A 57,671-nucleotide genomic window follows, 5' to 3' on the forward strand; every position below is an offset into this window, starting at 1 on the left:
TTTTTTGGAGTCATTATAAAATGATTTGCAATTTGAAATTAAATATACTATTTAATTGAAAACCAATTGTTTTTTTTAGGAATAAAAGGTTAACTATTTTTAATTTATAAATTTTAAATAATAATTTTCTAATTGAAGAATTGATTAGTTTTCTCTTCTTTCTTTTAAGTCTGTTTCAATTTGAATTTCCATATCTTTATCTATTGAGTAAAAAAACAACAGTACTGCGCTTATAATAAAAATAAAACCGGGATAGATACTTACACAAAGTTTAATTCCCTCAACTGCTGCTGGTACCTGATTTACTTCTTCAGCGACATAACCGTATTTAGATAAAAAAGCAGCACCTAATGCACCACCAATACTTATTCCTATTTTTAGCCCGAAAATCATTGCCGAAAAAACTATGGCAGTTGCTCTTCGATTGTTTTTCCATTCGCTGTAATCAGCTACGTCGGCAATCATAGCCCATAACAAAGGAATTGTTACACCATAAATAAATCCATGTAGCAATTGAGTGAGAAAAACCATCGCAATAGCTGTTCTGCCATAAAGATTAAAAAGCAATAAGGATACAGCAGATAAAAAAATGAATGTTATATAAATATTTCTTTTGCCAAAGGAATCTGCGAGTGATTTTGAAAACATAATTCCAAAAATCATAAAAAGAATCCCTCCCGCATTAAAAAGGCTAAATGCAGAGGTAGGAACATCTTTTGGCCACTGAAAATCTACTAGTCCCATTGTAATTAATGTATTATTCAGTTTCTCAATAAATGGTGTAAAACCAATATGATTCAAAAAAACGGTTTGTGCATCCGGATCTAGATAATATTTAAAGTAGAAAACATACATTCCGCCTTTTAATGATAATGTTATAAATACCAAAACTGTAACCAGTACCATAACGATCCAAGGTACATTTTTAGATAAATCTATGAAGTCCTGCTTAATTGAAGATTCCTGATTTTTTGCAGGTACAATTCTTTCTTTAGTAGTAAAAAAAGTAATGAGCAGACAAATTACTCCTACAATAGCAAACAGAATCATTGTGTTTTTAAAACCAACTGCTTTGTCACCATGTCCAAAAATTAAAACTAATGGTAATAAAAGGGATTGGATTATAAATTGAGCAATCATTACAGCTACAAAACGATAAGATGAAAGACTGTTTCTTTCTTTCATATCCCCTGTTAAAACACCACTTAAGGCAACATAAGGTAAATTATTTGCGGCATAAATTAATACCAAAAAAAAGTAAGTCAGTAATGTGTAGATTATTTTGCCGTTTTCGCTAAAATCAGGAGTTAAAAAAGAAAGAACAGCAGCTATTCCGAAAGGTAAAGCTGTCCATAGTATCCAGGGTCTGAATTTTCCCCATCGGGTTTTGGTTCGGTCAGCAATAACACCCATAATAATATTGAAAAAAGCGCCGATAAAACCGCCAACAAAAATAATAATACTTGCCGTTCCGGCGGGAATTTTATATACATCTGTGTAAAAAAAAGCCAAAAATGTGAGCAGAGTCTGAAAGATTAAATTCGCTGCAAAATCACCTAAACCATAACCTATTTTTTCTAGTACAGAAAGTTTTTGTGATGTATTACTGATAAATATTCGGTTGTTTTTTCTTTCATTAATCATACGTCCTGATTGAAATTATTGTAAGGAGTTTTTTTTATTAAGAAATGAATACTTGTTTTTTCTTTCCGTTTAATAAAATGCGAAGGCTAAAAATAGCTTGAAAGTTGAAATATAATTGTCACTTTTGATGCGTTTAATAGCATATTTGAAGCATTATTTTGTCACAGTAAAGCTATTAAATATAAATTGCTATTTTAGCTTTTGATTTAAAAAATACTTAAAATCAACTCATTAATTTACACTTTTCATTTCATCTATATGCGTATTCTACATCTTTTATTAATCATTTCTTTTTTTTTTATAAGCTGTAACAGAAAACAGAATGATCAGGAAAATCATAAATATACCAATGCTTTAATTAGCGAAACCAGTCCGTATCTTTTGCAGCATGCGCACAATCCTGTAAATTGGAAAGCATGGAATAAAGAAACTCTTGAGAAGGCAAAAGCAGAAAATAAACTTATTATTATTTCTATAGGGTATTCTGCTTGTCATTGGTGTCATGTTATGGAAAAAGAAAGCTTTGAAAACGAAACTGTTGCCAAATTAATGAATGACAATTTTGTTAGTATAAAAGTAGATAGGGAAGAGCGTCCGGATATTGATCAAATCTATATGAACGCAGTACAATTAATGACAGGTAAAGGCGGATGGCCTTTGAATTGTATTGCACTTCCTGATGGTCGTCCAATTTTTGGAGGTACTTATTTTACTAAAGATGAATGGATAAAAGCCTTAACCGAACTCTCTTATTTGTATAAAAACAATCCAAAAAAAACCATGGAATATGCAGATAAACTAATAAAAGGAATTCAGAAATCACAATTAATAACAGTTAATAATAATGAAGCAAATTTCAAAAAATCTGAGGTTTTTAATGCTATAAAAGTATGGCAAAAAGATTGGGATTATAAAGAAGGAGGTTTGTCTGGTGAGACTAAATTCCCAATGCCGGTTTCTTTACATTTCCTGCTTCGTTACAGTATTCAGAATAATGATAAATTGATTCAAAAGTATGTGCAGACAACGCTTATAAAAATGGTTAATGGCGGAATTTACGATGCCATTGGTGGTGGTTTCGCAAGATATGCTGTAGATGCAAAATGGCATATTCCCCATTTTGAAAAAATGCTGTATGATAATGCACAATTAGTGAGTTTGTATTCTGATGCTTATCTGGCTACGAAAGATGAATTATATAAAAAAACGGTTTATGAAACTTTAGATTTTGTAGAAAAGGAACTTATGGCCAATAACGGTGCTTTTTATTCTTCCTTAGATGCAGACAGCAAAAACAAAGCACAAAAACTAGAGGAAGGTTTTTATTATGTGTGGAAAAAGGAGGAATTGCAATCTATATTAAAATCTGATTTTCCGCTTTTTCGAGAGTATTTTAATATTAAGGAAAATAGTTTATGGGAAAACGGCAACTATGTTTTGTTTAAAACTCAATCGGATAAAGACTTTGTGCTTAAAAACAAATTGACTGAAAAAGAACTGGATTCCAAAGTAAAAAACTGGAAACAAATACTTTTAACAGTGAGAAACAAAAGACCACGGCCGCATTTAGATGATAAAACCCTGACTTCATGGAATGCTTTAATGATAAAAGGCTATGCTAGTGCTTATCGCGCGTTCAAAAATCCACATTACAAAGCAATTGCTATAAAAAGCGCCAACTTTATTTTAAATAATCAGTTACAAAAAGACGGAAGTTTAAATCATAGCTACAAAGAACGTAAAAGCAGTATTTCTGGTTTTTCAGAGGATTATGCTACTGTTATAGATGCATTTATTGCGGTGTATCAAATTACACTCGACGAAAAATGGTTAAGCAAAGCCAAGCAGTTAACAGATTATACCATGAGATATTTTTGGGATAAAAAATCAAGGATGTTTTATTTTACATCAAATGCTTCAACAAATTTAATTGCCAGAAAAATGGAAATCGCAGATAATGTAATTCCTGCTTCAAATTCGATTCTTGCTCATAATTTATTTTTTTTAGGGCATTATTATTCTAATGATTCTTATGCAAAATCAGCTCAACAAATGTTGAATAATGTAAAAGAAAATGCATTACAATCGCCCGCAGAGTATTACAATTGGCTGGATTTAATGCTCAATTACACCGATAATTATTTTGAAGTTGCTCTTTCAGGAAAAGAGGCTATTGCTAAAACAGCTCAACTGCAAAGTTACTATTTGCCAAACATCCTTATTGCAGGGGCTACAAAAAAAAGCAATCTTCCAATTTTAGAAAATCGTTTTATAGACAAGGAAACCTATATTTATATTTGCGTAAATAAAGCTTGTAAAATGCCTGAAACGGATGTTGTAGTTGCTGTTAATAAAATTAAAAAGAGCTTCTAAAAGCTATTTGAAATGCATTGTATTCCCGAAGAAGTCTTTATTAATAAGTAATAATATTATTTATTAAATATATTATATTATTGTAACGGATAAAAAAAGCAACCAGTTGTTTTTTTGTGTTATTTTTAATTTAAATACTTTATATCTGCATAATTATATTGATATTCAGTATTTTATCATTATAATCATTTTTCTAAAAAAATAAGTTACCTTACTGAATCAGCCAATTAAGCATCAATAAATTTTGTCAATAATATATATAATATATTTTTTTATGTGTATTTATGTATATTATATTTTTATTTACATTTATTTATTCGTATTTATTAATAAAATAACAAACAACCGATTGTGTTTTCATTGTTTTTTTTATATTTGTAACAATTACGGTTATGAGTTAAGTAGAAATAAGCTATTTATAAGTTGTTTTTATGGGTACTTTACATCAAAAGGAGTGAATAATTTGTTATGGAAGATTTATTATTGTGATTAGATAGACATTGTAGATTAGCTATAATGAATAAGAGTATCCTTCAAAGCAGAATACCTGAAAAAATGAGGATGTAACCATTCAAAAAAAATAAAATTAGTGAATGTGTACAAGCAAAAATCAAGTAAATTTTTTTATCAATTTAATATTTTCCATGAAAAAAGAAATTAAGTTCATTTTCGTCTTTTTTATTCTGCTTATTCAAACCTTTTCTTTAGCGCAAGCTCAAAATGCATTAATTTTTTCTGATGTGCCTGATATGGCTATAATCAGAGTAGGTGAAAATTACTACATGAGTAGCACAACCATGCATATGAGTCCTGGTTTACCCATTATGAAATCAACGGATCTTGTCAATTGGAAACTGATCAATTATGCCTATGATACTTTGGCAGACATGCCTGAACTAAATTTAACAGAAGGAAAAAGTACCTATGGCAGAGGTTCATGGGCGAGCAGTCTTCGTTTTCATAACGGAATGTATTACGTGACCACTTTTGCACAAACCACAGGTGAAACCTATATTTTTAAAACGAAAGATATTGAAAAGGGAAACTGGCAAAGAGTTTCCTTTAAGCCGGATTATCACGACCATTCTTTGTTTTTTGATGATGATGGTAAGGTATATATAATCTACGGAGCAGGTAAAATTAAATTGGTTGAACTCAATGTTGATTTAACCGGGATTAAACAAAATGTTCCTGAGAAAGTTATTATAGAAAATGCCAGTGAACCCGCAGGAAATAATATTATACTAAGTGCTGAGGGTTCTCAATTATTTAAAATAAAAGGAAAATATTACCTGTTTAATATTTGCTGGCCTCAGGACGGAATGCGTACCGTAATCATTCACAGGTCAGACAATATTAATGGCCCGTGGGAAGGTAAAGTAGGTTTGCAGGATTTAGGTGTCGCTCAGGGTGGACTTATCGATACCCCTGACGGACGCTGGTTCTCTTATCTTTTTCGCGATTTTGGTGCTGTCGGCAGAATTCCTTATCTGGTTCCTGTAAGATGGGAAGACGGTTGGCCAATATTAGGAGAAAATGGAAAAGTTCCTGAAAAATTAAACTTGCCATCGAATAAAGGCCTGATTCCGAATCTGGTTGCTTCAGATGAATTCAATAGTAAAAGAGGATCAGAAATACTTCCATTAGTATGGCAATGGAACCATAATCCGGATAATACACTTTGGTCTTTAAAAGAAAGAAATGGTTTCCTTCGGTTAAAGACAGGAAGGATTGATACTGATTTTCTCTTAGCAAGAAATACACTTACGCAACGCACAATTGGCCCAACAAGTTCAGCTTCTGTTTCTTTAGATATTTCTAAAATGAAAGAAGGTGATTTTGCCGGACTATCAGCCTTGCAGAAGGAATACGGATTAGTAGGAGTAAAAGTTGAAGAGGGAAAAAAAGTAATAGTAATGGTAAATACTGTTAATGATAAAGCTGTTGAAGTACAGCAAATTCCTTTACATCAAAATAAGGTCTATTTCAAAATTGATTGTGATTTCGCGAACAAAAAAGATGAAGCCAATTTCTTCTATAGTTTAGATGGAAAAGTGTGGAACTCTTTAGGCGAAACTTTAAAGATGAAATATACTCTTCCTCATTTTATGGGGTATCGCTTTGGTATATTCAATTACGCAACAAAAAATACCGGAGGATATGTTGATTTTGATTGGTTTAGAATTAAATATTAATAAAGATAAAGTATGATAAAAGATAAAAATCACATAATTAAATTTCTGGTTTCAATTCGGGTTTTGATGCTGATTTCCGGATTTATTTCACCAATTTTAGGTACTAGTCAAAATAAAAACAAAGCTGAAAAATCAGAATATAAAACGCCTCAATATCGTAATCTTTTTAGAGAAGCGGGCTATAGTCAAATGGCTATAGATAAGAAATTAGCCAAAGCCTATTATGATGTTTTTGAAGGCCCCAACAAAGTATATTTTGAGGAAGGAGATTCTCTAGGATATGTTTCAGATGTCAAAAATAAAGATGCCCGTACTGAAGGAATGTCCTATGGGATGATGGTCGCAGTTCAGCTCAATAAAAAAGAGGTTTTTGACCGAATTTGGAAATGGTCGGTAAAATACATGCAACATCAGGAAGGACCAAGAGAAGCGTACTTTGCTTGGAGTGTAAATCCTGAAACGAAAAAACAAAATTCAGCGGGTTCGGCTTCAGACGGAGAATTGTATTATATAACCAGCCTTCTTTTTGCTTCAAACAGATGGGGAAATAATACCGGAATTCATTACTACAATGAGGCAAGAAGAATATTGGATGCGATGTGGAAAAAAGACGGTACTGGCAATATTCATAATATTATCAATACAGAACACAAGCAAATATCCTTCGTACCTGAAGGTGGTGGTTATAACTGGACAGATCCTTCTTATCATGTTCCGGCATTTTATGAAATATGGGCTTTATACGCGAAAGATGGTCACGAGCAATTTTATAAAGAATGTGCCGATGTTTCCCGCAATTTTTTGCATAAAGCGACACATCCGGTAACGGGATTAAATTCAGATTACACTGAATTTAGTGGAGAACCACATCCTACACCTTGGATGCCACCCGGATTTCGTTATGATTCATGGCGTGTACCTATGAATATAGCGATGGATTATACATGGTACGGAAAAGATAAAAAATGGCAGGAAAACTACGCTCAAAGATTTCAAAATTTTCTAAGATCGAAAGGAATGAATACATATGTAGATCAATATAATCTGGATGGCTCTACTCCCGAATTTATTCTTCAGGCTGGGCCGGTTAAAAAACTCAGACATTCAATTGGTTTGGTTGCAACCGCTGCAACCGCATCATTAGTTAATCCAGATAAAAAAAGTATGGATTTTGTTCATGCAGTTTGGAATGCTAGACTCGAACCATATGAAGATGGTTACTTTGATCCGTATTATGATGGATTAATGTATCTCTTTAGTTTAATGCATCTTAGTGGAAATTATAGAATTATAACACCAACAGTTAAATAAAACTAAAAAATAAAAATATGAAACAGTATACAATTGTCATGTTATGGGTATTTATTTTATCGGGTTTTATAGGTTTTTCACAAACAAGTCAAACAGCTATTGCCGAAGATTTTAAACCTTCAACGTTTAATCAGCCCGGTTCAGAATATCCACAGGTCAATTCTCAGGGTTATGCGCGATTTCAAATTCTGGCTCCCGAAGCAAAATCTGTTGTAGTAAGCCTGGGATTAGGTGGAACAAAAGGAGGAACTGTGCTATCAAAAAGCGAAGATGGTTATTGGCGAGGGACAACCGCAGCTGCCATGGACGAAGGATTTCATTATTATCATGTAACTGTTGACGGAGGAATTTTTAACGATCCGGGAGCTCTTAATTTTTACGGCTCTACTCGTTGGGAAAGCGGAATTGAAATACCCGCACATGATCAGGATTTTTATGCCTTAAAAGATGTTCCTCACGGAAATGTACAGCAAATTCTTTTCCCTTCAAAAAGTACTAATACCTCTCGCAGGGCTTTTGTTTATACGCCGCCAGGATATTATAAAGATAAGTCAAAACAATATCCGGTTTTGTATTTACAGCACGGCTGGGGAGAAGATGAAACCGCCTGGAGCAATCAGGGACTTGTCAATTTGATTATGGATAATATGATAGCGGAGAACAAAATTAAACCTTTCATTATTGTCATGACATACGGAATGACTAATGAAATAAAATATGGTGGCCTTTCAAGTTTTAAAATAGAACCCTTTCAAACGGTTTTGACAGAAGAGTTAATCCCGTATGTAGATTCAAATTTCCGTACACGAGCCAATCCGGTTAATCGCGCCATGGGTGGTTTATCAATGGGAGGTATGGAAACAAAAATGATAACTCTCAATAAACCGGAAGTTTTCTCTTATTATGCACTTCTCAGTGGAGGAACTTACAAACCGGAAGACATTAAGGATAAATCAAAAGTTAAATTAATCTTTTTAAGTTGCGGAAGTAAGGAGAATCCTGAGGGTATTAAAAATGCCATATCAACTCTTAAAAATGCAGGTTTTAATGCTGTTTCCTATATTTCAGAAAATACAGGACATGAATTTCAGACTTGGCGTAGAAGCTTTAAAGAATTAGCGCCACTTTTATTTTAAGAGTAATGGTTTTTGATTGTAATAATTAAATATAAAATTATGCGTAAACTGAATAGGGTGATAAAGGTTGTTTTTAATATAATTTTATCGAAAAAAGTATATATATTTTTTTATTTTTTTAGCCTTTCTAACAATTTATTTTCTCAAAACTTAGTACTAAACGAAAAGGAATATTTTGAATTACCGGGACTCAATGTATGGGTTTTTAATAATGAATACAACGGAATGTTTTTTGACGAAAAAACGGCTGGGATAGAGCTTATTCATCATGGCATAAGAACAGTAACCGGTGGTGCAATTAGACTTCAGAACACACCGGAGCAATGGGATTTGATTCCGAAAATGCTTAGCCGAAAAGTAAATAAAGCAAACAATACTATTGAAGTTGTACTTAGATATGAGGAATTTAATTTTGATTCGAAAATCATAGTTACTGCAAGGGGAAAAGGTTTTGCAATCAATGTGGTATTAGATAAAGCAGTACCCAAAGAACTTCAAGGAAGAGCGGGATTTAATCTAGAATTTATACCAACTTCTTATTTTGAATCTAATTACTTAGTAGACGGAAAAGCAGCAACTTTTCCAAGATATCCTGCAGGAAACACTGAAATTCGATCTTTGTCTCAAAAAATCCCTCAATTTGCAGGACATACGACATTTGATGATCGCGGAAAAAATGAATTTATAAGTACGCTTCCTTTAGCATCGGGAAAGAGTTTAATATTGGCTCCTGAAAACCCGGAACGTAAAGTAATTATTCAGTCAGAAGATCAGGATGTTATGCTTTTTGATGGAAGAAATTTGGGTCAGAATGGCTGGTTTATAGCCAGAAGTATTCTTCCTTCAAACAAAAAAGGCAACGTATTAACCTGGTATGTCGAGCCCAACGCAATACCCAACTGGAAAAGAGAACCTGTAATAGGATTTTCTCAGGTAGGTTATATGCCAAGCCAAAAGAAAGTAGCTGTTATTGAGCTTGATAAAAGTGATAAAGCGTTATCTACTGCATCAATTTTTAAACTAGGTGAGGATGGGAAATTCACAGAAAAATTAAAGACAGATGTCAAGGTTTGGGGAAATTATCTAAGATATAATTATGCGCAGATTGATTTTAGTGCTATTCAGGAAAAAGGACTTTATTTTATTCAGTATGGCGACCAAAAAACAAATACTTTTCAAATAGAGGATGATATTTATGCAAACATTTGGCATCCTACTATGGATGTTTGGTTTCCTGTTCAAATGGATCATATGGAAGTGAACGAGGCTTATAGAGTCTGGCACGGAAAACCATTTTTAGACGATTGTCTTCAGGCACCTTTAAATCACGAACACTTTGATGGTTATAAACAAGGTCCTACAACAGATACTAAGTACAAACCTTTGGAGCGTATTCCAGGAATGTCAGTTGGTGGTTGGTTTGATGCTGGAGATTTTGACATACAAACTTTTTCGCATGTGAGTGTCATCAATAGTTTTGTAGAATCCTGGGAAGCATTCAAAGTTAACAGAGACGAAACTTATATTGATCAAAAAACACAATTTGTAGATATTCATCGACCGGATGGTCAGCCTGATATATTGCAACAAATAGAGCATGGAGTACTGAATCTTGTAGCGCAAGTTGAAAATATAGGTCACCCTGTTAGAGGTATAGTGGTACCAAACCTGCATCAGTACCATCATTTAGGCGATGCCTCTACTGAGACTGATAATATGCCTTATAATTCGGCTCTTAAACCATATGAATCTAATGGTATTTCTAGTGGTACACTAGATGACCGATGGGCGTTTACAAACCGAACTTCATTTCTTGATTTCAGAACTGCGGGTGCTTTAGCGGCAGCAAGCAGAGCTTTAAAAGGTTATAATGATGCACTTGCTGCAAAATGTTTATCGCTTGCTATAAAACTGACCAACGAGGCAACTGAAATAGAAAAAAACGCAAAACCGGATAATAGCCCAATGTCACGATGGGGGAAAGGAAGCGATATGATTGCGGTACTGCAACTCTATTTAAGCACAAAAGACGACCGATACAAAAAAAGTTTTGAAAATAAAATATGGAAATTGCTGGATGACAATTTAGAATTTAATATTAGTTCAGCAGTATTAGCCGTTTCCTCTATGGATGATATTTATAAACAAAAATTACATGGCTATGTAATGAAGTATAAAGAGAAAACGGAGAAAGAAAATGCAGAGAATCCTTACGGTGTTCCGATAGCAAAAAGAGGCTGGGGAGGAAGTTCACAGGTAATTAATTGGGCAAGCACAAATTATTATATTCATAAAATTTATCCGGATATCATGAATAAAGAAAGTGTTTATCAGGGATTGAACTATATTTTGGGTTGTCATCCTTACTCTAATTTATCTTTTGTAAATGCGGTGGGTAACCGATCCAAAAAAGTGGCTTATGGAGGTAATCGAGCCGACTTTACCACAATTGCCGGAGGGGTAGTACCAGGGCTTATTTTTCTGAAACCGGACTATTTAGAGAATAAAGATGACTGGCCTTTTTTTTGGGGAGAAAATGAATGTATTATTGATGGGGGAGCATGGTATGTTTTTTTGGCTAATGCTGTAAATGATCTGGCTAAAAAAAAATAATAAACTTAAAAAAAGCAAACATGAAACGATTTTTAAATAGTGTCATTATAATTTTCATTATGTATTTTCAATCTGGCTGGAGTCAGGAAACACTAATAATTGAAGATTTTAAGCCTTCATCAATTAATCAGCCCGACAGACAATTTCCTCAGGTAAATTCACAACGACGTGTACGTGCCAGTATTGCCGCTCCCAATGCTAATAAAGTCCAACTCGATATTGGAGGTGTTAAATATGATATGCGAAAAGATGCCAATGGAGTATGGACAGGAGAAACAAATCCGCAAGACGAAGGATTTCATTATTATCAGTTAAATATAGATGGTGCTTCCGTTCCAGATCCGGGAAGTTTGTATTTTTACGGTGCAGGAAGAATAGGGAGTGGAATAGAAATTCAGGCAAATGATCAGGAATTTTATGCATTAAAAAAGGTGCCTCACGGTCTTGTAAGTGAAAATATTTACTTCTCAAAATTGACAAACTCTTTTAGACGTTGTTTTATATATACACCTCCCGGTTACAATGAAAACACTAAGACAAGTTATCCTGTACTTTATTTGCAGCACGGAAGTTTTGAAGACGAAACAGGCTGGTCTTCCCAAGGCAGAGCAAATTTAATTTTAGATAATCTGATTGCTTCAAAGCAGGCAACTCCCATGATTATTGTAATGGATAATGGTTATGCATATAAGCCACAAAATAATGAATCCGAAGATAAAAAAGAGAGTCAGCAATCTATTTTTGAAGATGTACTTCTTACGGAAGTTATTCCTATGATTGATGCTAAATTTCGTACTATACCTAACCGAGAACATAGAGCTATCGCAGGTCTTTCAATGGGGGCAAATCAAACCATGAGAATTATGATGAATAATCTGGACACTTTTTCTTATTATGGTGGATTTAGCGGTACAGCTAATTATCCGAGTACAGAACCAATCGATGCTGCCACTTTTTTAGAAGGAAAATATAAAGATGGTAATGTGCTTAATAAAAAAATCAAACTTTTCTGGTTGGGTTTAGGGACTAAAGAACCTAATCCGTTTCCTAAATCAGTTGGAGCATTTCGAACTTTATTGGAACAACAGGGAATAAAATATAACTATTATGAATCGCCTGAAACAGCTCATGAATGGCTTACATGGCGAAGATGTTTATACCAGTTTGCTTCTGAGTTATTCTAATGAAATTCTATATATAAATGATTCTAACAATGTTTAATTACTCTTTGAAAAACAAATAATATTTTTAAAGAAGTAAATTTTGTTTAAAATATTTTGCAATAAAGTATTGTACAGGTGTAGTTTAACTTTTTTTAATTAAATTTGATGTAAGGATTTATAGTCAATAATCACCATGGAAAAATTAAAACGTCCGGTTTACCTAAAACCTGAAACTGATGATTTTTTTAAAAAGATTCGAAAAGAAGTTAATGAAACTGTTTTACAAAATTCATCCTTGTATCTGTTCAATATATTTAAGTCTTTAGGACTTGTTATTTTCTTTTTTTTATTTTATGCCTGCATTTTGCTGTTTGGAAACAGCACACCCTTATTATTTTTATTCTATATCCTGTGTGGAATAACAATGATTGTGCTTTTTATAAATGCATTTCATGATGCTGCACACGGAGCCTTATTTAAAACATCAAAACATAATCAATACTTTATGTATATTTTGGAGCTCTTTGGAAGTAACCACTGGCTTTGGACACGTCGACATATAAATCTTCATCATGCTTATCCTAACATTCAGGATTGGGATATTGATATAAAACAAAGCAATATTATCAGAATTTTCCCTAACAGTCCTTTGTTCAGCTATCATAAATACCAGCATATTTATATGTGGTTTATCTATCCATTATATAGCCTTAACTGGATTTATATCAGAGATTTTAAAGATTTTTTCGTAAAAAAAGATAGTTACATAAAAAAAGTAGTGGATAAAATACCATCGAGAGAAGTTTATAAACTGTTTGCTGCAAAAGCAATTAATCTTTCTTATCTGCTTTTTATTCCAATGCTATTATTGAACCAGCCGTGGCATATAGTTTTATTAGCCTGGATTGCAATGCATATGTGCGGTAGCGTGCTTGGCGTCGTGGCGCTTGTTTCAACGCATGTAGATGAAGACGCTCACTTTCCGATAACAGATGAAGAAGGAAACCTTTCAGCTACCTGGGCTTTACATCAAATGATTGTGACCAAAGATTTTAGTACCAACAGTAAATTAGCTAATTTTTTGTATGGAGGATTTACTCATCATGTTGCACATCATCTTTTTCCAGGCGTTGGACACACCTATTATCCTTACATTACTCCTATAATTAAACGTTATGCAGAAGAATATAATCTTCCTTACACTTCTTATCCTTTCTATCATGCTGTACGTTCGCATTTCCGAATGCTTAAAAATAAGGGTATAAAAGAAAATATTATGATGACTGGTGAGATATAGAAAATTGTTTTGTTTATATTTACCTAAATACAGTTAATCTTTATTATGAGGGCAAAATCACTGGTAATTTCATATTCAAATTTTTTATTTTGTTTAGTTTCTTTTCTCTGGATGACTTCATCCAATGCTCAAAATGAAGTATCTATATCTGATGTAGTTTTAGCAGATACTACTTTTGTAAATTTAAAAGATTACAGTAATGATTTTATTTATGATATGAAATATGCTACTGATGATAATTTTTTAAAAGCCAAAGTGTATGATTGTGCCGAATGTTTTTTGCGTTTAAAGACTGTTAAGGCTTTAATAGCAGCTAATAGGGATTTTATAGAGAAAGGTTACAAAATAAAACTGTATGATTGTTACAGACCATTATCTATCCAGAAAAAAATGTGGGAGATTGTTTCAAATCCGGAGTATGTGGCTGATCCAAAAAAAGGCTCCATCCATAATAGAGGAGGAGCCGTTGATATTTCTATAGTTGACACAAATGCTAAAGAAGTTGATATGGGGACTCCATTTGATTTCTTCGGAATTCAGGCCAGTCATAACTTCTCTAAACTTTCTGATGAAGTGATATCAAATAGAAAGTTTCTTAAAAAAGTGATGATTAAAAATGGCTTTAATTCTTTTGATTCAGAATGGTGGCATTATAATCTAAAAACAGGTTTAAAAGATAAAGTTTCAAATCAAAAATGGAATTGTGAATAATTATTCAACACATCTGATATTTTCCATAAAATAAGTATCCGGATGGTATACTTTTCCATTCATTTCAGAGGTTAGTTCGCTTCTTACGATGTAATCCTGAGTATCAGTTAAGTATTTAATTCGCATAATAGTAACAGGTGATTTTTTTAATTCTTCATAATTATCTTTCATGAATACAAAAATTCCTGAGTTTATCCTGTTATTAAATTCTTTATCACGAATAAGCGTTCCACAGTTTTCCTGATTGATGTGAAGTAAAGTTACAATTTTGCCATTTTGCAATTGTAAAAATAATTTTGAATTTTTATCAAAGCAATCTGCTTTTATAAAATCTTTACTTTTTTGAATTAATTGAAGATTTAATGTTGGTAATCCATCTGTTTGCGCCAAAGAAAAAAAGATATAATTAGAGGTTCCTCCAAAGTTTTTCTCGCTAATCAAATATTCATTTGTTACCTTATAAGTACCTATAGAATCAGTGATATTTGCACTATATTCACAAGGTTTTTGGGCAAATGTGGTAAAAGTTAATAAAAGAAAAGTCAGTGTAAATAGGTGTTTCATTTTTAAGTTATTTTTCTGCAAATTAAAACTATTTTATTATCATTTTTATCTGTTGTAAAAAAACAATATAAATTCCCTCCATTTTTTATTTTCCACTTTTTTCGAATGTTTTCTACTGTTTCAGGAAAATTTCGTGTGGTAATATTTGCATGTTGATTTAAAAGTACTGTTTTCATATCGTTTTTACTATATGAAATTACTTTTTCGATTTCAAAAATTCTTCCGGGAAAAGCAATGAGTTCATCAGAAGTATATAGATGTGAGTGTTTGTGTAGTTTATTTATTCTGAAAGAATTACTAACTTGATCAAAACCACCTGATTTCATAATAGCCGAATTGGGTTCGTACAGGAATTTTTGCGGTAAATGATACAATGGATAGTAAGATTCCCCCAAAATAAATTCAAAAGTCTCTATTTTGTTCTTTAAGATATTAGCCGTTTTTATGGTTATTTCGCCTGAATAATGATTGTGTATTTCAAAAAGCAATTCTTTTACTTCATTTTCTAAAGCAATAATATGAATGGTTTTTACGAATTTTAATTCAGATAAACCAGCTGAAATATCTAATAAGGGAGCCGTTTTAATTAAAATGGAATCTGTTTTTTTTAAGTAAAAATCTAATGATTCAGGAACATTTGGGAGACAGTCTTTCAGCATAAAAATTTTACCTTTAGCATCATTTCTGCGGGAAGGATCAATGTAAATCCAATCCCATTTAAAATCAGGTTTAGATTCATTTAAGATATTAGCAGAATCATCGGCATAACAAAAACAATTTTTCACATCTAATTGCTCGAAATTATGTTTTACAATAGCTGATAAATTTTCGTTTATTTCACAATGCGCAACGACTTCAAATTTTTTGGAGAAATAATAATCATCAACCCCAAAGCCTCCGGTTAAATCTATTAATGTTTTTCCTGAAATTAAATAAGCTTTATAAGCTGCTGTTTTTTCAGAAGATGTCTGCTCTACGGAAATTTTGCTCGGATAAATAATGTTTTCTGTAGAAAACCATGTTGGTAATTTGTCTTTTGCTTTTGCCTTTGCCTCAATTTGATTTAAAATTAAGATCCAGTCAACTTCGGGAAAAGGATTTTTTTGAAGCGCTAGTTTTGTAATTGAAGCACCACTATTTTGAGAAATAAATTCCTGAATGTTTTTGTTTAAAATAGAAGAGTTCAATGCTAAATTTTTTCAGTTAATACGGAGACAATTTTGTTTTCAGGAAAAAATTCTTTTAATATTACTTTTAGCATTGTAAAAACCGGAATAGCGATAATCATTCCAACAATTCCAAAAGTAATTCCACTAATTAAAGTAACCAGGAATATTTCTAACGGGTGCGAATTTACACTTTTTGATGAAATTATGGGCTGACTAATGTTGTTATCAATGGCCTGCACCAGTAAGAAACCTATAACGATATATATTGTTGTGGGTAAAATTTCCGATTGAAAATCACTGCCAATTAAACTGATCATCGTTAATATAGCGGCCAATATAGTTCCGATAATAGGCCCTATATATGGGATGACATTTAAAATCGCACATAAAAAAGCAATTACAAAAGCGTTTTTATTTCCGAAAATCATCAAAACGATTAAATATAAAATAAATACGACTGTTAATTGCAGTAATAATCCAATAAAATATCGGGTCAGCAAATGATTTATTTTTGTAATAGAATTCAAAATTTTATCTTCGTTAGTATCTGGAAGGATTCTTCTTGCACCGGTCTTGAAAGTTTCCTGATCTTTAATGAAAAAGAAAGTGATGAAAAAAACAGAAACCAATCCCATTCCCATGTCGGCCATGAAGCCCATAATAGAATTTATAAACCCTGTAAAATAACCAAAACTAAAGGCTGTGGTGATTTTGGATTCTTTCAATACGTTATTTAGATCTACATGTTGAATATTGAAATAATTTTCAATATTTTTCTCGGTTTCAATAAATTGTAATTGTAATTGATTGGTGTCTAACAATGACAAATTATTTGCCTGTGAAATGATTAAAGGGACAAACAAAAAGATAAAACCAACCATCATTAAAATAAAAAGTATAATGGTAGTTGTAGCAGCTAATGAGTTACCAAACTTTAATTTATTTTTCAAAAACTGCACCAATGGATTTGCAATCAGGCATAATATAAGAGAGATACACAGATATACAATTACGGTTTGTATTTCGTATAAAAAATATAAGATTGCCCCAATAATCAAGATTGTTGCTAAAGCTCTTAAAATCCCATTAGAAATAATTTTTGATGTTATCATGATTTGATTTTTGACTATAAATATAGCAAAAGCTTTTTAGATTGTTTGCGGGATACAAAAAAAGCGAGATAATGAGATCTCGCTTTCTTCTTAATAGATTTGTGGCTTATTGTCCAAATGCCGCTCTTGCGCCTCCTGAAACAAATATGGCAGCCATTCTGCTTTTTTGTCCTAATGAGAACATATACATGGCATTATCATCTGTGTAATCCATGTAATTCATTGTCATTTCTACAGGAGTTCCTGAACATGTGCTGTAATGAGGATAAGCTGGTACACCATAATTTTCTTCATTATGAGTTGGAGTATCAGATACTAGATCGCTTCCACAAGTTGCATCTCCCCAAATGTGGCGTAAATTCATCCAGTGACCTACTTCGTGAGTTCCAGTTCTTCCCAAATTAAAAGGGGCATTCGCCGCACCTGATAATCCAAAATAGCGGTAGTCAATAACGACACCGTCAGTTGATGATGCTCCTCCTGGAAACTGAGCATAACCCAAAATTCCACCACCAATGGCACATGACCATAAATTAAGTTTTGTTGTTGGCGATGTTGGAGCCAAACCGCCCTGAGCTGTTTTTTTCATGGCATTATTCGTTCCCCATTGAGTTTTGGTAGTAGATTTTCTAATAACCTGATCTAAAACAAACGTTATTCCTACATTGGCTTTTACACCTGAAAAAAGTGCTGGAACATTGTTGTAATCTGAATTTAAGGCATTGAAATCTTTGTTTAAAACATCAATTTGCGATTGAATTTGAGCAGTTGAAATGTTTTGAGCAGTGGTTCTGTATAAAACATTTACCACAACCGGAATTTCAATTTTACCATTTACTAAACGGTTTGTCAGGATGCTTTTTTGTGTAAAAGCTTCAATTTCATTCATCCTGATTGCCAGCATAGGATCGGCTTTTAATTGTTCTTCTAGAACTTCCTGAGTTGCACATCCACGTCTGGAGGCAACATTCAAACTTGAATCAGTTGATTCTGTTTGTTCATTTTGACAAGAAAACAGCATAAGAGCTGTAATTGCGGAAAAAAGAATTTTTTTCATGATAAAAGGGGTTTTGTTATAAAATTGTTGTTAGGTTAAATACTTACGCAATTTTATAACAAAAAAAGATATTGGGCAAAATATTTATAACAATTTATTTGTCAGTATTTTACAAACCCTTATGTAGTCTACTTCTTATAAAAAATTAACAAATTTATTTAAGAAGTTAATTCGTACAAAATAATACTTGTAGCTTGCACAACATTCATACTGCTGTTTGTTCCAAACATATTAATATGAACAATTTGATTAGAAATGTTCAAAAGTTCACTTGAAATTCCGTTGATTTCACTTCCAACTATAACGGCTAATTTTTTATTATCAGGAATTATAACTTCTTTTAGAGGTTTACTGGTATTTGTAATTTCTAAAGCAATAATTTCAAAGTTATTGTCGATTAAATAATCAATCAATTCTGCTGTTTCTTCAATAACCGTGTGAGGCACATGTAGATGTGTACTTCTTGAAGTTTTGTTTATTTTTCTGGGAGTTAATGGGATATCTTTTCCCAAAAAGATGATGTTTTCAACACCAAAAGCTTCACTAATCCTAAAAAGAGAACCAATATTTTGCTGAAAGTAGATGTGGTCGCAAATTAGGGTTATTGGAAAAGTTTTTCTTTCAAATTGATTTTCTTCGTGAGTAAGCTGCACTATGTGGAAATTAATTGGTGAAAATATAATTGATAATGTTGGCACCCATTTTTAATGCTTTATCCCTAACGGCAACAGGATCGTTATGAACTTCAGGATCTTCCCAACCGTCACCTAAGTCACATTCGTAAGTGTATAATAAAACAAGTTTATTTTCTACAAAAATCCCAAAAGCCTGCGGACGGGTTCCGTCATGTTCATGAATTTTTGGTAGCCCGTTCGGAAAAGGAAAAGGTTTTTGAAAAATAGGATGATTTGCTGGAATTTCGACTAAATTGTTATTCGGGAATATTTTTTTGATTTCTTTTCGAATGTATTGATCCATTCCATAGTTGTCATCAATATGAAGAAATCCTCCTCCGTTTAAATAATTTCTAAGATTGCTTATATCAGGATCACTAAAAACAACATTTCCATGCCCGGTCATATGCACAAATGGATACGAAAGCAAATCAGGATTACCCGGTTCAACGGTTGATGGTTTTGCTTTTATCTGAGTATGTATGTTCGAATTACAAAACCGAATCAAATTTGGTAATGAAGTGGGATTTGCATACCAATCTCCGCCACCACTGTATTTAAGTAAAGCGATTTCTTGTGAAAAGGAAGTAAAAGAAAAAAGTAAAGACAGAAAGAATATTTTTTTCATAATAATTTAAATTTTTGTCATTTCTCCTTTTTCGAAATTGACAAGATCAGTTTTAATTAGGAGTTTCATTAAAAAAAACAACACTATGACAGGCAACCACGGCAGCAGTTTCAGTTCTTAAGCGAGTGTTTCCCAATGTAACAGGCTGAAAATTATTTTCAATGGCAAATGCAATTTCTTTTTCTGAAAAATCGCCTTCGGGGCCAATCAATAATGTTACGTTTTCATTTGGTTTTAAGACTTCTTTCAATGATTTTTTATCCGTCTCTTCACAATGTGCTATTAATTGTAAACCTTCATTTTTTTGTTTAATGAATTCTTTAAATGAAATTGCTGCGTTTAATTTTGGTAAATATGTTTCGTTAGACTGTTTCATTGCTGAAAGAATTATTTTCTCAAAACGTTCATTATTAATTGCTTTTCTTTCAGATCGGTCACAGAAAACAGGTGTAATTTCCTGTATACCAATTTCGGTTGCTTTTTCTAAAAACCATTCAAAGCGGTCGTTCATTTTGGTTGGCGCTACAGCTAAATGCAAACGGAATTTTGGTTCTGGAGACTTTTTTATTGATAGTACTTTAACAATGCATTTATTGTCAGAAGCCAGCGTTATTTCGGTTTCAAATAATAAACCCAAACCATTTGTAACGTGTAAAGTATCTGAATCTTTTTTTCGTAAAACCTTTATTATATGACGGCTTTCTTCTTTATCAAAAGAAAAAGTTTCGGTCGTTTCATCTATATTCGGATTATAAAATAATTGCATAATTAAAATTGAATTCGCGCTTTCGAAACAACTGCTGAGGTTTCAAAACGACGTGATAAATATTTCTGGTAGCCTACAATCCCTATCATTGCAGCATTATCTGTGGTGTATTCGAACTTTGGAACAAAGGTTTTCCATCCGTATTTGCTTTCGCTTTCTTTCAAGCGGTTTCTGATTCCTGAATTTGCAGAAACGCCTCCGCCAATAGCAATTTGTTTAATTCCGGTTTCTTTTACTGCTAATTTCAATTTATCCATCAAAATTTCGATAATAGTATATTGAATAGAAGCACAAATATCATTTAGGTTTTCTTCGATGAAATTTGGGTTTTCTATTTTTTTCTTCTGAATGAAATATAAAATCGCTGTTTTTAATCCCGAGAAACTAAAATCTAATCCGGGAACTTTTGGTTTTGTAAAAGCAAAAGCTTTAGGGTTTCCTAATTTTGCATATTTGTCGATTAAAGGTCCGCCGGGATAGGGAAGCCCTAAAATTTTGGCACTTTTATCAAAAGCTTCTCCAACCGCATCATCTGTGGTTTCGCCTATAATTTCCATGTCAAAAAAATCGTTTACTTTCACGATTTGGGTATGTCCTCCACTTATAGTTAAGGCTAAAAACGGAAATTTAGGTTTGTCAAAGCCTTCTTCGTCTATAAAATGTGCTAATATATGAGCATGCATATGATTTACAGCAATCAGCGGAATTTTTAGAGCCAATGATAATGATTTGCTAAAAGAACTTCCAACGAGTAAAGAACCCATTAAACCAGGACCCTGTGTAAAAGCAATAGCTGTTAATTGCTCTTTTTGTACATTTGCTTTGCGTAATGCAGCATCAATTACAGGAACAATATTCTGTTGATGTGCTCTGGAAGCCAGTTCAGGAACAACACCACCATATTGGTTATGAATTAACTGATTGGCTACAACATTTGAGAGTACTTTGTCGTTATATAAAACCGCGGCGGCAGTATCATCGCAGGAACTTTCGATGGCAAGAATAAAAACCTCTGAATTTTGCATATAAAGGCACAAATTTTGAATTATATTTGACAAATCAAATTTTTAATTTTCTTTGATTGTAAAGAAGAAGCCAAAATTAAAGAAATTTTATCAAAAACAGCCGTACTTTGTCTGTTCAAAATAAATTTAAAAGAAAACTAAAATAAAAACAGCTATCAAAAAAGTAAAGAAAATAGTATCCAGAACCCTAATGGGGTTAATTTTGCTTGTACTGGTATTTGCTATTACTTTGTCTTTACCATTTGTGCAGACAAAAATCGCACATTACATAGCAGACACGCTTAATACCGATTTTAAAACCAATATAAGTATTGAAAAAGTGTCAATCAATGCTTTTGGAGGGGTTAAACTTAAAAAAGTATTGATATTAGACCATCATAAAAAGATTTTAATTTATTCAGATATTATTACTACCGATATTTTAAGTATAGCAAGACTAATTGATGGTGATTTAATTTTTGGAGATGTTCGTTTGACAGGTTTAATTTTTAATTTAAAAACGTACAAAAATGAAGATGAGAATAATATTAATGTATTTATACGATTATTTGAGTCGGGAAAACCAACCAAATCAAAAAAGCACTTTTTATTAACAGCCAAGAACGCCTATATTTCTCAAGGTAGATTTTCTGCTATTGACGAAAATAAAAAGACACCGAAGATTATCGATTTTAAAAAGCTTAATACTTACATCAGTGATTTTAAATTATATGGATCTGAAATAAGTACCAATATTCACAGATTCTCTTTTTTAGATCACAGAGGGTTATATGTTTCAAATTTGAGTTCTAAGTTTAGTTATACTAAAAAAGAAATAAAACTTGAGAATTTAGCGATAACAACCAAAAGATCCAATATTTATGGTAGAGCAATTTTAAACTATGAGGTAAAAGATTTTTTGGAGTTTACAGATAAGGTTAGATTTAATGTAGCCTTAGATTCTGCCTCATTAGCTTCCAATGATATACGCTATTTTTATAATGGATTAGGTAAAAATCAGCATTTTAAAATCAAAACAAAAATAGAAGGACCTTTGAATAATCTTAATTTAAAAGGTTTGAGGCTAAGTGATAAAAACGGTTCAAGGATTGTTGGAAATATTAATTTTAGAAATCTTTTAGGGAATGAAACTCAAAAGTTTTCTATGAATGGAAGATTTGATAAATTGATTTCCAGTTATGACAATTTAGTTGCCTTACTCCCGAATGTTTTAGGAAAAAAACTTCCCAAAGAACTGCAAAGAATTGGAAAATTTAATATTGTAGGTACTGCAAAAGTATCAACTACAGACTTAGAAGCTAAATTTAAAATGGCTACTGATTTAGGGAATGGCCAAGTTGAATTGAATATGAACAATATCGATTTTATTGATAAAGCTTCATATACGGGAAATGTTATTTTGGATAATTTTGATGTGGGTGCTTTATTAAAGAGAAAAGATATTGGCAAAACGACTTTAAATTTAGATGTTGACGGAGTTGGTTTTTCAAAGAAATATCTAAACACTATTATAAAAGGAGATATTGCGAAACTGGATTATAATAAATATACCTATAATAATATTATTGTTAACGGTAATTTTAAACTGCCTTATTACAAGGGACAGGTTTCTATTAATGACCCAAATTTGAATCTGACTTTTGATGGTTTGGTCGATTTGAGCACTCGTGAAAACAAATATGACTTTCATATTAATGTAGAAAATTCGGACTTGCAAAAATTGAAGTTTGTTAAGGATTCAATTTCTAATTTTACCGGAGATGCTATTGTTCAGGTTAGCGGAAACTCTATTCAGGACTTACACGGTAATATTTATATAAAGGATGCTGTTTATCAAAACCCGCAATCGACTTATGTTTTTGATGAAATAACAGTGAATTCAAGTTTTGATTCGGATAAATTACGTACTATAACCATCAATTCAACTGATGTCGTTAATGGGAAAATAGTAGGTAAATTTCAGTTTGATCAGTTAGATAAGTTGGTAATGAACTCTATAGGAAGTCTTTATACGAACTATAAACCTTATAAAGTTAAAAAAGGGCAGTTTTTGAATTTCAAATTTCATGTTTATAATAAAGTGGTCGAAATGTTGTATCCGGATATTAAAATTGATTCGAGTACAGTTATGCGTGGAAAGATAAACTCAGATCAGCAGGAGTTTAAGTTTAGATTCAATTCGCAAAAAATAACCGCTTCAGAAAATACTTTTGATAATATCCGAATTCATATTGACAATAAAAACCCGTTATATAATGCTTTTGTTGAATTAGATAGTATCAAAACACCTTACTATAAAATTCGTGATTTCAATTTGATTAATGTAACATCAAAAGATACGCTCTTTGTTCGTTCTGAATTTAAAGGAGGGAATAAGGGTGAAGATTATTTTAATTTAAATTTATACCACACGATAGATAAGGATAAAAACAATATAGTTGGAATTCATAAATCTGAAATGCAGTTCAAAGACTATTTATGGTATTTAAATGAAGATGAAGAGGATGATAATCAGGTGGTTTTTGATACAAATTTTAAAAACTTTACAATTGATAACATCATATTATCCCATGAAAATCAGAAAATTGATTTGAATGGAGTCATAAAAGGTGATGATTACAAGGATGTAGTTTTAAATTTTGAAGATGTAGATATCAATAAGATAACGCCTTTAAACAGTAAATTTGTTATTAATGGTAATTTGAACGGAGGCATAAATTTTAAGCAGAATAAAAATATCTATCAACCTACAGCTTCTCTTGAAATTGATCATTTAAATTTAAATAAAATAGATTTAGGAACTTTTAAGTTCGATATTGAGGGAGATGAATCGTTTAAAAAGTTTACTATAAATTCGTCTATTGAAAATAATTTTACGAAATCTTTCAGTGCAGAAGGAAGTTTTGCTATTCAGAGTAAGGAAACACTTTTAGATTTAAGATTAAAGCTTGATGGTTTTAATTTGGGCACTTTAGCACCAATTGGAGGGAATGTTTTGTCCAATATACGAGGGAGTGTATCAGGAAATGCGGCTATTGCTGGCAATCTCAAAAAACCGGATATTAATGGAAGGCTGTATGTAGAGAAAGCAGGTATGACGGTTACCTACCTTAATACAGATTATGAATTAAACAATCGTACAGTTGTCGATTTAACAGATGAGAAATTCTTGTTTAGAAATAATCAGTTAACAGATACTAAGTTTAAAACAAAAGGTTTATTGAATGGTAGTATTGAACATAAGAATTTTGGTGACTGGAAATTAGATTTAACAATAACCTCAAAACGATTATTGGCATTAGATACAAAAGATAGTGATGATGCGGCTTATTTTGGAACGGCCTTTATCAATGGGACGGCAAGTATAAAAGGTCCAACTGAAGCATTGTTTATTAAGGTTGATGCAAAATCTGAGAAGGGAACAGAGATAAAAATACCAATTAGTAATGTACAAAATGTTGGAGAGAACAGTTTTATTCATTTTGTAACGCCCAAAGAGAAATATAATTTAGCCAATGGTATTGTTGAAAAAACAAAAAACTATAATGGTCTTGAATTAGAATTTGATTTTGATATTACACCAGATGCAGAAATTGAGGTGATTTTAGACAGGGATTCCGGACATGGTATGAAAGGAAAAGGATACGGATCATTACTGTTTAAAATCAATACTCTAGGTAAGTTTAATATGTGGGGAGATTTCCAGGCCTATGAAGGAACCTATAATTTTAAATACGGCGGACTAATTGATAAAAAATTTGCAGTTAGAAAAGGAGGTTCTATTATCTGGGAGGGCAATCCAATGAAAGCACAATTGAATTTAGAAGCGGTGTACAGAACAATAGCAAATCCTGCTGTGTTATTAGAAAATTCTTCATTTAATAAAAAAGTTCCTGTAGAGGTCGTTATTGGTTTAAGAGGGGATTTAACTAGCCCCGAACCTAATTTTGACATTCAGTTTCCTTCGGTAAGCAGTGTTTTAAAATCAGAAATACAATATAAACTGGATGACAAAGACATTCGTCAGACACAGGCATTATATTTATTATCCACAGGTTCTTTCATGAGTACTGATGGGTTTAGCCAAGGTGATTTGTCAGGAACATTTGCTGAAACAGCTTCAAGTTTATTGGGAGACATAATTAAGTCGGATAACGATAAAATTAACGTTGGTTTTAATTATGTTTCTGCAGACAAACGCATAGGACAAGAGGCTGATGGGCAGGTAGTCGCTACAGTATCATCACAAATTAATGAGCGAATTACCATTAATGGAAAAGTTGGAGTACCCGTAGGAGGTATAAATGAATCAGCAATTGTGGGTGATATTGAAGTGCAATATCGTATTAACGAAGATGGTACTGCAAATTTGCGATTGTTTAATAAGGAAAATGATATTAGTTATGTAGGGCAGGGAATTGGTTATACACAAGGAGTTGGTATTAGTTATGAAGTAGATTTTGATACTTTTAGCGAGTTAGTCAATAAAATTTTCAAAAATCATAAAATAGAAAGAGCTATTAAAAATCCTAATGATTTGCAGGATTCTAACTTGAATCCGGATTACATAAATTTTACAAACGCTAAAAAGGAAGCTGAACAGGAGAAAAAGAAGTCTGATAAAAAGGAAGAAAAACAACCGGAGCAGCAAAATTATAATAACCAAGGCCTGATACCGGATAATGATTTCTAAATATTACTTTTTTATAGAATATTTTAATTAAATAATTCTGATGAACGCTTTTATGAAATCATCATTGTGTAAAATTTATAACACTTCACTTAAGTATTGTTAATTTTACATTTTTAATTAAAAAAAGATACTTTTATTGTTTAAAATGAATTTTTTGGTATATAAAACTTATTAACCGAAAACGTTTGAATTTAGTGTTTTTTACTAATTTATTATAATCATCAACTGAAAAGTGATGAATGTTTGTTAATTTTACACTTTAATACTTAAATAATGCCAAAAACAATAAAAAAAGTAGGTGTTCTTACATCAGGAGGAGACTCACCAGGAATGAATGCCGCAATACGATCAGTTGTTCGAACATGCGCTTATCATAATATAGAATGTTTGGGAATTTATAGAGGTTATCAGGGAATGATTGAAGGAGACTTCAAAGAAATGGGACCTCGAAGTGTAAATAATATTGTAAACAAGGGAGGTACGATTTTAAAATCGGCTCGCTCTGCTGAATTCAGAACACCGGAAGGTAGAAAAAAAGCTCATGAAAACCTTATTAAACATGGAGTAGATGCCCTTGTTGTTATTGGTGGAGATGGTAGTTTTACCGGAGGTTTAATTTTTAACTCTGAATTTGGATTTCCTGTAATGGGAATTCCGGGAACAATTGATAACGATATCTTTGGAACAAGCTTTACATTAGGATACGATACGGCTTTAAATACAGTTGTGGACTGTATCGATAAAATTAGAGATACTGCCAGTTCACATAATCGTCTTTTCTTTGTTGAGGTTATGGGTAGAGATGCAGGTCATATTGCCCTTAATGCAGGTATAGGCGCAGGTGCCGAAGAAATTCTTATTCCTGAGGAAGATTTAGGTCTTGAAAGACTTTTAGATTCTCTTCAAAAAAGTAAAGCTTCAGGAAAATCATCAAGTATAGTAGTTATTGCAGAAGGTGATAAAATTGGTAAAAATGTATTCGAATTAAAAGATTATGTTGAAACTAATTTACCAGAGTATGATGTGCGTGTCTCGGTTTTGGGACACATGCAGCGTGGTGGTTCACCATCTTGTTTTGATCGTGTACTGGCAAGCCGTTTAGGAGTAAAAGCTGTAGAGTCATTAATAGATGGTAAATCAAATTATATGGTTGGTTTACAACAGGATAAAGTAACCCTGACTCCATTAGAACAAGCAATTAAAGGTAAATCTGAAATTGACAGAGAGTTATTAAGGGTATCTGACATTATGTCAACATAAAAAGAAACGAAGTTTATAGTGAGAAAATTAAACTTTAAATTAGTTAAATAAAAACAAAAACAAAATCGAGTAAAATGTCAAAAGTAAAATTAGGAATAAACGGATTTGGAAGAATTGGAAGAATCGTTTTTAGAGAATCATTCAATAGAGATAATGTAGAAGTAGTTGCTATCAACGATTTATTAGATGTAGATCATTTAGCTTATTTATTGAAATATGATTCAGTTCATGGTCGTTTTGACGGAACTGTTGAAGTAAAAGAAGGAAAACTTTTTGTGAACGGAAAAAACATCCGTATTACTGCTGAAAGAAACCCAGCTGATTTAAAATGGAATGAAGTTGATGTTGATGTAGTTGCTGAATGTACAGGTATTTTTACAACTATTGAGACTGCAAATGAGCACATTAAAGGTGGTGCTAAAAAAGTAATTATTTCTGCTCCTTCTGCTGATGCTCCAATGTTTGTAATGGGTGTAAACCACGAAACTGCAAAAGCTTCAGATTTAGTTGTTTCTAATGCTTCATGTACTACAAACTGTTTAGCTCCTTTAGCAAAAGTTATTCACGATAATTTTGGAATTGTAGAGGCTTTAATGACTACTGTTCACGCAACAACTTCAACTCAAATGACAGCAGATGGTCCATCCAGAAAAGACTGGAGAGGTGGCCGTGCTGCAAGTGTAAACATTATTCCTTCATCTACAGGTGCTGCGAAAGCTGTTGGAAAAGTTATTCCAGAATTGAATGGAAAATTGACAGGAATGTCTTTCCGTGTTCCTACTGTTGATGTTTCTGTAGTCGATCTAACTGTAAAAGTGGCAAAAGAAACTTCATACGAGGAAATTATGGCTGCTTTAAAATTAGCTTCTGAGACTACAATGAAAGGCATTATGGGATTTACTGAGGATGCAGTTGTTTCTCAGGATTTTATTTCTGATAAAAGAACTTCAATCATTGATGCTACTGCAGGAATTGGTTTGAACTCAACTTTCTTTAAACTAGTATCGTGGTATGATAATGAGTATGGATATTCTAGTAAATTAATTGATTTATCTGTGCATATAGCAGGTTTAAAATAATACTTTATTAAGTGAGAAAATCCCGTTATTTCAAAATGACGGGATTTCTTATTTTATTGCTTCTTTAATTAATGTAAAAAACACACTTTTAATTAAGGAAAAACTAATTCAAAAACTAAACTAAATGAAATTAATAGTTGATAGTGGATCTACCAAAGCAGATTGGATTGCAATTGATGATAGTGGAAAAATATTATTCACGACACAAACTTTAGGATTGAATCCTGAAATTCTTGACGGTCCGGAGATTATAGAAAGAGTGAATGACCGTTTTGATATTTCACAAAACAAAAAAGAAGCTACTCATTTGTTCTTTTATGGAGCAGGTTGTGGTACGGACAGAATGAAACAATCATTATCGCAGGTATTTCAGGAATACTTTGAAAATGCCATTGTGGAGGTTCAGGAAGACACTTATGCTGCAGTATATGCAACTACTCCAAAAGGGGAAGAGGCAATTGTTAGTATTTTAGGGACAGGTTCAAATTGCAGCTATTTTGATGGGAAAATTTTGCATCAAAAAGTGCAATCTCTGGGTTACATTGTTATGGATGATTGTAGTGGAAATGTTTTCGGAAAAGAACTAATTAGAAAGTATTATTTCAATAAAATGCCTAAAGAATTGGCAGTTGAATTTGAAAAAGAATATAATGTAGATCCTGACTTTATCAAAAATAAATTATATAAAGAAGCAAATCCAAATGCTTATCTGGCAACTTTTGCTAAGTTCCTGATCAAACATAAAGATTCAGAATTTTGTAAAAAAATCATTTTTAAAGGGATGAAGTCTTTTGTTAAAAATTATATTAAACAATTTGATAATTGTAAAGAGGTACCTGTACATTTTGTTGGTTCTATTGCTTTTTACCTTAAAGATGAATTACAAGAAACTTTTGATAAATACGAACTTCAATTAGGAAATGTTTTAAGAAGGCCTATTGACGGATTAATTGCGTACCATGTTGCTAACCAATAACGAAGGATTTATAGAAATTGCCATTATTGCCCATGATGGCAAAAAAGCAGATTTAATTAATTTTTTAATTAAAAACACAACTGTACTGCAAAATGAGAAGGTTAGTCTGATTGGTACCGGAACTACCGGAGGAAAAGCAGAAGCAGCAGGTTTTAAAACAAGACGAATGCTTTCAGGTCCTTTAGGAGGGGATGCTCAGATAGCAGGAAGAGTAGCAGAAGGTCTAACGCAAATGGTTTTCTTTTTTAAAGATCCCTTGTCAAGCCATCCACATGAAGCAGATATTAATATGCTTATAAGAGTTTGTGATGTACATAATGTGCCGCTGGCAACTAATGAAGCAACGGCACAATTATTATTAGATGCTATTGCACTGCAATTATAGAAATCTCAACATTTACATTTTTTGGCAAACAAGCCACCTGAACCGTTTCACGTGCTGGAGCGGTTTTTTCATTAAAATAGGATCCGTAAATGGTATTTATTGCAGCAAAATTATTCATGTCCATAATGAAAATAGAAGCTTTTACAACATTCTCAAAAGTCATGTCTGCAGCTTCCAGAATTGCAGCAATGTTTTGCATAACCTGATCTGTTTCATCCTTAATGTTTCCAGTGATAAGTTCTCCTGTAGATGGATTTATAGCTATTTGTCCTGAAGCATACAGCGTATTTCCTGATAATACAGCCTGATTATAGGGACCGATTGGAGCAGGAGCTTTTTCGGTAAAGATTATTTTTTTCATGTTAATGAGATTAAATTTTGTGTTGAATATTTATCGGTTTGAAGCACTTCGTTTGTTCCATTTTATGTCACTAAGCATTCCTGATTTTATTCCAATAAAGAAATTCCAGTTAGAATATGCCCCAAGAGGTGTCCAGTTAAATGACATTCTCCAGCTTAATAAATCTCTTTCAAAACGAAGTTGGGTAAAAGTAACACCATTTTGTACAAAATCGTAACCGGTTGAAATTCCGCCTTTCCATTTAGGGGTAATATCCATATTAGCAGAAACCATTATTGAATTTCCTGTAATTTCATTTTGTCTGTTTGTATTGGAATAAGTTAATGAATACGCCAAAGTCATGTCCCACGGAAGTTTTGAATTAAAGAATTCCGTAATTACATTTTCCGAATCTTCTTCTGCAAACTGACTTTTTCTGGTGTCGTTCAAATCAGTATTTGTTCCAAATAAGTCATCGCTACGACCACCGTTTCGCTCACTTTGTTTGTTTTCATCCTTTTTGTCATTTTTGTTTGAAAACGAATAATTCAAAGTCATATTGGCACTTGTCATTCTAAACAAACTTCCTCCATTGTTAATATTGAAGACATTTATCTGTTGTCCGGAATTATCAATGGCATATGGATTTAAAGTTGCGGCAAAATTGACATTCATTTTATTATCAAATAATTGAGTTCCCCCACTAACACGAACAGGCTCGAGAGCGAATGTTGTTTTTCCGTCAGCATTAAAATTATAGCTGGTGCTAAAATTTAAGTTGTTTAACAGCATCATTTTTTTAGGTTCAGTTTTAGTACTGTCTTTGTCTGTTACCTTAGCTTCAAATGTATTGCTTAAATCAAAGCCTATTATGTTTGAATTTGATTTTCCAGGTTGTCCATAAACGCCATTTTCAAATCTGGTGTACTCTTTATAACTTGTTCCGGTTGCATCGATAGCATAAGTGTCATAATATTTTTCAAAACTTGGTGTGTAGGAATAAGAAAAAGAAGGACGCATGACATGCCGTATCGCTTGTATTTTTTTATTATCACCAAATTTAAAAGTACCATAAATAGTGGTTCCTAAACTTGAACTAAAGTTGTACGTTCTAAAAGCATCAAAACCATTCACTATTTTATCATCTACTGTATTTGAACTCTCGTTATAAGATCTGTCAATTGTTTTTGTTACCCATGTTTCCTGATAATTTGTAGAAGCACTGGCACTAAAATATTTGAATATTTTAAAATTGGTGCTAAGAGGAATACTATGCTGCATTCCTATTTTTGCATTATCAAACATCTGGGGTTTGAAAAATAAGGAATCACTAGTCACAAAACTATTTTTACCACTTAGGTTATATTGTAAATTTATGTTTTTAATTAAGCCTTTTTTTACACCATCTTTCCCAACAAATGGATAAATACGATCGACACTTGCCTGTAAGGAAGGCAGAGTCATGTTAATTTCTTCGGTTTGTGTGTTTTGAGAATGTGTTGCTGTTAACGCTAGTCTGGCTTGCGGAATAGTGTTAAACGTTTTATTCCATGAAATTGAAGAACTAAGTGTATTATTTAAGTTTGATCCAATATTAGCCTGATTAATGGATTGTTTAAAGTATTTACTACTACCCATGTTCACTGATGCGGAAAAACTCGAATTGGGATTCGATTTAGAATCTTTTGAGTGTGACCACTGAAGATTGTAGATGTTTTGTTTGGAATAATCCGGATAACCTCTTTCGCTTGAAATTAAGTTTTCAAATCGAAAATTAACATTCCCTCTGTATTTATATCTTTTAGCATAAGAAGATTCGAAACGCATGGCATAGCTTCCATTGGTATAATAATCCCCTAAAACTGTTAGGTCATAATTATCGCTCAAGGCAAAATAATACCCACCATTTTGTAATGAAAAACCTCTGGTGTTAGAGTCATTATAACTAGGTATAATGATACCCGAAACACTTTTTTCCTGACTCATAGGAAAATAAGCATAAGGCAATGCTAAAGGGGTAGGTACATCTGCAATAACCATGTGGGTCAATCCGGTGATTACTTTTTTTCCGGGAACAAATTTTACTTTACTGGTTTTAAAATAATATTCAGGGTTGTCAACATCTGTTGAAGTCGTAAAACGGGCTCCCTTTAAATAATAAACCGAGTCATTTTCTTTTTTGGTAACTTCTGCTTTAATTTTAAATTCTCCCTGTTCAGTTCTGGAATTATAAATTAAAGCCTTTTTTGTTTTAAAATTAAAACGAATTGAATCCGGCTGAACTTCATTAGATCCTTGTTTGAAATTGGGATATTGTATCAAAACTCCTGCTGAATCCTTTATTCTTCCTGCATATACTTCATCTTTCTCGTAGTCTAGAACAATAATGCCAGATTTTAATTCTACATCCTTATAATACAATTCTGCTTCATTATATAGCGTAAGTGTTTTCTTTTTGTAATCATTTTTGGCGTAGTCTTTGGCTATATATTTTACTTTTCCGTCAAGAAAAGTTTTTTTAGGTCTGACAGTGTCCAGTTTAATAGTATCAGTTATACTTTTTGTAGTATCTGTAGCAGCTTTTTTAGACTTATCAGTTTGTCTTGCAGCAGGTAATGGAGTTTTTTTAGATTTTATTTCTTGTGAATATAAATTACCACATCCTACAGTTAGGAAAAATGATATTAAAACGATATTAAATAAGTTTGTATGCAAAGGTTTAAATGCTATTTTTGTAAAAGTATGGCTTGTTTTTTGACATGTCAAACTTACATATAATTTTTTGGCAAAAATAATCAATTGTAAAAATTATAGCTTTGCATTTTATTAAAATTAACTTTTAGATTTATGACCATTTTTAACAAAACTAAACTAATATTTATTTTTTTTCTAACTATAACGTCTTTTTGTGCTCACTCTCAGTCTAATGTTTTCAAAGTGACACTTGATGCAGGACATGGTGATCATGATTTTGGAGCTGTTTATAGTGGCCGTATTGAAAAAAATATTGCTTTGGCAATTGTTTTAAAAGTGGGGAAAATTTTAGAACATAATCCAAATGTTAATGTGATTTATACCAGAAAAACAGATGTTTTTATTGATTTGGTAGAAAGAGCTAATATTGCTAACAGGGCAAATTCTAATATTTTTGTTTCGATACACTGTAATGCAAATAAAAATACTGTTGCATACGGAACAGAAACTTATGTGATGGGTTTGAGTAAAGTTGCTTCGAATCTGCAAGCTGCGAAAGAAGAGAACTCAGTTATTACTTTAGAAAAAGACTACAAACGTAAGTATGAAGGTTACGATCCTAATTCTCCTGAATCTATGATTGGTATGACTTTAATGCAGGAAGAATATTTAGATAATAGTATTTCATTGGCAAGCAAAATTGAAGACAATTTTGAAAAGCTTGGAAAAAAAATAAGAGGGGAGGGTGTAAAACAGGCCCCATTTATGGTACTTCATAAGGCTTATATGCCAAGGGTTTTAGTAGAAACAGGATTTGTTTCTAATACTGCGGAAGGTGATATTTTAAATTCTGAAGCAGGGCAGGATGATATAGCTCAGGCTATTGCTCAGGCTATTTTAAGTTATAAAAGCGAATATTTTGGAACAGGTGCTACAGAAATAAATGACGTGAAACAGGCAAGAGATACTTCTGGCCCGGTGAAATCTAAAACAGTTGCAGCTAATCCTACAGCAGTTAAGGATGCTACAAAGGGAACTTTTTTTAAGGTTCAGCTTATTGCAAGCGTAAAAAACACACCTTTAGATCCTAAAAATTTTAAAGGGCTAAAAAATATAACGATGGTTTACGAAAATAATATTTATAAATATTTTTATCAGGAAACTTCAGATTATGAAAACGCTAAAAAATATTTGGAAGAAGCTAAAAATAAAGGATATGGTGCTTCCTTTTTAGTAGCAACCAGAAATGGTGAAAAAATCAGTATTCAGGATGCCATTAAATAATACTGATAAGTTCAAATATTTATATTATTTTTGTACAAACACTTACAATTTTGAAACTAACAAGAGAAATTAAAACGGCTATTTTAGTCATTGCGTCAATTTTATTATTTATTTGGGGCTATAGTTTTTTAAAAGGCAGAGACCTTTTTACTAATTATAAAACATTTTATGTTGAATATGCTAATGTTGAGGATTTAGCCAGTTCAGCTCCCGTAACTTTAAACGGACTTGGGATAGGTAAAGTAAATAAAATCACAATCAATCAAACTACAGGTAAATTATTAGTAGAACTTCAAATAAAAACTGATTTTCCAATTTCTAAAACCAGTAAAGCAGCATTGTATTCTCCAAGTTTAATTGGTGGAAAACAAATAAAAATTATTCCTAATATGGCTGATAAAGATCTTGCTGTTGATGGACAAACTTTAGAAGCTGCCATTGAATTAGGATTGACTGAATCTTTGGGCGGTAAAATAGAGCCAATTCAGCAAAAATTAGATTTGATGCTTGCTAATATCAATACACTGGTTTCCGGATTAAACAATGTTTTGGATAAAAAAGGTCAGGAAGATTTAAAGAAGTCATTATCTGAGTTGAGTCAGACAATGGAGCAGTTTCATAGAGCATCCGGAAGTCTTAATTCTATTTTAGATACAAACAAAGGTCAGATTAATGGAGCGGTAACGAATTTGAATAAAATGTCAAGTAACTTCAATAAAATCTCTGATTCTTTAAATAAAGCTGATTTAGGTAAAACAGTAAGAAACTTAAACCAGACACTGGCTAAGGTTGATGGTATTATGAGTAATTTAAACTCAGGAAAAGGTACTGCAGGGAAATTATTAAATGATGATGCCTTGTACAACAATTTGTCTAAAACTTCAAAAGAATTAGAATTGTTGCTGCAGGATGTTCGTCTCCATCCAACGCGTTATATCAATGTTTCTGTTTTCGGAAAGAAAAACAAACCTTATGTAGCTCCAACTGAAGATCAAAATCCGACTACTAAAAAATAAAAGGAATGGGCTATCTAGATAATATATTATTCGCTATAGTTCTGATTGCTGGTTTTGGTTTTTTCGCTTCAGGCATAAAAAAAATCATTCGAAATGTCAATTTAGGTGTTGACATAGACAGAAAAGACAATACTAAAGCACGTTGGGCAAACATGGCTATGATTGCACTTGGACAATCAAAAATGGTTAAGCGTCCTGTAGCCGGAATACTTCATGTTTTTGTATACATTGGATTTGTAATCATCAATATAGAATTGCTTGAAATTATTATTGATGGATTATTTGGGACTCATAGAGTTTTTGCTCCATATTTGGGAGTATTTTATAATGTTTTAATAGCTTCTTTCGAAATATTAGCGCTTTTCGTTTTAGTAGCTGTTATCGCTTTCTGGATCAGAAGAAATGTAATTAGATTAAAACGTTTTATCAACCCTGATTTAAAAGGATTTCCTAAAAATGATGCTAATTATATTTTATATTTTGAAATGGTATTGATGACATTGTTTTTATTAATGAATGCTTCCGATTTTCATTTACAGAATGTTCCAGGGGGATTTTCTCATTTTTATAAAGCAGGAAGTTTTCCGGTAAGTCAGTTTATCGCACCAATGTTTAATGGTATGTCAAATGAATTGGTAATGTTATTGTCAGAAGCTTTCTGGTGGTTGCATATTGTTGGTATTTTGATTTTTATGAACTATTTGTACTTCTCAAAACATCTGCATATTCTTTTAGCGTTTCCAAATACATATTTTGCTAATCTGAAACCTGAAGGACAGTTTGATAATTTAGAGTCAGTTACAAAGGAAGTTAAGTTGATGATGGATCCCAATGCAGATCCATTTGCTGTAGCTCCGGCTGATGAAAATACCGTTCCTGCCAAATTTGGTGCAAGTGATGTTCAGGATTTAAACTGGGTGCAATTATTGAATGCGTATACCTGTACAGAGTGTGGCCGTTGTACATCATCTTGTCCGGCAAATCAAACCGGTAAAAAATTGTCTCCTCGTAAAATTATGATGGATACCAGAGACCGTTTGGAAGAAGTAGGAAAAAATATCGATGCCAATAAAGGTGTTTTTGTTCCTGATAATAAAACATTACTAAATGATTATATAACACCCGAAGAATTATGGGCTTGTACATCTTGTAATGCCTGCGTCGAAGAATGTCCGGTAAATATTAGTCCATTATCTATTATCATGGATATGCGTCGTTATTTAGTAATGGAACAAAGTGCTGCTCCAATGTCACTGAATGCCATGATGACCAATATCGAAAACAATGGAGCACCTTGGCAATACAATCAGCAAGACCGATTGAACTGGAAGAACGAGAATTAAATTAAAAATTTAAATGGTTAATTGTTTAACCGTTTAATCTATTGAATAAAAAAATAAGGTTTTTTAATGAATGTTATTGGAGTACGATTAACCAATTTTACAATTAACCGATTTAACAAAATAAGAAGATGTCAGAAAGTTTAGTGGTACCAACAATGGCAGAAATGCTGGCCGAAGGAAAGCAACCGGAAGTATTGTTTTGGGTTGGTTGTGCGGGAAGTTTTGATGATAGAGCAAAAAAAATCACAAAAGCTTTTGTACGAATTCTAAATCGTACGAATGTTTCTTTTGCAGTATTGGGTACTGAAGAAAGCTGTACCGGAGATCCGGCAAAAAGAGCCGGAAATGAGTTTTTGTTTCAAATGCAGGCTATGATGAATATCGAAGTTTTAAATGCATATGAAGCTAAAAAAATAGTTACTGCTTGTCCGCATTGTTTTAATACTTTAAAAAATGAATATCCTGAATTAGGAGGTCAATACAATGTAATTCACCATACAGCGTTTTTAAAGTCTTTAATTGATGAAGGAAGATTGACTGTTGAAGGCGGACAGTTTAAAGGAAAGAAAATCACTTTTCACGATCCTTGTTATTTAGGAAGAGCGAATAAAGTATATGAAGCACCAAGAGATTTAATTCAGAAGTTAGACGTTGAATTAGTTGAAATGAAGCGTTCTAAAGCAAACGGATTATGTTGTGGAGCTGGAGGAGCACAAATGTTTAAAGATGCCGAACCTGGAAATAAGGAAGTGAATGTGTTGCGTACTGAAGATGCTTTGGAAGTGCAGCCCGATATTATTGCTGCAGGTTGTCCATTCTGTAACACCATGTTGACTGACGGTATCAAGAACAAGGAAAAAGAAGGACAGGTTAAAGTAATGGATATTGCTGAATTGATTGCTAATGCGCAGGATTTGTAATAATATTCTAAGTTTTTAAACTTGAAATTTGAAACAAATTAAATTTAAAGAGAAATTAAAATGTATATACCTTTTGAAAATTTACCTGGTGAATCCAGAATTTGGATTTATCAATCTAACAGAAAATTTTCTGAGGAAGAATTTTCTGAAATAGAAGCTGATTTAAAATCTTTCATCGAAGGATGGGCAGCACACGGAACAAGTCTGGAGGCTTCTTATCAATTAAAATATAACAGATTCATTATTTTGGCTGTAAATCAGGATGTGCAGGCTGCGACTGGCTGTTCTATTGATAGTTCTGTTGAATTTATTCAGAGTTTAGAAAAAAAATACAACGTCGATTTGTTAGATAAAATGAACGTGACTTTTAAAAATGGTGAACATATTGCTCACAAGCCATTAATTGATTTTAAGAAAATGGTTAAAGATAAATCGGTTTCTGAGAATACTATTGTTTTTAATAACCTTGTAAACAATATCGAAGAATACAATGAATCCTGGGAAGTTCCTGCTGCTGATAGCTGGCATAGCAGATTTTTCTAAGAGATATTATAATATATTCAGAGGCATAAAATTTAAGTTTTATGCCTTTTTTTATTAGACTAACCACTAATTAAAAATATAAATAATAATAAAACTTTTCATTTTTATTATAATTGTATAGCTGCTATTTGATTATTACACTGGTATAATCTTTTATGATTTGTATCCATCAGATTGAAAATATAAATTTACATATTTGCAAACCTTAAATTCTTATTATACCAGAATCTCTAATATTGCCCCGATGGGAGTGATATCTTTTATGGCGACGTTCGGCATGAAAGATATAGCGGACAGCGGGACACGTGTTTTATTTGAAAACGAATTTTTCTGCTTCTAATAATAATTAGTTATAAATTATGAGTTAAAAGTTATTTAATTTAGTTCAGGATTATAATGGAACTTGCTGGTCTGAAAAATTAACAATATAAAGATCTCATAATCTGACATCTCTAAGATTTACAAAAAATCTAACATTCTAAACTATCAATTAAAAGCTATTTTTAAGTACTTTCGTAGTACTAAATTTAATACATGAAAATAGCAATAGTTTGTTATCCGACTTTTGGCGGAAGTGGGGTAGTTGCCACAGAATTAGGCCTTGAATTAGCTAGACGCGGACACGAAATCCATTTTATTACTTATAGCCAGCCTGTACGATTGGCACTTTTAAACCCCAATGTTCATTATCACGAAGTAAACGTTCCTGAATATCCTCTTTTTCATTATCAGCCTTATGAATTGGCTTTGTCAAGCAAATTGGTAGATATGGTAAAATTATATAAGATAGAGTTACTGCACGTACATTATGCAATCCCACATGCGTATGCGGGTTACATGGCTAAGCAAATGCTAAAGAACGAAGGGATTAACCTTCCAATGATTACGACGCTTCACGGAACAGATATTACATTGGTTGGGAATCATCCTTTTTATAAACCGGCAGTGACTTTTAGTATCAATAAATCGGATTATGTGACTTCTGTTTCACAGAGTTTGAAAGATGATACATTGAAATTATTTAAAATTAAGAATAAAATCAGGGTTATCCCGAATTTTATCGAATTAGATAAAGTAAGAAAAGATCCATTGGCACCTTGTCACCGTTCTGTGATGGCGAATGAAAACGAGCGTATTATTACGCATATCAGTAATTTTAGAAAGGTAAAACGTATTCCGGATATTATTAAGATTTTCTATAATATTCAGAAAGAAATGCCTGCAAAATTAATGATGGTGGGTGATGGTCCTGAAAAAGAAAAAGCAGAAATTTTATGTCAGGAATTAGGAATTCATGACAAGGTAATTTTCTTTGGGAATAGTAATGAAATTGATAAAATTTTACTTTTGACCGATTTGTTCTTGCTTCCGTCTGAAACAGAAAGTTTTGGTTTGGCAGCTTTGGAGGCAATGGCTTGTGGAGTTCCGGTAATTTCTAGTAATTCAGGTGGTTTACCGGAAGTCAATTTTGATGGATTCTCAGGTTATTTGAGTAATGTTGGGAATATTGACGAAATGGCTGCCAATGCAATTAAAATTTTGCAAGATGACGAAGTTTTAAAACAGTTTAAAGAGAATGCTTTAGAAGTTGCTAAAAAGTTTGACATCCAAAACATATTGCCTAAATATGAAGCGTTGTATCAAAGAGCGATAGATGATTATAAATATGAGAAACACTAATTAAAAAATATAAGCGGATGAAAAAAGTAATTTCGGTTTTAGCAGTTTTTGTTTTAATTTCTTGTGGAGCAAAAAAAACAACAGATTCAAATACCTCTTTGTATGAAATTCTAACAGAACAATCTGATGGAGGCGCAAACATCAAGTTTTTTGAAATTTTGAGTGAACCAAATGAAATCTTAATGCTTCAGAATGACCCGCTGTTAAAGGATAAAATGAAACAGGATGACATAAATAATTCTAATTATGTGATTCTGAACATGGGTGAAAAAAACACAGGAGGTTACACAATAGGAGTCGAAAAGGTAGAAGAAACCGATAGCAACATTCTTATTACAGTAAAAGAAAATACTCCTGCAAAAGATGCTATGGTAATGCAGGTAATTACTTATCCATATACGGTTGTAAAAATACATTCGAAAAAAGAAATAATTATAAAATAAAAAAAAATCCTGTCGTTTTAAAACGACAGGATTTTTTTTTATAAAAGCTGATTTTATTTAGAATTTGAATTTAATTCCTAAACCTACATCAAATCCAAAGTTGTCATGATCATAATATCCTGATCCAATTTCTGGTCTTGCATCTAATGATAATAAAATTGGCACATTGTCAAAACCGTATTCAATACCAATGTCACCTGCAGCGAAAACATACGTTCCACTATCCTTGTAACGATTAGGGCCAACTCTATAATCGTAATTCCAGCTAGCAACACCAGCACCAACACCAGCATACCAGTTAAAACCTTGATCAATGTTCCAAACCCATTGGTATAATCCTACTGCTTTAACGGCATCAACATCGTGGCTATTTCTCCAACCTAAATCGAACTCTAATCTATTGTTTTTAGATAATCCTCTTTGGTAAGATATTTCTCCACCAAATCCGTTATTGTCTCCAAGACGTAAACCCAAGGCATTTTTAGCAATTTCTTGTGATTGAGCCGTAAATGCTAATCCAACTAGCATAAGGGCAGATAAAATGATTTTTTTCATAAAAATGGTTATTAATTTTTTTTCAAATTTACAATTACTGTAGATGTGAAACGTATAAATTGCTGTGAAATTGTTATGTAATTCCCATATTTCATCAAAAAAGTCTTTTTTTTAATCTAACTTTTTAATAAGTGCTTCATTATTAAAAAGTTACTTTTTGCTTATGATTGACGTAATTAATTGCGAAGTTAAAATATCCTCCATTTCAAAAAGATTTTCCTCTGCTTCTGTAAAGTTTGCCTCAGAATAGGAAAATAATTTCCATCTTTTTTTATGATATTCTAATGCAGTTAAATTTTCAATCCAGTCTCCTGAGTTTAAATATAAGGTTGAACCATGTTTGTTTTCTTTTTCAATAATTTTTGGTTCATGGATGTGCCCACAGATAACATAATCGTATTTTTTTTCGATTGCCAGATCGGTAGCTGTTGTTTCAAAATCTGAAATAAATTTAACCGCTTTTTTTACACTGGCCTTTATTTTTTTAGAAAATGAATAAGGTTCTCTTCCCAGTTTAGCCAGGCACCAATTTGCAAATCGATTGCACAAAATTAAATAATCATAACCTAAACCACCTAATTTTGCAATCCATTTTGAGTGTTGTACGGAGGCATCAAAGACGTCGCCATGAAAAATCCATGCTTTTTTATCGTCTAATTCTAAAACTAATTTATCTAGCAAAGAAAAATTCCCCATGTTCATGTCGCTGAATTTCCTTAGGATTTCATCATGGTTTCCGGTAATGTAATACACCTTTGTCCCTTTTGAAGCCATTCCGATTATTCGTTGAATGACTTTTAAATGAGATTTCGGGAAGTATGATTTTCTAAACTGCCAGGCATCAATAATATCACCGTTTAAAACTAAAGTTTTGGGTTTGATGCTTGAAAGGTAGTTGTTTAACTCTTTGGCATGACTGCCGTAAGTCCCTAAATGCACATCGGAAATGATGACCAATTCGACATTTCTTTTTTTCAATTTATCTTAATTTGAAGTTTAACAAATAAAACAAACCTGAGGCAGTTTAGCTTTATCAAAAGGTTATCAATTAGTCTTGAATTTTACTAAATTATGATTTTTAAGTATGTAACTCATTCCTTGATAATACTAATTTTAATTTTTTAATTTAATTCATAAAACTTACATTTGCTCAAAACTAACTTATAATGGCAGGAAATAGCTACGGCACACTATATAAAGTTACCACATTTGGAGAATCTCATGGGGAAGCTTTAGGCGGAATCATAGATGGTTGTCCCTCAGGAATTCAGCTTGACTTAGAAGCGATTGAGGTTGAAATGTCCAGAAGGAAACCAGGACAATCAGCAATTGTTACCCAAAGAAAAGAACCGGATGCGGTTCAGTTTTTGTCCGGTATTTTTGAAGGTAAAACTACAGGAACTCCAATTGGATTTATTATTCCGAATACTAATCAAAAATCTGATGATTACTCACATATAAAAGATAACTACAGACCAAGTCATGCCGATTATGTATATGATCAAAAATATGGTTTTCGTGATTATCGCGGTGGTGGAAGAAGCTCAGCACGCGAAACAGCAAGCAGAGTAGTAGCAGGAGCAATTGCAAAACAAATGCTGCCGGAAATTAAAATTAATGCCTACGTTTCTTCTGTAGGACCAATTCATTTGGATACACCTTATCAGGAATTAGATTTTTCTAAGATAGAAAGCAATCCCGTTCGTTGTCCTGACGAAAAATCAGCAGCTATTATGGAAGAATATATTCGTGATATTCGCAAACAGGGAGATACTGTTGGTGGAGTAGTTTCGTGTGTGATCCAGAATGTCCCTGTTGGTTTAGGAGAACCTGTTTTTGATAAACTGCACGCCGAATTAGGTAAAGCAATGCTTTCCATAAATGCCGTAAAAGGTTTTGAATATGGCAGCGGCTTTTCAGGATCAGAAATGAAAGGAAGCGAACATAACGATTTATATAACCCCGATGGAACTACAAAAACGAATCTTTCCGGAGGAATTCAGGGAGGAATCAGCAACGGAATGGATATTTATTTCAGGGTAGCTTTTAAGCCTGTTGCGACTATCATGCAGACTCAGGATTCATTAGATAATAAAGGTAATATTACGCCAATGACCGGAAAAGGGCGTCATGATCCGTGTGTAGTGCCAAGAGCTGTGCCTATTGTAGAAGCTATGGCAGCCATTGTTTTGGCTGATTTTTATTTAATCAACAAAACATATTAATGAAGTTAGTGCAGTGAGGGCCTTACTATTTTAATTAAAAAAAACGATTTAATGCAAGAAATTACAGAAGTTAAAAAGAAATCATTTCTTTCAGGATTGACAGGACAAATTATAATTGCGATGATTCTTGGAGCTATTTTGGGAGTTATATTGCATAATTCTATTTCGGCCGAGGCAGCACAATCTTTTAGCAATAAAATAAAAATGCTGGCAACCATTTTTATCCGTTTGGTACAAATGATCATTTCGCCTTTAGTTTTCACTACATTAGTAGTTGGAATTGCTAAACTAGGTGACATTAAAACGGTTGGAAGAATTGGAGGGAAAGCGCTTGGATGGTTTTTTACAGCTTCCTTTATATCCTTATTAATTGGTTTGTTTTATGTAAATGTTTTAGAGCCTGGAGTAGGTCTGAAATTAGATCATGTTGATATGACAACAGCTTCTGAAGTTACAGCCAAAACTACTACACTTTCTTTTGAAAATTTTGTTGAGCACATTGTTCCTAAAAGTGTTTTTGAAGCAATGGCAACCAATGAGATTTTGCAAATTGTAATATTTTCTATTTTTTTCGGATTGGCCGCAGCTTCATTAGGAAGTACTGTTAAACCAGTTATAAATGCATTGGACAAAGCTTCGCATATTGTTTTAAAAATGGTAAATTATGTAATGAATTTCGCTCCAATTGGAGTTTTTGGTGCTATTGCAGGAGTGTTTGCTATTAGAGATGCTGAGGAACTAGTAATTACTTATTTTAAGTTTTTCGGTTCATTTCTAATTGGAATAAGTACATTGTGGTTTGTTTTGATTGTTGTGGGTTATATTTTCTTAAAGGGAAGAATGACCGAGTTATTGAAACGTATTGTTGGACCTTTAGCAATCGCATTTGGAACAACAAGCAGTGAAGCTGTTTTTCCTAAATTAACTGAAGAGTTAGAAGAATTTGGCGTTAAAGACAGAATTGTATCGTTTATGCTGCCTCTTGGTTATTCATTTAATCTGGACGGTAGTATGATGTATATGACATTTGCCAGTATCTTTATCGCTCAGTTTTATGGCGTTCATTTAGATTTAGGTTCACAAATGGTAATGCTTTTGGTTTTAATGCTAACCAGTAAAGGAATTGCAGGAGTTCCAAGAGCAAGTTTGGTTGTAGTGGCTGCAACTTGCGGTATGTTTGATATTCCGGTTGAAGGGATTGCCCTGATATTACCAATTGACCATTTTTGTGATATGTTCAGAAGTGCAACAAATGTTTTAGGAAATGCTTTAGCAACTTCTGTAGTAGGACAATGGGAAGCCAAAAATGAATTGAAAGGTATTACAGAAGATAATGCTTAAATTGCTTACAATTAGTTGCTTTTATGATACATAAATAAGGGTTGCAATTTTATAAAATTACAACCCTTTTTGTTTTTGATAATAACTCTTAAAAGTTAATACCAGCGTTTTTTATTTTGCTTAGAAGCATTTGATTTTCGTGATTTATGAGCGCCGCCGCTTCTGTTTGAATTCTTAGGCTTTTCTGAAGTAGCCTCAGGACTTCCGGCATGCCATTGATACGGATGGTCGCTGATTGTTTTTACTTCAACTTTTATTAACTTTTGGATATCCTTCCAATACGGATGTTCATCCTTACTGCAGAATGATATAGCAATTCCGCCATTTCCTGCACGTCCTGTTCGCCCAATTCTATGTACGTAGGTTTCCGGGATATTAGGCAGGTCAAAATTAATTACAAATGGTAACTGATCAATATCGATTCCTCTTGCAGCAATGTCAGTTGCGACTAATACACCTACTTCTTTGTTTTTAAAAGCATCCAGAACACGTTGTCTTGCATTTTGAGATTTGTCACCATGAATTGCTTCTGCAGGAATATCTTTTTTGCGTAATGCTTTGACAACATTGTCTGCTCCATGTTTTGTTCTTGAAAAGACCAATACGTTTGATAATCCTTCTGTTTTTATTAAGTGGTAAAGTAAATTTCTTTTTTCAGTTTTTTCAACAAAATAGACACGTTGTTCTACATTTTCTGCAGTTGAAGAAACCGGTGAGACTTCTACTTTTGCAGGATCCTGTAAAAACATTTCCGCCAATTCCCTAATTGCTATTGGCATTGTTGCCGAAAATAAAAGTGTCTGGCGGTTTTTAGGGGTTAATTTTACAATTTTTTTCACATCGTTTATAAAACCCATATCCAGCATTTGATCCGCTTCATCTAGTACCAAAACGTGTAAATGGTCTAAATCAAGAAAACCTTGCTTTTGTAAGTCCAAAAGCCTTCCAGGTGTTGCGACCAAAATATCAACTCCCTTTTTTAAGGTATCGACCTGCGGATTTTGAGATACCCCTCCAAAAATAGTCAACTGAGTTAAATGGGTATATTTTGCATAAGTATCAAAACTTTGTCCAATCTGAACAGCTAATTCGCGTGTTGGCGTTACTATAAGGGCACGAATTTGTTTGGCTTTTTTTGATGAACCTACAATTCGGTGTAATTGATGAATAATCGGAATTGCAAATGCAGCCGTTTTTCCGGTACCAGTCTGTGCACAGCCAATTAAATCTCTACCTGCCAAAACAATCGGAATGGATTGTTCCTGAATAGGTGTAGGATTTAAATAGCCTTCTTCAAATACGGCTTTTTGTATACTTTTTGAAAGTGATAAATCTTCGAATAACATATCTTAGGTATTAAGAATTTAGTTTTAAGTACTAAAATTCTGTGCAAAGATAGTTTTATTCGGCCAATCGTTTAATTGATTATTGGTTTATTTGGCATAAGTACCCATTATAAATGATGAATGTCAAATTTTTTCGTGATTTGCTTTAATAAAATCAGTTACGAGATAGCCAATTAGTTTGCCAATCAAATTATTATTTGGAGAATTGTCCAGATCAGGTGCTCCTTCACAAATGTGTAGATAAGCAGCATTTTTATTCTGTGCAAAATAGGAAATAAACTGGCGTAACTCTTCAATTGAAAATCCACTGATTGTCATGGCACTACTTGCAATATTTGGAATAGCATCGAGATCAATTTCTATTCCAAATGAATCTGTTTTTATGAATTCCAGAGCCGAAGCCATTTCTTTAGTAAAATCTTTTTCCTTGCGTATGTTTATGCTGTCATAGGTATTGTAACGTACTCGGTCTTCAAGTTTTTTAATAATGTCGAGGACACTTTTTGAAGTGTAATTTTCGTGTAAACCAAAAATGAAATATTTTTTAAGGAAACCTTCTTCATATGCATATGAAAAACCGTTTCCGCTATGCCGTCCTTCTAAAATTCTAAAATCTGAATGGGCATCAAAATTAACCGCATTAACAGGCTTTCCTTTTGCAAGAGCGGCACCTTTTATGTTGCCATATGCATTGTTATGACCCCCTCCGATAATAATAGGGGTTTTTCCGGCTTTAATTATATTGAAAATAATATGAGAAACTTCTTTGTCTATTTTTTCAACAAGCTGACTTAGTTTTAAGCGGTCATCAATATCATTAAAGTCAAGATTTTCAACATCAAGCATTTCTTCTGATACATTAATATGCCCCAGAACAATAATCTGACTTCCTTTAGAGAAACGATTGTGCTGAATATTGGCTATACTTTTTATTGCGCATTCCCATGCAGATGCGGCTCCAGGTCTTCCGTAATTAGCTCTTATGCCAATGTCTTCAGGAATACCTAAAATCACATACTTAGCTTCACTCTCTTTTAGGAAATTAAGTATATCTACTCCTTTTGGAATAGTAATCATTTTTTCCCCAAATTTTATTTCACCGCTTCGGTGATTCGTAATTTTTGCTAAATCAGTAACAGTGAAAGGGATTAGTTTATCCATAAAAAATAATATTATCCAAAAATAATATAATTGTGGTAACTTACGTTATTACCTTATATTAATTATTTAAATTTGTTTTTAAGAAAATTATTAAATATGGAAAACCCAAACAAAAACAACTCAAGTCTAAAGGCGGTAATCGCTGTTTTAGCAGTCCTACTAATTGGTAGTTTAGTGTACATTTTTAAACTTTCTTCTGATTCAGATGTTGTAAAAACAGAACTTACAACAACATTGACAGAAAAAGAATCTGTAATGAAAGATCTTCAGGAATTAAAAGCAACTTATGATGCTGCTATTGCTGAGAATACTTCTATGTCAGATGAATTAATTCAGGAAAGAGACAAAGTTGTCGCTTTGATGGAAGACCTGAATAAATCAAAAGGAGATGTTTCTAAATACAGATCACAAGTTCAGGGGTTACAGACTAAAATGAAAACTTTAGTTGCTGAAAATGATGAATTAAAAAAACAAAATGGTGTTTTAACAGTGCAAAGAGACAGTACAATTGTTGTCTTGGGAGAATCAAAAAAATTCAATGAAGTTTTAGTTGGCCAAAATGAGGCTTTATCTAAAACTGTTGAAAAGGGTTCTAAATTATCTATTTTAAACACAAAAACAGCTGCTTACAAATTAAGAAGCTCAGGTAAACAAATTGAAACAGATAAAGCCAGCCGTGCTGATATTTTAAAAATTAGTTTTACTATTGCTGAAAATCAAATTGCCAAGTCTGGAGATAAAACGTATTATGTGCAGGTTATCGATAGCAAAAACAATGTTTTAGGAGATAAGAAAACAGAAAGTTTTGGAGACAATTCATTAACTTATAGTTTTAAAACGACTGTGCAATATGAAAACAAAACTGTAAACGTTTCTGAAGATTTACCTGGTAAAGATTTCGCTAAAGGAACTTACTTTATTAATGTTTTTGATAATGATGAGTTGGTTTCTAAAACTAGCTTTTCTTTAAGATAAGAACACAGAATTTAACATAAAAAAGAGGAGTTTGTAAGCTCCTCTTTTTTTATGTTAAAATTTGACCTTCAATAAATACATTTTCAATTAAATTACTCCCAAAAGCATATGGAATCTGATAATAAGACGAAATAGGTTTTGTAATAATTAAATTTGCCCTTTTTCCTTTTGTAATACTTCCGTGTGTTTCAGAAATACCCATGGCGTATGCTCCATTTATTGTAGCTGCATTTATAGCTTCTTCAGGTGTCATTTTCATTTTAATACAGGCAGTTGCAACCACAAAATTCATGTTTCCGGATGGACTAGAACCTGGATTAAAATCAGTTGCTAAGGCAATTGGTAAACCTGCCTTTATCATTTCACGCGCTGGAGTATACGGAATGCTTAAAAAATAAGAGCACGATGGCAACGCAACAGCCATCGTTTCTGAATCTTTTAAAGATTGGATATCTTCTGGTCTCATAATTTCAAGATGATCGACAGAAAGGGCTTTATATTTAATTCCTGCCTGAATTCCTCCAATCGAATTAAATTGATTCACGTGAATTTTTGGCTTTAAGCCAAATTGAATTCCGGCTTCCATGATTATTTCGGTTTCTTCAACAGAAAAATAACCTGCTTCACAGAATATATCAATATAATCAGCGAGTTTGTTTTTGGCAATTTCGGGAAGCATTTGAGTTATGATTTCATCAATATAACCAGCTTTGTTTTCTTTATAATGTATAGGGAAAGCATGAGCCCCCAGAAAAGTTGCTTTTATTGCAATTGGATAATTTTCTGCCAGTTTTTTTATAACACGAAGCATTTTTAATTCTCCTTCGATTGTTAATCCGTAACCAGATTTTATTTCGACAGCTCCCGTTCCTAAATGCATTACTTCTTCTAGACGAAGTCTTGATTGATCGTAAATTTCTTCTTCCAAAGCTTCATTTAATTTTTTTGCGGAGTTTAGAATTCCACCACCACGATTTGCTATTTCTTCATAAGTGAATCCGTTTATTCGATCAACAAATTCCTGTTCGCGGTTGCCCGCATAGACAATATGCGTATGACTGTCGCACCAGGTGGGTAAAATAATTCTTCCGGTTACATCTATAACATTGTCAGCTTTGATTTCAGGAAGATTTTCCATTGTGCCAAAATTTGCAATCAGATTGTCTTTTAAAATTAAAAAGGCATTTTTTATGGTGGGAAGGATTGCCATTTCGGCACCGGAAACTTTAGAGATTGAAGTTTCACGAACCTGCAGGAGTTCTTTTATATTTGTTATGAGAGTTATCATTATATAAAATTAGTGTATTCAAAACAAAATTCGCAAATCATCACGAATCAACGTGTGAAAATTTGCGAATTGATGTTTAAAATTATTTTTCTTAAATTATTCAGAAACGGTGATTTCAAACGTTTTGCTCCAGTTTTTACCGGTTACAAAAATGGTTTTGGTTTTTGGGTTGTAAGCAATTCCGTTTAAAACATCATCTGTCGTAATACCAGTCATTGATTTACGTAACTCCGACATGTTCAAAATTCCTTCAACAGATCCCGAAGCTGGGTTTACTACTGCAATGGCATCTTTTTGCCATACGTTTACATAGAACTTCCCATTGATTAGTTCTAACTCATTAATTGCTTTTATTTTTGAATCTCCCGAATATACATTGATGTAATCAATCAGTTTTTGAGTAGCCGGATCCATTTTCCAGATTTTTTCGGTTCCATCTGAGCGATAAATATATTTTCCATCATTCGTCATTCCCCAACCTTCGATTTCTTTATCGTAAGTAAAAGTTTTTTCCAGTTTTAATGTTTTAGCGTCATAGACAAAACCCGTATTCTCCTGCCAGGTCAATTGATATAATTTGCCATTTACAATAGTAATTCCTTCACCAAAATATTTTTTATCCAGGTCAATTTGCTTGTATATTTTTCCTGTTTTATAATCATATTTTCTGATATAAGAAGTACCTTTTTGCCCAGTACTTTCGTATAAAGTATCGTTGTAAAATTCTAAGCCCTCATTGAAAGAAGCAGTATCGTGAGGAAAAGTATTTACGATTTTGTACTTCAATAATTTTGGTTTTACGTTTGAAACTACTTCAATTCTTTTGGTAGCATCAGATGAATCAGATCCAAAATGTACTGTTGCTTTCAGGTATTGGTATCCTAGTTTTTGATCTTTTAATTCAAACTCAAATTTGTCAAAACCTCTTGTACTTCCCACTTTTTTCTCGTTTACAAAGTAGGTTATGCTGTCCACTTCTTTCGTTTTTGGGTTTAAAACAGTAATAGAAACGGCTTCCTGAGGCAGAAAATGTGCAGGAAAAGCGGAATCATCTATTGTAAATAAAGAATTTTCACCTTTATTTTTATCGCCACATCCAATTAATGTGATTCCTAATAAAATGACAATTAAGAAGTTATGTTTTTTCATAGTCTAAAATTTGAATAGTCCAATATACGATGATATTTTTATAGCTACAAAGCTCTTGCAAAAATATAAAAAGATTGTATATTTGCACCGGCAAGTCCTACACGACCAGCTCCTGCAGACTCCCCCAGGATGGGAACATAGCAAGGGTACGTGGTTGAGCGGTGCGATGTAGGTCGCTTGCCATTTTTTATTTTTAGAATTTATACAAAAGTAGTCTTCCTTCGGGAGGATTTTTTTATTTTTGATAGTTCGTATAGTTAAAAGTTATTTGTTAGAGGGTAGAAGTTTTCCTCAATGAATCAACTCATAACCTATAACTCAAAACTCAATAACTTTTCAAAATGAATAAAGTCGTTTTAATAACAGGAGGGTCCTCAGGAATTGGAAAATCAATTGGAGAATTTTTACATCAAAAAGGTTTCGTGGTTTACGGAACGAGTAGAAATCCTGAAAAAGTATTAAATTCTATTTTTCCGCTTGTTGCCCTGGATGTTCGAAATGCTGAATCAATTCAATCGGCTGTGGCTAAAATTATTGAGATTTCTGGAAAATTAGATGTTGTTATTAACAATGCAGGTGTTGGAATTACGGGGCCTTTGGAAGAAATTCCGATGGAGGAAATCAAAAATAATTTTGAAACCAATTTTTTTGGACCAATTGAAGTGATGAAATCAGTTTTACCGCAAATGCGTAAACAAAAATCGGGATTAATTATCAATATTACTTCGATTGCCGCTTATATGGGCTTGCCTTATCGTAGTGTATATTCGGCTTCAAAAGGGGCTTTGGAGTTAATTACGGAAGCTTTGCGAATGGAAGTAAAACAATTTGGTATTGAAATTACTAATGTTGCTCCTGGAGATTTTGCAACCAATATAGCTTCGGGACGTTTTCATGCTCCGGTCATTAAAGGATCGGCTTATGAAAAAGTATATGGCGATACGCTTGCCACAATGAATGACCATGTGGATGCCGGAAGTAATCCGAATGAAATGGCAGAGGCGGTTTATAAAATTATGCAGCAAAAAAGCCCAAAAGTGCATTATAAAGTGGGTGTTTTTATGCAAAAGTTTTCGATTGTACTGAAACGTGCACTTCCGGATAAAATATATGAAAAAATGTTAATGAACCACTATAAACTATAAATATGGAAGACATATTGATATCACTTTTGCCAATGATAATCATTGTTGGAGTTGGATTTTTATAATGATTTTTGTTAGAAAAACTCAAAAAATAATTTATACCATAAAAAAACAAGATGAAATGACTTCCCTGTTAACAGAAATCAAGGATGAACTTAAACAATTGAATAAGACGAATTCTCTTCAATAACTTTTATTCAGCAGAATATTTTAAATACTATTCTGTTGGAATAAAAATTTCAAATTTTGCTCCTTGATTTATAGCTCCTTCGGCTTTAATAAATCCGTTGTGATTTTCTACAATTCTTTTTACGATTGTAAGTCCAATCCCTGTGCTTTTAAGTGGTTTTGTGTGCAAAGCCTGAAAGAGTCCAAATATTTTTTCGGTATACAATGGGTCAAATCCGATTCCATTGTCTGAAATGGTTATTTTATGGTATTTAGTAAGTGGAGAAAGCTTCTCCAATTTTCCATTTGTGATTTCTGCTGCTATTTTTATGGTTAAATTACGATCAGGGCTTGCGAATTTCAACGAATTATTGATAAGATTATACAGCAATTGTCGGAATTGAAATTCTATGACGCGAAGTTTTCCTAATTCCTGTATATCAAAAGTTACATTTTTGTTTTCAAACTCGTCGGTAAGATCTTCAATAACATCTTTTGCAATAAGATTTAAGTCTTTTAATTCAAACTTTCTTTCGTCAAATTTTGTTTTAGAATAAATTAGAAGATCGTTAATCAGATTTTGCATTCTGAAAGCAGATGTTTTAATTTTTTGAAATGCAGTTTTACTTTTTTCAGATAAAGTATCGGCTTCTTCATTTTCAATTAGATTTGTAAAAAGTTGAATTTTACGTAAAGGTTCCTGTAGATCATGACTGGAAATGTAATTGAAGGCTTCTAATTCACTATTCATTCGTTCGAGTGAAATATTCTTTTCAATAAGCTTTTTTTCAGCGTTTAATTTTAATTTTTCAGCCTTTTGTTTTTCAATTTCTGTTTTTTCAAGAAGATTGCTTTTTTGTTCTAATATTTTTTTGCTTTCTATAGCTTGTTCGATTGCTGTTAGGTGAAAAGAAATTAAATCAGCAAATAAGTAGAACATTTCCCGAACTTTAAACTCTTTCAGGTTATTTGGTTTTGGATCAATAGCACATAGTGTGCCGAAGAAGCTTCCGTCCTGACGTATAATAGGAACCGAAATGTAGCTTTGAAGACCGTACATTGCTGGTGTATGATGATCACGAAATTCATCATCCTCGCTTACATTATCAATTATTACTGCTTTTTTACTTTCATGAATTTCATGACATATTGTTGTTTTTATTTCAAGTTCGTCTCCTGGTTTTAAACCAAAAAGCACATTATCCTGTACGCTGCAAGTGATCCACCTTTCTTCGGTTACTCTTGCTATTGCAGCAAAACCCATTCCTGTAGTTTGACAAATAACATTGAGTAAATTTGGGACTATTCTTATATTTTGGATATTACTTATATCCTGTTTGAAATGATTTTCTAACACTTTGGAATATTTTTTTATTTTTTAAAAATACAAAAATAAAATCAGTTTTGACTTACGGGATAATAGAGATTTACTATTAAATTTACAATGTTTTTTTACTTTATGGAAATTATAATTGTAATTTTGCACGGATTTTGCGTGTGGGTCGAAGCGGCATCCTTTTTGTTTTTTTTTAAACAAAAAGATATAGCGGAAGACCGGACCCTTGTGGTCACGCTCAAATTATGAACACAATTAAATAGATATAATTATGAAATTTTTTATTGACACAGCTAATTTAGCGCAAATTAAAGAAGCACAGGCTTTAGGTGTTTTGGATGGTGTAACCACTAATCCGTCTTTGATGGCAAAAGAAGGAATTACCGGAAAAAACAACATTTTGAAGCATTATGTTGATATATGTAATCTTGTTGAAGGTGATGTAAGTGCTGAAGTAAATGCGCTGGATTATGACGGAATGATCAAGGAAGGTGAGGAATTGGCTGAATTACATGATCAGATTGTAGTGAAATTACCTATGACAAAAGAAGGTGTTATGGCTGCAAAATATTTTTCGGATAAAGGAATTAAAACAAACGTAACTCTTGTGTTTTCTGCAGGACAGGCTTTATTGGCTGCAAAAGCGGGCGCAACTTATGTTTCGCCTTTTATTGGTCGTTTAGATGATATTTCTACAGATGGTTTAAATCTGATTGAAGAAATTAGATTGATTTATGATAATTACGGATATGAAACACAAATTTTAGCGGCTTCTGTTCGTCATACCATGCATATTGTAAACTGTGCTAAAATTGGTGCAGATGTTATGACTGGACCATTATCTGCAATTGCAGGATTATTGAAACATCCTTTGACAGATATCGGATTGGCGCAGTTTGTAGCTGATTTTGAGAAAGGTAACAAATAGTTAACTTTAAAATAAATAAATAAAAAACGTCATTTTCAATCGAATATGACGTTTTTTTATTTTTTTTTATGTGTCTCAAAAAGAACGATATATGAAAAAAAAGATTCTGATTTTAGCATTTTTAATGATGACTTTGGTGTCTAATGCACAGGCAAGAGTTTTAACAAGTGTAAATGATGCCGGGGATGTTGCTACTTTTGAATTGGATTGTACGGTAAAATTTCAGACGCTGGCTAAAGGGCTGCGTTATAATATTACCCGCTATGAGTTTAAAGGTCCGGAAATGAAAAACTCATATCGATTAATGTTAGTTATGGATGGTTATTTTACAAAGGCTTTGAATAGCGAAATGACTATTTCTGCGATTTTAACAGACGGAACAAAAATTGAAGCAAAAAAAATAATTGAAGAAGACGGTTATTTTGATGGTGAGTGTACTATAAAAATTAAAGATCCTACAAAGCTTTTAGAGGCAGATATCGAAAAGGTAATTGTGCATGGTGATAAAGATGCGGTTTATACTATTACAGAGCAAAATAAGACTGTTTTTAAGAAAAACCTAAGCGCTATTATAACTGCAAAATAAATTAAAAAAAACAATAAAAAAATCCAATTTCCAATCATTGATAAAATTGAAAATTGGATTTTTAGTATTTTATTTTGAATTAATGACCTCCTCCGCCACCTTCGACATGATTAATACCTTGTCTTTTTAATATTTTAGGACAGTAGTAACCATAGAATCCTAAATAAGCAAAACCTAGAAGCGGTACAATATAAGAGAAATGTGTCCATGTAATCCCGAAAATTCCGTCTGGATTAGTAAGATCTATATCACAGATGCTTCCCTGAATCAAAGGAATAACACCTCCTCCAAGAATCATCATAATTAAGAATGAAGATGCTTTTCCTGTATTTTTTCCTAAGCCTGCAATGGCTAAATCGAAAATTGATGGCCACATAATAGATAAGAATAAGCCTCCCGAGATAAAGAAGAATTTAGCAATTTGCGGATCTGGACAAACTAATCCTGCAAACATCATTAGAACACCTGATATTCCGAAAAGCATTAAAGTTTTTCCTGCATTTTTACCTCCAACAAAACATACTGCTATAAATAACAGTATCCAGATTGGATAAATATAAAATGAAGAAACATCATGACCTGCAAAAATATTAGCTCCAATGATTACTCCAAATGCTATAGCGGGAACAATAAATTTTAAAGCTGTGTTTACTAAGGTTGATGTATTGAAAACATTTACTCCTCCATTCCAGCGACCAATCATTAAACTTCCCCAGTAAAGGGCAATAAATGGTGCAATAGCATCTTCTAAAATAGTACCAAATTCTACTGTATGTAATAAAGCCGGTAAATTACTAATGATGGTTACCTCTGTTCCAACATAAATAAAAATACCTAACATTCCCAAATAGAGTTGTGGATAGTCTAAAATGTTGAATTTTTCATGAGCATGTTTAATGACTGCTTTTTCTTCTTTAGCAGGATTTTCAATCTTAGAAAAGTTCATGAAAATTGCCACAACAATAAAAGCAAGTCCTAAAATGATAAAAGGCAATTTAATATCTTCTAAAGAAAGAGATGTTTTTTTATCATCTCCCATTCCAAATAATGCAATTCCTAATAAGATTGCACCAATAGTTGTTCCGAAAGAATTGACACCTCCGGCTAAAGTTAAACGGTGAGCACCTGTAGCCGGACTTCCCATTTTAATTGCTAAAGGATTGGCTACAATTTGCTGAATGGAAAACCCTAAACCAACTGTAAACAAAGCTGTTAAAAAGAAAGGAAAACTTTGCATTGTTGCTGCGGGAACAAATAAAAATGAACCAAAAGCTGAAAGAAGTAAACCAGCTGAAAGTGTTTTTTTGTATCCAAATTTTTGTAAAATATCTAATTTAAGAGATACTATAAAGAATATAATTGAACCCACAAAATAAGCAGCATAAAATGCCCAGGCTACTAGTTGTGACTGCACCTGAGATAATGTAAATACTTTTTTGAATACTGGGATCAGGATGTCATTGGCAGAGCCAACAAAACCCCAAAAGAAGAAGACAATTATCAACGAAATAAATTGTCCCCACTTGGTTTGCACATTTTCTGAATTCATAATGTAATAAGGTTTTTTTTAGTTTTTTTAAAGTAGTTTAAGCCGTAAATATATTTGTTACAATTCTCAAAAAAAAATAAAAAAGCATAAAAAAAATAGAAATTATACAAACAACACAATTTATTCAACAAAGTGTTAATTTTTTAAATATTTGTGATAAACAGAAAGGGATCTTTATTCTAAAATTTTATTTTTCACCTCTTTGCTATAGTTTCTGCCAATGGGTATGGTATACGAAAGGATTTGAATGCGGTTTCCTTCGATAGATTTAACTTTATTAAGAGCAATTACATACGATTTATGAATGCGCAGGAATTTATCACCAGGTAGTTCTTCGGATAAAGATGTCAATGATTTATGAGTAATATAAGTTTTATCAGGTGTAACAATTTTGATATATTCTTTCATTCCTTCAACAAATAAAATTTCTTCAATATTAATTTTCATCATCTTTTTATCTACTTTGATAAAAATATGAGAATCTCCTTTAGGAGTTTCGGCTTTAATATTATTTTTTAAATAGTATTCGGCCGTAATTTTATTTATGCATTTAATGAATCTTGGTAACGGAATTGGTTTTACCAGATAATCTAAAACATCAAGATCATAGCTTTCGGCAGCAAATTCTCTAAATGCGGTTGTGATAATGACTTTTGTTTTATTTTCGATTAGGCTAATTAGTTCAAAGCCGGTCATCATAGGCATGTTGATGTCTAAAAAAACAACATCAACAGGCGTGCTGTTTATAAAATCGAGCGCTTCCAAAGAATTATTGAATGTACCTATAATCTCAAAGTCTGTAAAATTGGTAAAATAATTTTGTAAAACTTTAATAGCTAAAGGTTCATCATCGATTAATAAGCATTTAATCTTCATTATGAATAGGTATTTGCAAACGTATTATATAGTAATTTAACTTAGTTTTGTATTCTAAGCTAAATTTATTTTTGTAAATTAATTTTAATCTTTTTTTGGTATTAACTAAGCCAATACCACCTTTTGAATCAAATTTTTGTGAAAATACAAAATTATTTAAAATTTCAAAATCTAATATTGTGTTGTCAATAACGCTACAATTGATTTTAATTTTGAGGTTTTTATTGTTTAAACCTCCATGTTTAAAGGCATTTTCGACTAGTGAAATAAATATTAAGGGAGGTACTTTGACATCTTCAATATCGGATTCCAGGTTTATGGTAACTTCAACATTCTCAAAACGAAGCTTTTCAATTTCGATGTAATTTTGAATATAATCAATTTCTTTTATTAAAGGTACAAATTTAGTCCCTTTCACATCATATAGGACGTATTCCATCAGGTTTGATAACTTAATAATTACATCAGGAACTTTATTAGAAGATTCTAAGGATAATGCATATAAATTATTTAATGTATTGAAGAAAAAGTGGGGCTGAATCTGACTTTCGAGGTATTTAAGTTTTATTTTAAATTGATTTTCTCTCAAAGATCTGTTTCTTTCTCTTTCACGCAGCCAGGTCAATGTCAGATAGACAGAAGATGCCATTGCTAACACATACAATTCCCCAATACATACTGCAAGAATATGATTGATGTCAAAAGGATGGTATTCACGATTTGCTTCAGGCCAGATATTTTCGGAGATGATATAATAGGTCAGAGCCGTCTTTATTAAGTAGATTGAAAAAAGACTAATTAATAAAGCAATGGTATATTTAAAATACTTTTGTTTTAGGACATAATGACGAACTAAAACAAAAAGATTGAAATAAACTAAAGGTATGTGTAACGAAAATTCAATCAAATTAGACTTAAATGAATATTGATAATCGTTGAAGTAAGCACC

General features: G+C 32.5%; 48 protein-coding genes and 1 other RNA gene (2 of these 49 cut by a window edge). 27 read left to right on the top strand and 22 right to left on the bottom strand.

Features of this window, described 5'->3' with window-relative positions; translation table 11 throughout:
* Window positions 1-14, bottom strand: partial view of a two-component regulator propeller domain-containing protein gene (locus ACEN2I_RS08610; RefSeq protein WP_441765693.1) — the 5' portion only. The gene continues 4,123 nt to the left of window position 1, outside the view; 14 of the gene's 4,137 nt are visible here — the first part of the coding sequence; the start codon lies at window positions 12-14; its stop codon lies off the left edge, out of view.
* A 130-nt stretch (window positions 15-144) separates the two neighbouring features.
* A complete protein-coding gene (locus tag ACEN2I_RS08615; protein ID WP_441765694.1) occupies window positions 145-1,644 on the bottom strand; it encodes an MFS transporter in 1,500 nt (499 codons plus the stop codon).
* Window positions 1,645-1,902: 258 nt separating this feature from the next.
* On the opposite strand from ACEN2I_RS08615, the gene ACEN2I_RS08620 reads away from it, so the two are divergent.
* From ACEN2I_RS08620 to ACEN2I_RS08655, 8 genes are all read left to right on the top strand, one after another.
* Entirely contained in the window at window positions 1,903-4,017 is a 2,115-nt protein-coding gene (locus tag ACEN2I_RS08620) for a thioredoxin domain-containing protein (protein WP_441765695.1), read from the top strand.
* A gap of 644 nt (window positions 4,018-4,661) precedes the next feature.
* The gene (locus ACEN2I_RS08625; RefSeq protein ID WP_441765696.1) at window positions 4,662-6,212 is read left to right on the top strand and encodes a glycoside hydrolase family 43 protein; all 1,551 of its coding nucleotides are present in this window, start codon (window positions 4,662-4,664) and stop codon (window positions 6,210-6,212) included.
* A 12-nt stretch (window positions 6,213-6,224) separates the two neighbouring features.
* Window positions 6,225-7,523, top strand: coding sequence for a glycosyl hydrolase family 8 (locus ACEN2I_RS08630; RefSeq protein ID WP_441765697.1), 1,299 nt, complete (start codon window positions 6,225-6,227; stop codon window positions 7,521-7,523).
* A 17-nt stretch (window positions 7,524-7,540) separates the two neighbouring features.
* On the top strand, window positions 7,541-8,659 hold the full coding sequence (locus ACEN2I_RS08635) for an alpha/beta hydrolase (RefSeq protein ID WP_441765698.1): 1,119 nt from the start codon (window positions 7,541-7,543) through the stop codon (window positions 8,657-8,659).
* Window positions 8,660-8,698: 39 nt separating this feature from the next.
* Complete coding sequence (locus ACEN2I_RS08640; RefSeq protein WP_441765699.1) at window positions 8,699-11,272, top strand: glycoside hydrolase family 9 protein; 2,574 nt, start codon at window positions 8,699-8,701, stop codon at window positions 11,270-11,272.
* A 20-nt stretch (window positions 11,273-11,292) separates the two neighbouring features.
* Window positions 11,293-12,456, top strand: a complete 1,164-nt coding sequence (locus tag ACEN2I_RS08645; RefSeq protein ID WP_441765700.1) for an alpha/beta hydrolase-fold protein — start codon at window positions 11,293-11,295, stop codon at window positions 12,454-12,456.
* A gap of 172 nt (window positions 12,457-12,628) precedes the next feature.
* The gene (locus ACEN2I_RS08650) at window positions 12,629-13,732 is read left to right on the top strand and encodes a fatty acid desaturase family protein (protein ID WP_441765701.1); all 1,104 of its coding nucleotides are present in this window, start codon (window positions 12,629-12,631) and stop codon (window positions 13,730-13,732) included.
* 45 nt (window positions 13,733-13,777) lie between these two features.
* Window positions 13,778-14,443, top strand: a complete 666-nt coding sequence (locus ACEN2I_RS08655; RefSeq protein ID WP_441765702.1) for a M15 family metallopeptidase — start codon at window positions 13,778-13,780, stop codon at window positions 14,441-14,443.
* On the opposite strand, the gene ACEN2I_RS08660 is transcribed toward ACEN2I_RS08655, so the two are convergent.
* From ACEN2I_RS08660 to tsaD, 8 genes are all read right to left on the bottom strand, one after another.
* Window positions 14,444-15,007 (bottom strand): hypothetical protein, encoded by a 564-nt coding sequence (locus tag ACEN2I_RS08660; RefSeq protein ID WP_441765703.1) that lies wholly within the window; start codon window positions 15,005-15,007, stop codon window positions 14,444-14,446.
* A gap of 2 nt (window positions 15,008-15,009) precedes the next feature.
* On the bottom strand, window positions 15,010-16,194 hold the full coding sequence (locus ACEN2I_RS08665) for a THUMP-like domain-containing protein (protein ID WP_441765704.1): 1,185 nt from the start codon (window positions 16,192-16,194) through the stop codon (window positions 15,010-15,012).
* 2 nt (window positions 16,195-16,196) lie between these two features.
* Window positions 16,197-17,288, bottom strand: coding sequence for an AI-2E family transporter (locus ACEN2I_RS08670; RefSeq protein ID WP_441765705.1), 1,092 nt, complete (start codon window positions 17,286-17,288; stop codon window positions 16,197-16,199).
* Window positions 17,289-17,394: 106 nt separating this feature from the next.
* Complete coding sequence (locus ACEN2I_RS08675) at window positions 17,395-18,345, bottom strand: zinc metalloprotease (protein WP_441765706.1); 951 nt, start codon at window positions 18,343-18,345, stop codon at window positions 17,395-17,397.
* A gap of 158 nt (window positions 18,346-18,503) precedes the next feature.
* Window positions 18,504-19,043: a TrmH family RNA methyltransferase gene (locus tag ACEN2I_RS08680; protein WP_441765707.1), complete on the bottom strand. Its 540-nt coding sequence runs from the start codon at window positions 19,041-19,043 to the stop codon at window positions 18,504-18,506.
* Complete coding sequence (locus tag ACEN2I_RS08685) at window positions 19,009-19,647, bottom strand: DUF4159 domain-containing protein (protein WP_441765708.1); 639 nt, start codon at window positions 19,645-19,647, stop codon at window positions 19,009-19,011. Before ACEN2I_RS08685 ends, ACEN2I_RS08680 begins: the two co-directional genes overlap by 35 nt.
* Window positions 19,648-19,699: 52 nt before the next feature.
* Window positions 19,700-20,413, bottom strand: a complete 714-nt coding sequence (locus tag ACEN2I_RS08690; protein ID WP_441765709.1) for a 16S rRNA (uracil(1498)-N(3))-methyltransferase — start codon at window positions 20,411-20,413, stop codon at window positions 19,700-19,702.
* A gap of 2 nt (window positions 20,414-20,415) precedes the next feature.
* Complete coding sequence (tsaD, locus tag ACEN2I_RS08695; protein ID WP_441765710.1) at window positions 20,416-21,438, bottom strand: tRNA (adenosine(37)-N6)-threonylcarbamoyltransferase complex transferase subunit TsaD; 1,023 nt, start codon at window positions 21,436-21,438, stop codon at window positions 20,416-20,418.
* A gap of 190 nt (window positions 21,439-21,628) precedes the next feature.
* On the opposite strand from tsaD, the gene ACEN2I_RS08700 reads away from it, so the two are divergent.
* The 5 genes from ACEN2I_RS08700 (at window position 21,629) to ACEN2I_RS08720 (ending at window position 29,831) form a co-directional block, all read left to right on the top strand.
* Window positions 21,629-26,131 carry a translocation/assembly module TamB domain-containing protein gene (locus tag ACEN2I_RS08700; RefSeq protein ID WP_441765711.1) on the top strand — a complete coding sequence of 1,501 codons (4,503 nt, stop codon included), beginning with the start codon at window positions 21,629-21,631 and terminating at the stop codon, window positions 26,129-26,131.
* A gap of 273 nt (window positions 26,132-26,404) precedes the next feature.
* Window positions 26,405-27,391 (top strand): 6-phosphofructokinase, encoded by a 987-nt coding sequence (gene pfkA / locus ACEN2I_RS08705; protein WP_441765712.1) that lies wholly within the window; start codon window positions 26,405-26,407, stop codon window positions 27,389-27,391.
* 74 nt (window positions 27,392-27,465) lie between these two features.
* Window positions 27,466-28,470 (top strand): type I glyceraldehyde-3-phosphate dehydrogenase, encoded by a 1,005-nt coding sequence (gene gap / locus ACEN2I_RS08710; RefSeq protein ID WP_441765713.1) that lies wholly within the window; start codon window positions 27,466-27,468, stop codon window positions 28,468-28,470.
* A 124-nt stretch (window positions 28,471-28,594) separates the two neighbouring features.
* Complete coding sequence (locus ACEN2I_RS08715; RefSeq protein ID WP_441765714.1) at window positions 28,595-29,446, top strand: N-acetylglucosamine kinase; 852 nt, start codon at window positions 28,595-28,597, stop codon at window positions 29,444-29,446.
* Between the two features lie 10 nt (window positions 29,447-29,456).
* Window positions 29,457-29,831, top strand: coding sequence for a methylglyoxal synthase (locus ACEN2I_RS08720; RefSeq protein WP_441765813.1), 375 nt, complete (start codon window positions 29,457-29,459; stop codon window positions 29,829-29,831).
* Here ACEN2I_RS08720 and ACEN2I_RS08725 read toward each other — a convergent pair.
* Complete coding sequence (locus ACEN2I_RS08725) at window positions 29,812-30,192, bottom strand: RidA family protein (protein ID WP_441765715.1); 381 nt, start codon at window positions 30,190-30,192, stop codon at window positions 29,812-29,814. The genes ACEN2I_RS08720 and ACEN2I_RS08725 overlap by 20 nt on opposite strands.
* A 30-nt stretch (window positions 30,193-30,222) precedes the next feature.
* Window positions 30,223-32,937, bottom strand: a complete 2,715-nt coding sequence (locus tag ACEN2I_RS08730; RefSeq protein ID WP_441765716.1) for a putative LPS assembly protein LptD — start codon at window positions 32,935-32,937, stop codon at window positions 30,223-30,225.
* An 81-nt stretch (window positions 32,938-33,018) separates the two neighbouring features.
* On the opposite strand from ACEN2I_RS08730, the gene ACEN2I_RS08735 reads away from it, so the two are divergent.
* The 7 genes from ACEN2I_RS08735 (at window position 33,019) to ACEN2I_RS08765 (ending at window position 40,094) form a co-directional block, all read left to right on the top strand.
* Window positions 33,019-34,149 (top strand): N-acetylmuramoyl-L-alanine amidase family protein, encoded by a 1,131-nt coding sequence (locus ACEN2I_RS08735; protein WP_441765717.1) that lies wholly within the window; start codon window positions 33,019-33,021, stop codon window positions 34,147-34,149.
* Between the two features lie 50 nt (window positions 34,150-34,199).
* Window positions 34,200-35,165 (top strand): MlaD family protein, encoded by a 966-nt coding sequence (locus ACEN2I_RS08740; protein WP_441765718.1) that lies wholly within the window; start codon window positions 34,200-34,202, stop codon window positions 35,163-35,165.
* A 5-nt stretch (window positions 35,166-35,170) separates the two neighbouring features.
* Window positions 35,171-36,508, top strand: coding sequence for a 4Fe-4S dicluster domain-containing protein (locus ACEN2I_RS08745; RefSeq protein ID WP_441765719.1), 1,338 nt, complete (start codon window positions 35,171-35,173; stop codon window positions 36,506-36,508).
* 128 nt (window positions 36,509-36,636) lie between these two features.
* A complete protein-coding gene (locus tag ACEN2I_RS08750) occupies window positions 36,637-37,428 on the top strand; it encodes a (Fe-S)-binding protein (protein ID WP_441765720.1) in 792 nt (263 codons plus the stop codon).
* Between the two features lie 60 nt (window positions 37,429-37,488).
* Entirely contained in the window at window positions 37,489-37,971 is a 483-nt protein-coding gene (locus tag ACEN2I_RS08755; RefSeq protein ID WP_441765721.1) for an ABC transporter ATPase, read from the top strand.
* Window positions 37,972-38,505: 534 nt separating this feature from the next.
* Window positions 38,506-39,651 (top strand): N-acetyl-alpha-D-glucosaminyl L-malate synthase BshA, encoded by a 1,146-nt coding sequence (bshA, locus tag ACEN2I_RS08760; RefSeq protein ID WP_441765722.1) that lies wholly within the window; start codon window positions 38,506-38,508, stop codon window positions 39,649-39,651.
* 17 nt (window positions 39,652-39,668) lie between these two features.
* Window positions 39,669-40,094 (top strand): protease complex subunit PrcB family protein, encoded by a 426-nt coding sequence (locus ACEN2I_RS08765; RefSeq protein WP_441765723.1) that lies wholly within the window; start codon window positions 39,669-39,671, stop codon window positions 40,092-40,094.
* A gap of 57 nt (window positions 40,095-40,151) precedes the next feature.
* Here ACEN2I_RS08765 and ACEN2I_RS08770 read toward each other — a convergent pair whose 3' ends face one another.
* The gene (locus tag ACEN2I_RS08770) at window positions 40,152-40,649 is read right to left on the bottom strand and encodes a hypothetical protein (protein ID WP_441765724.1); all 498 of its coding nucleotides are present in this window, start codon (window positions 40,647-40,649) and stop codon (window positions 40,152-40,154) included.
* Between the two features lie 150 nt (window positions 40,650-40,799).
* Window positions 40,800-41,627: a UDP-2,3-diacylglucosamine diphosphatase gene (locus ACEN2I_RS08775; protein WP_441765725.1), complete on the bottom strand. Its 828-nt coding sequence runs from the start codon at window positions 41,625-41,627 to the stop codon at window positions 40,800-40,802.
* Window positions 41,628-41,815: 188 nt separating this feature from the next.
* Between ACEN2I_RS08775 and aroC the strand changes: the two genes are divergently transcribed.
* Both aroC and ACEN2I_RS08785 read left to right on the top strand, forming a co-directional pair.
* On the top strand, window positions 41,816-42,874 hold the full coding sequence (gene aroC / locus ACEN2I_RS08780; RefSeq protein WP_302096858.1) for a chorismate synthase: 1,059 nt from the start codon (window positions 41,816-41,818) through the stop codon (window positions 42,872-42,874).
* 51 nt (window positions 42,875-42,925) lie between these two features.
* Complete coding sequence (locus tag ACEN2I_RS08785; RefSeq protein WP_441765726.1) at window positions 42,926-44,215, top strand: dicarboxylate/amino acid:cation symporter; 1,290 nt, start codon at window positions 42,926-42,928, stop codon at window positions 44,213-44,215.
* A gap of 95 nt (window positions 44,216-44,310) precedes the next feature.
* On the opposite strand, the gene ACEN2I_RS08790 is transcribed toward ACEN2I_RS08785, so the two are convergent.
* Window positions 44,311-45,561 (bottom strand): DEAD/DEAH box helicase, encoded by a 1,251-nt coding sequence (locus tag ACEN2I_RS08790; protein ID WP_441765727.1) that lies wholly within the window; start codon window positions 45,559-45,561, stop codon window positions 44,311-44,313.
* 123 nt (window positions 45,562-45,684) lie between these two features.
* Entirely contained in the window at window positions 45,685-46,722 is a 1,038-nt protein-coding gene (locus ACEN2I_RS08795; RefSeq protein WP_441765728.1) for a formimidoylglutamase, read from the bottom strand.
* 96 nt (window positions 46,723-46,818) lie between these two features.
* On the opposite strand from ACEN2I_RS08795, the gene ACEN2I_RS08800 reads away from it, so the two are divergent.
* The gene (locus ACEN2I_RS08800; RefSeq protein WP_441765729.1) at window positions 46,819-47,697 is read left to right on the top strand and encodes a hypothetical protein; all 879 of its coding nucleotides are present in this window, start codon (window positions 46,819-46,821) and stop codon (window positions 47,695-47,697) included.
* A 49-nt stretch (window positions 47,698-47,746) separates the two neighbouring features.
* Here the strand turns inward: ACEN2I_RS08800 and hutI are convergent, their stop codons facing one another.
* The gene (gene hutI, locus ACEN2I_RS08805) at window positions 47,747-48,985 is read right to left on the bottom strand and encodes an imidazolonepropionase (protein ID WP_441765730.1); all 1,239 of its coding nucleotides are present in this window, start codon (window positions 48,983-48,985) and stop codon (window positions 47,747-47,749) included.
* A gap of 96 nt (window positions 48,986-49,081) precedes the next feature.
* Window positions 49,082-50,134, bottom strand: a complete 1,053-nt coding sequence (locus tag ACEN2I_RS08810) for a glutaminyl-peptide cyclotransferase (RefSeq protein ID WP_441765731.1) — start codon at window positions 50,132-50,134, stop codon at window positions 49,082-49,084.
* Window positions 50,135-50,222: 88 nt separating this feature from the next.
* Here ACEN2I_RS08810 and ffs point away from each other — a divergent pair.
* Window positions 50,223-50,320: signal recognition particle sRNA small type (gene ffs, locus ACEN2I_RS08815), an RNA gene on the top strand.
* A 155-nt stretch (window positions 50,321-50,475) separates the two neighbouring features.
* Window positions 50,476-51,279 carry an SDR family oxidoreductase gene (locus tag ACEN2I_RS08820; RefSeq protein WP_441765732.1) on the top strand — a complete coding sequence of 268 codons (804 nt, stop codon included), beginning with the start codon at window positions 50,476-50,478 and terminating at the stop codon, window positions 51,277-51,279.
* A gap of 217 nt (window positions 51,280-51,496) precedes the next feature.
* Here ACEN2I_RS08820 and ACEN2I_RS08825 read toward each other — a convergent pair whose 3' ends face one another.
* A complete protein-coding gene (locus ACEN2I_RS08825) occupies window positions 51,497-52,804 on the bottom strand; it encodes a GAF domain-containing sensor histidine kinase (RefSeq protein WP_441765733.1) in 1,308 nt (435 codons plus the stop codon).
* 250 nt (window positions 52,805-53,054) lie between these two features.
* Between ACEN2I_RS08825 and fsa the strand changes: the two genes are divergently transcribed.
* Together fsa and ACEN2I_RS08835 are read left to right on the top strand one after the other, a co-directional pair.
* Complete coding sequence (fsa, locus tag ACEN2I_RS08830; protein ID WP_029273133.1) at window positions 53,055-53,711, top strand: fructose-6-phosphate aldolase; 657 nt, start codon at window positions 53,055-53,057, stop codon at window positions 53,709-53,711.
* Window positions 53,712-53,802: 91 nt separating this feature from the next.
* Window positions 53,803-54,297 carry a hypothetical protein gene (locus tag ACEN2I_RS08835; protein WP_441765734.1) on the top strand — a complete coding sequence of 165 codons (495 nt, stop codon included), beginning with the start codon at window positions 53,803-53,805 and terminating at the stop codon, window positions 54,295-54,297.
* A gap of 79 nt (window positions 54,298-54,376) precedes the next feature.
* On the opposite strand, the gene ACEN2I_RS08840 is transcribed toward ACEN2I_RS08835, so the two are convergent.
* From ACEN2I_RS08840 to ACEN2I_RS08850, 3 genes are all read right to left on the bottom strand, one after another.
* Window positions 54,377-55,846: an MFS transporter gene (locus ACEN2I_RS08840; protein WP_441765735.1), complete on the bottom strand. Its 1,470-nt coding sequence runs from the start codon at window positions 55,844-55,846 to the stop codon at window positions 54,377-54,379.
* 174 nt (window positions 55,847-56,020) lie between these two features.
* On the bottom strand, window positions 56,021-56,722 hold the full coding sequence (locus ACEN2I_RS08845) for a LytR/AlgR family response regulator transcription factor (protein WP_441765736.1): 702 nt from the start codon (window positions 56,720-56,722) through the stop codon (window positions 56,021-56,023).
* Window positions 56,712-57,671, bottom strand: the 3' portion of a protein-coding gene (locus tag ACEN2I_RS08850; RefSeq protein WP_441765737.1) for a sensor histidine kinase. It continues 93 nt past the right edge of the window; 960 of the gene's 1,053 nt are visible here — the last part of the coding sequence; its start codon lies beyond the right edge, outside the window; the stop codon is at window positions 56,712-56,714. The genes ACEN2I_RS08845 and ACEN2I_RS08850 overlap by 11 nt, the downstream gene beginning before the upstream one ends.

Source organism: Flavobacterium sp. W22_SRS_FK3 (genome assembly GCF_052113665.1).
GTDB lineage: Bacteria > Bacteroidota > Bacteroidia > Flavobacteriales > Flavobacteriaceae > Flavobacterium.

What these genes read in the sequence shown, in the direction of transcription:
- ACEN2I_RS08615 (WP_441765694.1), bottom strand. Translation starts at nt 1,644, where the DNA reads ATGATTAATGAAAGAAAAAACAACCGAATATTTATCAGTAATACATCA.
- ACEN2I_RS08620 (WP_441765695.1), top strand. Translation starts at nt 1,903, where the DNA reads ATGCGTATTCTACATCTTTTATTAATCATTTCTTTTTTTTTTATAAGC.
- ACEN2I_RS08625 (WP_441765696.1), top strand. Translation starts at nt 4,662, where the DNA reads ATGAAAAAAGAAATTAAGTTCATTTTCGTCTTTTTTATTCTGCTTATT.
- ACEN2I_RS08630 (WP_441765697.1), top strand. Translation starts at nt 6,225, where the DNA reads ATGATAAAAGATAAAAATCACATAATTAAATTTCTGGTTTCAATTCGG.
- ACEN2I_RS08635 (WP_441765698.1), top strand. Translation starts at nt 7,541, where the DNA reads ATGAAACAGTATACAATTGTCATGTTATGGGTATTTATTTTATCGGGT.
- ACEN2I_RS08640 (WP_441765699.1), top strand. Translation starts at nt 8,699, where the DNA reads ATGCGTAAACTGAATAGGGTGATAAAGGTTGTTTTTAATATAATTTTA.
- ACEN2I_RS08645 (WP_441765700.1), top strand. Translation starts at nt 11,293, where the DNA reads ATGAAACGATTTTTAAATAGTGTCATTATAATTTTCATTATGTATTTT.
- ACEN2I_RS08650 (WP_441765701.1), top strand. Translation starts at nt 12,629, where the DNA reads ATGGAAAAATTAAAACGTCCGGTTTACCTAAAACCTGAAACTGATGAT.
- ACEN2I_RS08655 (WP_441765702.1), top strand. Translation starts at nt 13,778, where the DNA reads ATGAGGGCAAAATCACTGGTAATTTCATATTCAAATTTTTTATTTTGT.
- ACEN2I_RS08660 (WP_441765703.1), bottom strand. Translation starts at nt 15,007, where the DNA reads ATGAAACACCTATTTACACTGACTTTTCTTTTATTAACTTTTACCACA.
- ACEN2I_RS08670 (WP_441765705.1), bottom strand. Translation starts at nt 17,288, where the DNA reads ATGATAACATCAAAAATTATTTCTAATGGGATTTTAAGAGCTTTAGCA.
- ACEN2I_RS08675 (WP_441765706.1), bottom strand. Translation starts at nt 18,345, where the DNA reads ATGAAAAAAATTCTTTTTTCCGCAATTACAGCTCTTATGCTGTTTTCT.
- ACEN2I_RS08685 (WP_441765708.1), bottom strand. Translation starts at nt 19,647, where the DNA reads ATGAAAAAAATATTCTTTCTGTCTTTACTTTTTTCTTTTACTTCCTTT.
- ACEN2I_RS08690 (WP_441765709.1), bottom strand. Translation starts at nt 20,413, where the DNA reads ATGCAATTATTTTATAATCCGAATATAGATGAAACGACCGAAACTTTT.
- tsaD (WP_441765710.1), bottom strand. Translation starts at nt 21,438, where the DNA reads ATGCAAAATTCAGAGGTTTTTATTCTTGCCATCGAAAGTTCCTGCGAT.
- ACEN2I_RS08700 (WP_441765711.1), top strand. Translation starts at nt 21,629, where the DNA reads ATGGGGTTAATTTTGCTTGTACTGGTATTTGCTATTACTTTGTCTTTA.
- pfkA (WP_441765712.1), top strand. Translation starts at nt 26,405, where the DNA reads ATGCCAAAAACAATAAAAAAAGTAGGTGTTCTTACATCAGGAGGAGAC.
- gap (WP_441765713.1), top strand. Translation starts at nt 27,466, where the DNA reads ATGTCAAAAGTAAAATTAGGAATAAACGGATTTGGAAGAATTGGAAGA.
- ACEN2I_RS08715 (WP_441765714.1), top strand. Translation starts at nt 28,595, where the DNA reads ATGAAATTAATAGTTGATAGTGGATCTACCAAAGCAGATTGGATTGCA.
- ACEN2I_RS08725 (WP_441765715.1), bottom strand. Translation starts at nt 30,192, where the DNA reads ATGAAAAAAATAATCTTTACCGAAAAAGCTCCTGCTCCAATCGGTCCC.
- ACEN2I_RS08735 (WP_441765717.1), top strand. Translation starts at nt 33,019, where the DNA reads ATGACCATTTTTAACAAAACTAAACTAATATTTATTTTTTTTCTAACT.
- ACEN2I_RS08745 (WP_441765719.1), top strand. Translation starts at nt 35,171, where the DNA reads ATGGGCTATCTAGATAATATATTATTCGCTATAGTTCTGATTGCTGGT.
- ACEN2I_RS08750 (WP_441765720.1), top strand. Translation starts at nt 36,637, where the DNA reads ATGTCAGAAAGTTTAGTGGTACCAACAATGGCAGAAATGCTGGCCGAA.
- ACEN2I_RS08755 (WP_441765721.1), top strand. Translation starts at nt 37,489, where the DNA reads ATGTATATACCTTTTGAAAATTTACCTGGTGAATCCAGAATTTGGATT.
- bshA (WP_441765722.1), top strand. Translation starts at nt 38,506, where the DNA reads ATGAAAATAGCAATAGTTTGTTATCCGACTTTTGGCGGAAGTGGGGTA.
- ACEN2I_RS08765 (WP_441765723.1), top strand. Translation starts at nt 39,669, where the DNA reads ATGAAAAAAGTAATTTCGGTTTTAGCAGTTTTTGTTTTAATTTCTTGT.
- ACEN2I_RS08770 (WP_441765724.1), bottom strand. Translation starts at nt 40,649, where the DNA reads ATGAAAAAAATCATTTTATCTGCCCTTATGCTAGTTGGATTAGCATTT.
- aroC (WP_302096858.1), top strand. Translation starts at nt 41,816, where the DNA reads ATGGCAGGAAATAGCTACGGCACACTATATAAAGTTACCACATTTGGA.
- ACEN2I_RS08785 (WP_441765726.1), top strand. Translation starts at nt 42,926, where the DNA reads ATGCAAGAAATTACAGAAGTTAAAAAGAAATCATTTCTTTCAGGATTG.
- ACEN2I_RS08790 (WP_441765727.1), bottom strand. Translation starts at nt 45,561, where the DNA reads ATGTTATTCGAAGATTTATCACTTTCAAAAAGTATACAAAAAGCCGTA.
- ACEN2I_RS08795 (WP_441765728.1), bottom strand. Translation starts at nt 46,722, where the DNA reads ATGGATAAACTAATCCCTTTCACTGTTACTGATTTAGCAAAAATTACG.
- ACEN2I_RS08800 (WP_441765729.1), top strand. Translation starts at nt 46,819, where the DNA reads ATGGAAAACCCAAACAAAAACAACTCAAGTCTAAAGGCGGTAATCGCT.
- hutI (WP_441765730.1), bottom strand. Translation starts at nt 48,985, where the DNA reads ATGATAACTCTCATAACAAATATAAAAGAACTCCTGCAGGTTCGTGAA.
- ACEN2I_RS08810 (WP_441765731.1), bottom strand. Translation starts at nt 50,134, where the DNA reads ATGAAAAAACATAACTTCTTAATTGTCATTTTATTAGGAATCACATTA.
- ACEN2I_RS08820 (WP_441765732.1), top strand. Translation starts at nt 50,476, where the DNA reads ATGAATAAAGTCGTTTTAATAACAGGAGGGTCCTCAGGAATTGGAAAA.
- fsa (WP_029273133.1), top strand. Translation starts at nt 53,055, where the DNA reads ATGAAATTTTTTATTGACACAGCTAATTTAGCGCAAATTAAAGAAGCA.
- ACEN2I_RS08835 (WP_441765734.1), top strand. Translation starts at nt 53,803, where the DNA reads ATGAAAAAAAAGATTCTGATTTTAGCATTTTTAATGATGACTTTGGTG.
- ACEN2I_RS08840 (WP_441765735.1), bottom strand. Translation starts at nt 55,846, where the DNA reads ATGAATTCAGAAAATGTGCAAACCAAGTGGGGACAATTTATTTCGTTG.
- ACEN2I_RS08845 (WP_441765736.1), bottom strand. Translation starts at nt 56,722, where the DNA reads ATGAAGATTAAATGCTTATTAATCGATGATGAACCTTTAGCTATTAAA.